Here is a 44,446-nt window from a genome sequence, read left to right as displayed (position 1 = left end):
TGCCTACCCTCCCAGCACCTTCCCCAGGGCCCTCAGCGCCGTCCCCAGCTCCTCCTCCGTGATCGTCAGGGGTGGGGCCAGCCGGATGGTCGAGCCGTGGGTGTCCTTCACCAGGACGCCCTCCGCCAGCAGGCGCTCACCGATCTCCCGGCCGGTCCCGACCGCCGGGTCCACGTCGACCCCGGCCCACAGCCCGCGCGCGCGGAACCCGACGACACCCCGGCCGACCAGCCCGTCCAGCCCGTCCCGCAGGACACCGCCGAGCGTGGCCGCCCGCGCCTGGAACTCACCGGTCTCCAGCAGTGCAACGACCGCCGTTCCCACCGCCGCCGCCAGCGGATTCCCGCCGAACGTCGACCCGTGCGAGCCCGGCCCCAGCACGCCCAGCACGTCCCGCCGCGCGACCACGGCCGACACCGGCACGATCCCCCCGCCCAGCGCCTTGCCGAGCAGCAGCATGTCGGGGACGACCCCCTCGTGCTCGACGGCCAGCGTCCGCCCCGTCCGGCCGAGCCCGGACTGGATCTCGTCGGCGATGAAGAGGCAGCCCCGGCGCCGGGTCAGCTCCCGCACCCCGGCCAGATAGCCGTCGTCGGGGATGACGACCCCCGCCTCGCCCTGGATGGGCTCGATCAGCACGGCCGCGGTCGTCTCGTCGACGGCCGCCTCCAGCGCCGCGAGGTCGTTGTACGGCACGATCCGGAACCCCGGCGTGAACGGCCCGAACCCGGCCCGCGCCGTCTCGTCCGTCGAGAAGCTGACGATCGTCGTCGTACGGCCGTGGAAGTTCTCCGCGGCGACCACGATCGTCGCCCGGTCGGCCGGGACGCCCTTCACCTCGTAGGCCCACTTGCGGGCCACCTTGATCCCGCTCTCGACGGCCTCGGCGCCCGTGTTCATCGGCAGCACCATGTCGAGCCCGGTCAGTGCGGCGAGCCGCTGCGCGAACTCGGCGAGCCGGTCGTGGTGGAAGGCGCGGGAGGTGAGCGTCAGCCGGTCGAGCTGCTGGTGCGCCGCCTCGACCAGCGCGGGGTGGCGGTGCCCGAAGTTCAGCGCCGAGTATCCGGCCAGCATGTCGAGATAGCGACGGCCCTCGACGTCCTCCACCCACGTCCCCTGCGCCCGCGCGACGACCACGGGCAGCGGGTGGTAGTTGTGCGCGAGGACGGGCTCCTCGGCCCGGATCAGGTCGGCGGACGTACGCGTACGGGCGGGAGCGGTCATGAACGGATCTCCTGAGTGCAGCACTTGATGCCACCTCCGGCCTTCTGGAACTCCGAGAGGTCGACGGGGACGGGGACATAGCCGCGCTCGGCGAGCCGGCCGGCGAGCGCCTCGGCGCGCGGCGCGATGAAGACGTTGCGGCCGTCGGAGACGGAGTTCAGCCCGAACGTCATCGCGTCGTCACGGGTGGCGAGCACCGCGTCCGGATAGAGCCGTGCGAGGACCTCACGGCTGCCGGGCGAGAACGCCTGCGGGTAGTACGCGATGTTTGCGTGTTCGGGCCGGCCGTCGAGCACGAACAGCGCCGTGTCGAGGTGGTAGAAGTGCGGGTCCACCAGCGTCAGGCTGACCACCGGGTGCCCGAAGAACTCCTGCACCTCCCGGTGCGCCTCGCGGGTCGTGCGGAAACCGGTGCCGGCCAGCATGTACCGGCCGGTCCACACCAGGTCGCCCTCGCCCTCGCAGACGGACCCGGGCCGGTGGACGTCGAAGCCCGCCGCCTTGAACCACGTGTCGTAGTGACCGGACTCGGCACGCCGCTCGGGCGCGTGGAAGAGGGAGCCGAAGACGCGGCCGTCGACGACGACCGCGGAGTTCGCGGCGAAGACCATGTCGGGGAGCCCGGGGGCGGGCTCGACGGTGTCGACGGTGTGGCCGTGCGCACGGTAGGCGCGGATCAGCGCCTGCCACTGCTCGTGCGCGACGTCGACGTCGACGGGGGAGTCGGGACACATCCACGGGTTGATCGCGTACTGCACGGCGAAATGTCTGGGTTCACAGACGAGGAAGCGCCGAAGGCTGGGCACACGGCTGACGGTCACAGAGGGGTTCCTCCGCTTTTCCTGCGCTGTCGACTTGGGGTTGACACCACGGTAGAAAGCGACCGGGACGCCCGACAAGGAAGAAGGGTTGCGTGTTGACGCAGGAACGCTGCGTCTTTGCCCGGCTCAACGCACGTCTGATGCGTCCGGGGGGTCGGCGTGCGGGGCCGCGTGGGTGGCGCCCGCCTCCGGACTCTCCGGCAGCAGGTGCGAGAGCACCATCACGCTGATCGTCTTGCGGATGAACGGCTCCACCCGGATGCGTTCCAGCACCTCCTCGAAGTGCTCCACGTCCCGCGCCCGCACATGCAACAGCGCGTCCGCACCGCCGGTCACCGTCATCGCCGCGGTGATCTCCGGATGGTTGCGCACCACCTCCGTGAGCCGCCGCGGCGGCGCCGCCCCCTCGCAGTACACCTCCACGTACGCCTCCGTACGCCAGCCCAGCGCCGACGGCTGCACCGTCGCCGTGAACCCGGTGATCACGCCGCTGTCCCGCAGCCGGTCCACCCGGCGCTTGACCGCCGTTGCCGACAGCCCGACCGCCGTGCCGATCTCGGCGAAGCTCGTCCTGGCGTTCGCCATCAGCGCGGTGAGGATCTTCCGGTCGAGTTCGTCGAAAGGAGCGGGGCCGCTGTTCATGCGGGCACTGTATCCAGCGGGTACGTCCGTACCCCGGTACATGTCCAGCCGTACGGATCGCCCCTACACTCCACCTTCATGCTGCGCGCCCTCGCCGTCGACGACGAACGCCCCTCACTGGAGGAGCTGCTGTACCTGCTCACCGCGGATCCCCGGATAGGGAGCGTGGAGGGCGCCGGTGACGCGACGGAGGCGCTGCGCCGGATCAACAGGGCCCTGGAGTCCGGCCCCGACGGCCCGGAGGCCATCGACGTCGTCTTCCTCGACATCCAGATGCCCGGCCTCGACGGCCTCGACCTGGCCCGGCTGCTCACCGGCTTCGCCCGCCCGCCCCTGGTGGTGTTCGTCACCGCACACGAGGACTTCGCCGTCCAGGCCTTCGACCTGAAGGCCGTCGACTACGTCCTCAAACCGGTCCGCAAGGAACGGCTCGCCGAGGCCGTCCGCCGCGCCGCCGAACAGCGCGGCACCGCGCCCCGCATCCCCGTCCACGAACCCGACCCGGACCAGATACCCGTCGAGCTGGGCGGGGTGACCCGGTTCGTCCCCGTCGACGACATCACCCACGTGGAGGCCCAGGGCGACTACGCCCGCCTGCACACCGACCGCGGCAGCCACCTCGTGCGCATCCCGCTGTCCACCCTGGAGGAGCGCTGGCGCGCCCGCGGCTTCGTCCGCATCCACCGCCGCCACCTCGTCGCCCTGCGCCACATAGGCGAACTCCGCCTGGACGCCGGCACCGTCAGCGTCGTCGTCGGCGGCGAGGAACTCCAGGTCAGCCGCCGCCACGCCCGCGAACTGCGGGACCTGCTGATGCGGAGGCCGTGACGGTGCCCCAGCAGGACCCCGCCGAGCGCCGCGTCGTCGTCACCGGCCCGCCCCGCCGCTCCCGGCGTACCTCCGGCTACTACCGCCCGCGCACCGAGATCGACGAGCAGACCACCCTCGGCCACACCTACGTCCGCTCCCTCATGCGCACCCAACTGCGAGCAGCTCTCACCGTGTTCGCCGTCCTCGTCCTGCTGGTCGGTCCGCTGCCCCTGCTGTTCGCGGCGATGCCCGACGCCCGCCGTCTGGAGTGGGCGGTCCTCGGCTTCGGCCTGTACGCCCCGCTGGTGCTCCTCGCCCGCTGGTACGTCCGCCGCGCCGAACGCAACGAACGCGACCTCGTGCGCCTGGTCGAGGACCGATGAACCCCACCTTCGCCGTCCCCGCCGTCGCCCTGGTCGTCGTGGCGACCGTCCTCGTCGGCGCCTTCGGCCTGCGCATCTCCCGCACGACCTCCGACTTCTACGTCGCCTCCCGCACCGTCGGCCCCCGCCTCAACGCGGCCGCGATCAGCGGCGAGTACCTCTCCGCGGCCTCCTTCCTCGGCATCGCGGGACTCGTCCTCGTGCAGGGCCCGGACATGCTCTGGTACCCGGTCGGCTACACCGCCGGCTACCTGGTCCTGCTGCTCTTCGTCGCCGCCCCGCTGCGCCGCTCCGGCGCCTACACCCTGCCCGACTTCGCCGAGGCCCGCCTCGCCTCCCAGGCGGTACGACGGCTCGCGGGCGCCTTCGTCGTGGGCGTCGGCTGGCTCTACCTGCTGCCCCAGCTCCAGGGCGCCGGACTGACCCTGACCGTGCTGACCGGGGCGCCCGACTCCCTCGGCGGACTCATCGTCGCCGTCGTCGTCGTCGCGACCGTCGCCGCCGGCGGCATGCGCAGCATCACCTTCGTGCAGGCCTTCCAGTACTGGCTCAAGCTCACGGCCCTCCTCGTCCCCGCCCTCTTCCTGATCCTCGCCTGGCAGGCCGACGGCGCGCCCCGGCACGTCTTCGAGGAGCCGCCCGCCTTCCGCGACCAGCGGGCCGTCCGCGTCGACACCACCCTCGACCTGCTGCTGGAGCGGCCCCTGACCGTGACGGTGACCGGCACGGTCGACGGCCACCGGCACGAGGAGGCCGCCCTCAGCCTCCCCGCCGGCACCCATCGCATCGAACAGGGCGCCCGCCTCACCTTCACCCCCGGCACCCCCGTCCCCACCGCCGAACGCGGCAGCAACGGCGGCATGTCCACCACCCTCGCCGCGGGCCGCGAGGAACGCCCGCTGTACGCCACGTACGGCCTGATCCTCGCCACCTTCCTCGGCACGATGGGCCTGCCGCACGTCGTCGTCCGCTTCTACACCAGCCCGCACGGTGTCGCCGCCCGCCGCACCACCGTCGCCGTCCTGGCCCTCATCGGCGCCTTCTACCTGCTGCCGCCCGTCTACGGCGCCCTCGGCCGCATCTACGCCCCGGAACTGGCCCTCACCGGCGACGCCGACGCCGCCGTCCTGCTGCTGCCCGACCGCATGATCGGCGGACTGGGCGGCGACCTCCTCGGCGCGTTGGTCGCGGGCGGCGCCTTCGCGGCGTTCCTGTCCACCGCGTCGGGCCTGACCATGGCCGTGGCGGGCGTCCTCACCCAGGACGTCCTGCCCACCCGCGGCGTACGGCACTTCCGGCTGGGCACCGGTCTCGCCATGGCCGTACCGCTCGCCGCGAGCCTGCTGGTGGGCGGGCTGCCCGTCGCCGACGCGGTGGGACTCGCCTTCGCCGTGTCCGCGTCCTCGTTCTGCCCGCTGCTCGTCCTCGGCATCTGGTGGCGCCGGCTGACCCCGCCGGGCGCGGCCGCCGGGATGCTGATGGGCGGCGGCTCGGCCTTCGTCGCCGTCGCCGCGACCATGGCGGGCCTGCCCGTCACCGGCGGCCTGCACGCCCTGCTGGCCTGGCCCGCGCTGTGGTCGGTCCCGCTGGGCTTCCTCACCATGATCCTGGTGTCCCTGGCGACCCCCGGCCGCGTCCCGGCCGGCACGGCGTCCATCCTGGCCCGCTTCCATCTGCCGGAGGAACTGCGGGCCGCGGAGGTCAAGGCATGAGCGGCTTCCTCGCGGGCCTGTGCATCGCGATCCTGCCCTGCCTCGCCGCCGGCTTCTGGCTGGGCCGGCGCACCGCCCGCCCGCAGAGCCTCGGCGACCTCGGCACCCCCGTCGAGCACGCCACCTTCCAGACCCTGCACACCGCCTCCCTCGCCGCCCCGCCCCTGCGCGCCGGTCTCACCGAGGAGACGGCCCGCAAGTCCGCCGGCCGGCTGCGCACCCTGCTCGGCACGGACGCCCTCTGCCTCACGGACCGCGAACAGCTCCTGGCCTGGGACGGCGTGGGCGCCCACCACCGCACGGAGATCATGGCCCGGCTGGCCGGCCCGCTCGACACCGGCCGCGGCGAGGCCTTCCCGCTCACCTGCGACTCCCCCGACTGCCCGGTCCGCTGGGCGGTGCTCACCCCGCTCACCGTCGACGACCGGGTGCACGGCGCCCTCGTCGTCTGTGCGCCCCGCGAGTCGGCCGTGCTGGTCAGGGCCGCCGGCGAGGTGGCCCGCTGGGTGAGCGTCCAGCTGGAGCTGGCCGACCTTGACGACTCCCGCACCCGCCTCATCGAGGCCGAGATCAAGGCCCTGCGCGCCCAGATCTCCCCGCACTTCATCTTCAACTCGCTGGCGGTGATCGCCTCGTTCGTCCGCACCGACCCGGAGCGGGCCCGCGAGCTGCTCCTGGAGTTCGCCGACTTCACCCGCTACTCGTTCCGCCGGCACGGCGACTTCACCACCCTCGCCGACGAGCTGCACGCCATCGACCACTATCTGGCACTGGTCAGGGCCCGCTTCGGCGACCGCCTCTCCGTCACCCTCCAGATAGCCCCGGAGGTCCTCCCGGTGGCCCTGCCCTTCCTCTGCCTCCAGCCGCTGGTCGAGAACGCCGTCAAGCACGGCCTGGAGGGCAAGGCCGACAAGTGCCATATCCAGATCACCGCGCAGGACGCGGGCGCCGAGGCCCTGGTCGTCATCGAGGACGACGGCGCGGGCATGGACCCCGCCCTGCTGCGCCGCATCCTGGCCGGCGAGGTCAGCCCGTCCGGCGGCATCGGCCTGTCCAACGTCGACGACCGGCTCCGCCAGGTGTACGGCGACGACCACGGCCTGGTGATCGAGACCGCGCCCGGAGCGGGCATGAAGATCAGCGCCCGGCTGCCGAAGTACCAGCCGGGCGTCCACTCGGCGGCCCGCACACCGGGCTGAGCCGCCCGGTCGTCACGTCGTGCGCATGGCGACCAACGCGAGCGTGATCAGACCGAGCACGACCCAGCCGAACCACAGCCAGCCGTTGCTGCCGAGCGCCACCGTGTAGGCGGTCACCGCGACGAGGCCGCCGATGGTGAGCACCCCCATGGTCTTCGTGGAACTGTCCGCCGAACCGTTCATGGACCGGGGCATCGCGACACCCTCCTCCGGCACACCCCCCACAGGGTGTGTCCCCCTCCATGGTGCCCTGGTTCCGGCCCTTGAGCCCCGGCGAACGCCCATTAGCCTCCGGTCGAAAGCGTCCGGCCGACGCACTGCGGTCAGCGGCGACCGCTCAGCGAGGCCAGGTAGGCGTTGTACGCCTCCAGTTCCTTGTCACCGTCCCGGTCGGCCGCCCGGTCCTGGCGCTTGGCCTGCCGCTGCTCGGAGCCGTACCACTGGAACAGCAGCGCGATCAGCACCAGCACCGACGGGATCTCGCTGAACGCCCAGGCGATACCGCCGGCCGCGTTCTGGTCGGCGAGGGCGTCGATGCCCAGGGAGGCGGGCGGGTTCTCGAACGTCTTCACCATCGGCGTGGACGCCATCATCAGCGCGATACCGAAGAACGCGTGGAACGGCATCCCGGCGAACAGCTCCAGCATCCGCATCAGGTAGCCCGGCCGGTTCGGGCCGGGGTCCACGCCCATGATCGGCCAGAAGAACACCACGCCGACGGCGAGGAAGTGCACCATCATCGCGGCGTGCCCGAGGCCCGAGCCCATCAGGAAGTCGAAGATCGGCGTGAAGTACAGCGCGTACAGGCTCGCGATGAACAGCGGAATGGTGAAGGCGGCATGCGTGACGATCCGCATGTACCAGCTGTGCAGCAGCATCAGCAGCAGCTCACGCGGCCCCTTGCGGCCCTTGCCGGCGGTGGGCAGGGCGCGCAGCGCCAGGGTGACCGGGGCGCCGAGCAGGAGCAGGATCGGCGACAGCATGCTGATCACCATGTGCTGCACCATGTGCACGCTGAACATGACCATGCCGTAGTCGTTCAGCCTCGTGCACATCACCAGCATGATCGTCAGCACGCCGACGACGAACGCCACCGTCCGCCCCGCGGACCACGCGTCCCCGCGCCGCCGCAGCCGGACGACACCCCAGGCGTACAGCCCGAGCGCGGCCAGACAGGCGACGAGGAAGAACGGGTCCGGTGACCACTGAAGACCCCGCCCCAGCGTGAACGGCGGCAGATCCATGGTCATGCCGTGCCCGCTGTGTTCCATCCGCCGGCTCCTGATTCGTGGGGGGTTGTACGTTTCCTGCGCCCCAAGACTAGAACCGCCCCCGGCGACTCATGTCACCGGGGGCAGGGACCAGGAGAACCCGCGAGGAGCCCGGAAGGCGAAGCCCGCCCGGCGATCGGAGGGCGGTCTAGAGCACGCACTCCGCTTCGGCGTACCGGTCCTCGGGAACCGTCTTCAGCGTTTCGACGGCCTCCGCGAGTTCCACCATCACGATGTCCGTCCCGCGCAGGGCCGTCATCTTCCCGAACTCGCCCCGGTGCACGGCCTCCACCGCGTGCCACCCGAACCGGGTGGCGAGCACCCGGTCGTACGCGGTGGGCGTGCCACCCCGCTGGACATGCCCGAGGATCACCGGCCGGGCCTCCTTGCCGAGCCGCTGCTCCAGCTCGATGGAGAGCTGCCGGGCGATCCCGGCGAACCGCTCGTGCCCGTAGATGTCCTTGCCGCCCTCGTCGAAGGCCATGGAGCCGGGCGCCGGCTTGGCACCCTCCGCGACGACGACGATGGCGAACCGCTTTCCGGCCTCGAACCGCGCGCCGACCCGCCGGGCCAGCTCCTCGATGTCGAAGGGACGCTCCGGTACGACGATGGCGTGGGCGCCGGCCGCCATCCCGGAGTGCAGCGCTATCCAGCCGGTGTGCCGCCCCATGACCTCCACGACGAGGACCCGCTGGTGGGACTCGGCGGTGGTCTTGAGCCGGTCGAGTGCCTCGGTGGCGACACCGACGGCGGTGTCGAAGCCGAAGGTGACGTCGGTGACGGCGATGTCGTTGTCGATGGTCTTCGGCACACCGACGATGGGCAGGCCGCTGTCCGACATCAGCCGGGCCGCCTTGAGCGTGCCCTCACCACCGATCGGGATGATGGCGTCGAGGCCGAGTTCCTCGACGTGTCCGCGGGCCCGCTCCACGCCGTCCCGCAGCTGCGAGGGCTGGACGCGGGAGGAGCCGAGGATCGTGCCGCCGCGGGCGAGGATGCCGCCCACCGCGTCGAGGTCGAGCTTGAGGTAGTCGCACTCCAGGAGGCCCTTCCAGCCGTCCCGGAAGCCGATGACCTCGTCGCCGTGGTCCACGACGGCACGGTGCACGACGGACCGGATGACGGCGTTCAGGCCGGGGCAGTCGCCGCCGGACGTGAGGACACCAATGCGCATAGCCCGAACAACCTTCTCCACGTGGGCCGGATCCGGACCGCATTGTCCGGCTCGATCCCCGCCACCCTAGCGGCAGGAGGGGGCGGGGCCGAAGCACACGTCCGCCTGCTGGACGCGCCTGCTCACCTGTGCGGACGTACCGTCATCCGCGCTGCTGACGGCACCCCGTGGATCGGGTGAACCCACAGGTCACGCGGGCCGCCGCGCAGCCCCTCAGGCGGGCTGCTGCGCGGACGCGATGCGCTCGCTGCGCAGCGCCTCGTACCAGCGGTCGTCGGTCGGCGGAAGCGCGTTCACGTCGAGCGCCAGCTTCAGCAGCAGGTCCGCGATGAGCGGGTTGCGTGCCAGCACCGGACCGTGCATGTAGGTGCCGAAGACGGTGTCGTTGTACGCGCCCTCGGTGCCGTCGCCGGTGCCGTTGCCCTTGCCGATCTGGACGCGGGCGAGCGGGCGGGCGGTCGGGCCGAGGTGGGTGATGCCCTGGTGGTTCTCGAAGCCGGTGAGCGAGGGCAGCCCGAGACGCGGGTCGATGTCCGCGAGGACGTCGCCGACGCACCGCTCGCCCTCACCGCGGGTCGTGGTCACGTCGAGCAGGCCGAGGCCGGGCTCGCGCTGACCGAGGTCGTTGACGAACTCGTGGCCCAGGATCTGGTAGCCGGCGCACACCGCGAACACGATCGCGCCGTTCTGCACCGCCTGGTACAGGTGCCCGTCCCGGCGCAGCCGCTCGGCGGCCAGCCGCTGCGGCCGGTCCTCACCGCCGCCGATCAGGTAGATGTCGCCGGAGGTCGGGATCGGCTGGTCGCTGCGCACGTCCAGCCGGGCCACGTCGAGCCCGCGCTGGCGGGCCCGCCGCTCCACGACCAGGACGTTGCCCTGGTCGCCGTAGGTGCTGAGCAGGTCCGGGTAGATCCAGACGACCCGCAGTTGGTTGTCACTCATCACGTGAAGCTCCTCGGGTCAGTTGCCGACGCGGCGGCGCAGGTCCTGGAATGCGGTGTAGTTCGCGATGACCTCGATACGCCCGGGTGGCGCCAGCTGCACGGCCTGGTCGACGTTCTCGCACACCTGGAAGTGCTGGTTGGCCACCTCCAGGCGCACGGCGAGGTCCAGCTTGCGGTCACCGACGACGAAGATCGGGTGGCCGGTCAGCCGGGTGTAGTCGACGTCCCACAGCCAGGAGGTGTCGGTGCCGTCGGCGCCGCGCGCGTTCACCGAGAGGATGACCGGCGTGGGCGGCGGGTCGATGAGGCTGAACGTCTCCAGCCAGCCCGCCGGGTTCTTCGCCAGCAGCAGCCGCAGGTCACGCTGCATGAACTGGACGACGTCGTAGCGTCCGGCGACGGCCTGCACCTGGTACATCCGCTCCAGCGCGACCTGCGGCGGCACGCCGAAGACGGCGGCGACGGCGGCCGAGGAGGCGGCGTTGGCCTTGTTGGCGCGGCCCGGCAGCTGGAGGTGGATCGGCCAGGCGGAGCCGTGCGGGTCGAGGACGTGGTCCCCGGAGAGCGCCCAGCTCGGCGTCGGCCGCCGGAACCCGCACTCGCCGCAGAACCAGTCGTCGCCGGGGCGCTGCATCACACCGCCGCAGGACGGGCAGGACCAGGCGTCGTCCTTCCACATCTGCCCGGCGGCGACCCAGATCACGTTGGGGGAGGAGGACGCGGCCCACACCACCAGCGGATCGTCGGCGTTGGCGATGACGACGGCCTTGGAACCGGCCAGTCCCTCGCGCCAGTTCTCGGCGAGCATGCGGGTCTCGGCGGCGCGGTCCAGCTGGTCGCGGGAGAGGTTGAGCAGCGCGATGCACTTGGGCGCGGTGTCGCGGGCGACACCGGCGAGGTACTTCTCGTCGACCTCGATCACGGCGTACTTGGCGTCCGAGCCGCCCGCGAGCGCCGAGGTGATGCCGGCGGGCATGTTCGCGCCGAGCGCGTTGGAGACGACCGGGCCCGCGGCCCCCAGGGCTTCCGCGATGAGGCGGGTGGTCGTGGTCTTGCCGTTGGTCGCCGAGACGAGGATGACGTCCAGGTTCTGGGCGAGCCGGGCGAGGAGGTCGGGGTCGAGTTTCAGCGCCACCCGGCCGCCGATCACCGAACCGCTGCCGCGTCCCGCGGCCCGCGATGCCGCAGCGACCGCCTTGCCCGCGGTCACGGCGATCTTGGCCCGCGGCGTGAGCGGGTCCGAGTTGCCTGCCATCAGTTCTCGATCCTCCTTGCGTACGCGCCGCGCCTGAAGCCTGACGGCAACGTGGTAGGTGGTCAGCCTATCGAGATCCATTCACAGTCCCGAATCCCGGCACCGTCTCACGCTGCGCACGGCATGCGCGTGTCAGAAAGGACCGTACCCTTGCCGCCATGCGACAAGGTTCCATCCCGGGCGCCCACGGGCGCGTCCGGCCCCTCACCCTGCTCGGCGATCCGGTCCTTGGGCAACCCTGCGCCAAGGTCACCGAGTTCGGTCCGGAACTGGCCCGTCTCGTCGAGGACCTCTTCGCCACGATGTACGCGGCCGAGGGCGTGGGCCTGGCCGCCAACCAAGTCGGGGAGTCCTTGCGGGTGTTCGTCTACGACTGCCCCGACGACGAGGACGTGCGCCACCTCGGACATCTCGTCAACCCGCGCCTGGTGGACGCCGACGGTGTGGTGATCCGCGGCCCGGAGGGCTGTCTGTCCCTGCCGGGCCTGGAAGCGGGGACGGAACGCTACGACCACGCGCTCGTCGAGGGTTTCACGGTGACGGGCGAGCCCGTCACCGTCCACGGGACGGGATTCTTTGCCAGATGCTTGCAGCACGAATGCGACCACCTGGAGGGGCGGGTGTACGCGGACCGCGTACAGGGCTGGCGCAAGCGGCGGCTGACGCGCCAGGTGAAGCGGGCCTCCTGGGGCGGGTGAGCGGACGTTGCCGGGGGCGCGGGGCCGGGTCAGAACCCGGGACCGCCCACCTTGTCGCCCGCCGCCGCGAGGCGGCCCCACAACAGGTCGGCGAGGCCGCGCACCAGTTCGGCCCGGGAGCAGGGCCGTTCACCCAGCCACCAGTCCCCGGCCGCGTGCATCATCCCGACGATCCCGTGTCCCCAGACGCGCGCGAGCTGCTGGGTCCCGGGTCCGAGGTCGAGCCGCTCCTCGATGACCTGGGCCAGTTCCTCGCCCATCCGCCGCAGTACGGGAGCCGAGTGCTTGCCGACGTCGAAGCCCTGCTCGCCGGGGGCGCCGTCCGAGGGGTGCATCAGGAAGCGGTAGACCTGCGGGCGGGCCTCGATGGCCGCGAGGTAGGTGTCCAGCGTGGCCTCGACCCGCTCCCGGCGTTCGGCGGGAGCGTCCAGCGCGGCCCGCAGCGAGGCGAGCAGTGCGTCGGTGTGCCGCTTGGCGAGAGCGGCGTACAGTCCGCCCTTGTCGCCGAAGTGGCGGTAGAGGATGGGCTTGGTGATGCCGGCCTCCGCCGCGATGGCGTTCATGGAGGCCTGGGGCCCGTCCCGGAGCACCACTCTGTCGGCGGCCTCCAGCAGTTCGCGCCGGCGGCGGTCGGCGGACCTCTGCTGCTCGGTCCGCTGTGTGGTGTCCATGTGCTCTCCCCACCCGTGGTGATTCGGTGACGCCTGCGCAAACTAACACCTGACGGCGGCCTGACATCGAACGGGCTGCCGAGCTGTCATCAGGAGTTGACTTTTCCTACCGACCGGTAACAGACTCGAGTTACCGCTAGTAACACACGTTCCGCCACTGGAGGGGACATGGCCGAGTTCACCATGGAGCTCAACGACGAACAGAAGGAGGTCCGGGACTGGCTGCATGGCTTCGCGGCCGACGTCATCCGCCCCGCGGCCGCCGAATGGGACGAGCGTGAGGAGACTCCCTGGCCGGTCATCCAGGAGGCCGCGAAGGTCGGCATCTACTCCCTCGACTTCTACGCCCAGCAGTACTTCGACCCTACGGGCCTCGGCATCCCGATGGCGATGGAAGAGCTGTTCTGGGGAGACGCGGGCATCGCCCTCTCCATCGTCGGCACCGGCCTCGCCGCCGTCGGCGTCCTCGCCAACGGCACCGAGGAACAGATCGGCACCTGGATCCCCCAGATGTACGGCGACCCGGCCGACGTCAAGGTCGCCGCCTTCTGCTCCTCCGAGCCCGACGCCGGCTCCGACGTCGCCTCCATGCGCACCCGTGCCGTGTACGACGAGGCCAAGGACGAGTGGGTGATCAACGGCACGAAGACCTGGGCGACCAACGGCGGTATCGCCAACGTCCACGTGGTCGTCGCGGTCGTCGACGCCGACCTGGGCTCCAAGGGGCACGCCTCCTTCATCGTCCCGCCGGGCACGCCCGGTCTCGCCCAGGGCCAGAAGTTCAAGAAGCACGGCATCCGCGCCTCGCACACCGCCGAGGTGATCCTCGACCAGGTGCGCGTCCCCGGCTCCTGCCTGCTCGGCGGCAAGCAGAAGCTCGACGAGCGGCTGGCGCGGGCACGCGAGCGGGCAAAGGCCGGCGGCGGCGAGCGCGTGAAGAACGCCGCCATGGCCACGTTCGAGGCCTCGCGGCCGGCGGTCGGTGCGATGGCCGTCGGCACGGCCCGCGCGGCCTACGAGGTCGCCCTCGACTACGCGAAGACGCGCGAGCAGTTCGGCCGCCCGATCATCGACAACCAGGGTGTCGCCTTCCAGCTCGCGGACATGCGCACCCAGATCGACGCGGCCCGGCTGCTGGTGTGGCGCGCGTCCTGGATGGCGGTCAACGGCCGCCCGTTCACCGCGGCCGAGGGCTCCATGTCGAAGCTGTACGCCAGCGAGACGGCGAAGACGGTGACGGCGCAGGCCGTCCAGATCCTCGGCGGCAACGGCTACACGCGGGAGTACCCGGTGGAGCGGATGCACAGGGACAGCGCCATCTACACGATCTTCGAGGGCACGAGCGAGATCCAGCGGCTGGTGATCGCGCGGACCCTGTCGGGGATGCCGATCCGGTAGCGGCGGGCAGCGCTGGGGTGGCTGGGCGTCGGGCTGTATCGGCCCTACGGCGCCCCGCCGCTGCTGTGTGCGATGCACGCCACGTCGATACGGTCGGCCAGCTTCGCGAGTTCGATGGTCAGCGCGGCGACCGTGTCCTCGTCCAGCCCCTCCGCCCCGGCCTCGACGAGATGCAGCCACCGGCCGCCCAGCGTGCGGAGCAGCTTGCTCACGTCGGCCGCGGTCACCTGCAAGGTCCCGCGGTCGTCGACGATCAGAGGCAGAGTCACTTCGCGGTTCACAACCGGGATCGTAGCCGCGCCGCGCTCACACACCGTGCCAAACCGTGGTGATGTTGCAGAACTCCCGGATTCCGTGCCCGGACAGCTCACGCCCGTACCCGGACCGTTTCACCCCGCCGAAGGGGAACGCCGGATGGGACGCGGTCATCCCGTTGACGTACACCCCGCCCGCCTCCAGATCCCGCACAAAACGGTCCACCTCGGCCGCCTCGCGGGTCCATACGTTGGAACTCAGGCCGAAGGGGGAGTCGTTGGCGATGAGCACGGCCTCGTCCAGGTCGGCCGCCCGGTACAGGGTCGCCACCGGCCCGAAGGCCTCCTCACGGTGGATGCGCATCTCGCGGCCGAGGCCGGCGAGGACGGTCGGGGGGTAGTACCAGCCGGGCCCGTCGGGACGTTCGCCCCCGCACAGCACCGTGGCGCCGCCGCGCCGGGCGTCGTCGACGAGTTCCTCCAGATCGGCGCGGCCCCGCTCGCTCGCGAGGGGACCGACCTGGGTCTCCTCCTCCAGCGGGTCGCCGACCTTGAGTGCCTTCATCCCCTCGGTGAAGCGTTCGGCGAAGCGGTCGTACACGTCCGAGTGGACGATGAACCGCTTGGCGGCGATGCACGACTGCCCGTTGTTCTGCACGCGCGCGGTCACCGCGACCTCGGCCGCCCGGTCGACGTCCGCGGAGGGCATGACGACGAACGGGTCGCTGCCGCCCAGTTCCAGCACCGTCTTCTTGACCATCTCGCCGGCGGTGGAGGCGACCGCGCGGCCCGCGGGCTCGCTGCCGGTCAGGGTGGCCGCCTTGATCCGCTCGTCGCGAAGGATCTCGTCGACCGCCCCGGATCCGATCAGCAGGGTCTGGAAGCAGCCCTCGGTGAAGCCGGCCCGGTGGAAGAGATCCTCCAGGTAGAGGGCGGTCTGCGGGACGTTCGAGGCGTGCTTGAGCAGGCCTACGTTGCCCGCCATCAGCGCGGGCGCGGCGAAGCGGACGACCTGCCACAGCGGGAAGTTCCACGGCATCACCGCGAGCACCGGGCCGAGCGGCCGGTAGCGGACCAGGGCGTGGGAGGCGCCGGAGTCCCTGACGTCGGACTCGGCGGGCCGCTCGTCGGCGAGGAGCTCCGGCGCGTGCTCGGCGTACCAGCGCATGGCCTTGGCGCACTTCGCGGCCTCGGCGCGTGCCTGCTGCACCGGCTTGCCCATCTCGGTGGTCATCACGCGGGCGATCTCCGCCCGGTCCTCGTCGAGGAGGTCGGCGGCCTGGTTCAGCAGCCGGGCGCGGTCGGCGAACGCGCTCGTGCGGTACGTGCGGAACGTGGCCTCGGCGAGCTGGAGCCGGCGTTCGATCTCCTCCTCGTCCATGGCCTCGTACGTCTTGAGCGTCTCGCCGTTCGCCGGGTTCACCGTCGCGATGGGCATGACCGACCTCCTGGAGTGCTGGCTGTGCTTCGACCTTCGCGCGTCGAAGTGGGACCCGCAACGCGTGCGCGTCCGCTCAGCCCGAGTGCTCCGCGAGCCGGTCGAGAAACGCGGCCTGCGCCCTCACGATCAGCTCGCGCGCCCGGTCCAGGCCGTGCCAGGCGACCCGGTCCAGCTCGGGGAACTCCTGGGTCCGCCCGGAGCGCGGCGGCCACTCCATGACGAAGGTGCCGGGCTGGACCTCCGCCGGATCGAGGTCCGCCTCGATCGCCCAGGCCGTCACGATCTTGCCGTTGGTCTGCCGGACCTCCCCGAGCGCGAACGCCTCGCCGTCCGGCGGCGCCACCCCCAGCTCCTCCCGGAACTCGCGGCGGGCGGCCTCCCAGGCCGGCTCGTCGGGCTCGTACTCGCCCTTGGGCACCGTCCAGGCGCCCGCGTCCTTCTTCGCGAAGTACGGGCCGCCCATATGCCCCAGCAACACCTGGGGACCGTCGGCGGTGCGCCGGAACAGCAGCAGTCCCGCGCTGCGCCGCGCCGTCACGGCCGTACGTCCGGGTGGGCGGCGAGCAGGGTCTCCACGGTGTCCGCCTCCTCGGGGCGCTTGTCCTCGCGGTAGCGGACCACGCGGGCGAAGCGCAGGGTGACGCCGGCCGGGTAGCGGGTGGAGCGCTGGAGGCCGTCGTAGGCGATCTCCACGACGAGTTCGGGGCGGACGGTCACCAGCCAGCCGTCGTCCTCGACGGCCAGCTCCTGGAGGCGGTCGGTCTGCCAGGTGAGCATGGCGTCGGTCATGCCCTTGAAGGTCTTGCCGAGCATCGCGAAGCCGCCGTCGGCGGTGCGGGCGCCGAGGTGGAGGTTGGAGAGCTTGCCGGTGCGCCGGCCATGACCCCGCTCGGCGCCCAGGACCACCAGGTCGAGTGTGTGCACGGGCTTGAACTTCAGCCAGGACGCGCCGCGCCGGCCGGCGCTGTAGGGCGCGTCGAGGGACTTCACGACCACGCCCTCATGGCCCCTGGCCAGCGTCTCCTCCAGGAAGTCCTCGGCCGCCTGGAGGTCCGCCTCGCCCGCCAGGACCGTCCGGCGCACCCGCATCGGCTCGGGCACCAGCCGGGCCAGCTCGGCGTGCCGCTCGAAGAAAGGCAGGTCGAGCAGGTCCCGGCCGTCGACCGACAGCGCGTCGAAGAAGACGGGGGACACCGGGACCGCCGCGGCGGCCGTGGCCACGTCCACGCGGGAGCCGACGCGGCCCGCGGTCTCCTGGAAGGAACGCGGCCGGCCGGCGTCGTCGAGGGCGATGACCTCGCCGTCCAGGATGAACCGCTCGCCGTTCAACTCCAGTGCCGCCGAGGTGAGTTCCGGCAGCCGGTCGGTGATGTCGTCGAGGGTGCGGGTGTGCACCCGTACGGTGTCGCCGTCCCGGTGGACCTGGACACGGATGCCGTCCAGCTTCTCCTCCACCGCGCAGGCGCCCAGCTTGCCGACGGCCTCGGCCACCGAGGACGCGGTGTGCGCGAGCATCGGCAGCACCGGGCGGCCGACGGTGAGCCGGAACCGTTCCAGCGCCGCCGGCCCGTCCGTGAGCAGCGCCTCGGCCACTGTCCGGAGGGACCCGGCCAGCATGACCGCCCGCCGTACGTCCGCCGGGGGAGCGGCCGTCGCCTCCGCGAGGCCCTCCACCGCCACCGCGTCCAGGGCGCCCTGCCGGACCTCGCCGGTGATCAGCGCGATCAGGAAACGCTGCTCGTCCTCGGTGGCCGCGCCCATCAACTCGCCGACCAGCCGGGCCCGTTCGGCCTGCGATCCGGGGCCCGACAGCGCGCCCAGCGCGGTGAGCCGGGCGTCCACCTCACGTACGGTCAGGGTCGGCGCGGCGGCCGGGGCGACCGGGCGGCTCAGCGCCTTCCAGCCGATGCCGAGCCGCCCCTGGGGGAGCCGCCCGGCGAGATACGGGATCACGATCGGCACGTCCTGCGCCTCCGCGTCCCGGAACAGTGCGGCGAGCAGGGCGATCTTGCGGGAGCGCGCCGAGGTGGCGGCGACCTCCCGGGACACATCGGCGAGCCGGGTCAGCAGCATGCAGCCATGGTGCAACGCCGGCGTGGCGACTACACCTGGACGGCGGCGTCCAGATCGTTCATCAGCAGCTCCCCGTTGATCGCGGCGCCCGCACGGTAGCCGCGGCTCGCCGCGTTGATCACCTGCTCCGCGAAGCCGGAGGCGTTGCCCGCCGCCCACAGGCCCGGCACGGTGGTCAGGCCCCGGCCGTCCACCACCGGGTAGACGCCGAACGGTGTCTCGGTCATCTCGGCGCCCAGCCGCGCCAGCAGGTCGGTCCGTGGAACCGCCCTGGGGGCGACGAACAGCGCCTCGCGGGCGTGCACGCTCCCGTCCCCCAGCCGGATCCCGGTGAGCCGGTCGTCCTCGACGACCAGCCCGGCCACCTCGCCGGGCACCACCCGGACACCGGCCGCCGCGAGCCGGCGCAGGTCCTCGGCGGACAGCTCCGCCTCGGTCACCGTGTGCAGGAACAGCGTCACGTCCTTCGACCACTGGGTCACGATCAGCGCTTGGTGCACGCTCATCGGGCTGGTGGCGAGCACCCCGAAGGCCTGGTCGCGGACCTCCCAGCCGTGGCAGTACGGGCAGTGCAGTACGTCCCGCCCGAACCGCTCGGCGAGACCCTCGACCGGGGGCAGCTCGTCCTTCAAGCCGGTGGCGACGACGAGCTGCCGGGCGCGCACGGTCCGACCGCCCGCCAGCGTCACCGTGAAACCGTCGTCCCGGGTGGCAGCCACCGCCCGGTCCCGGACCAGCTCCACGCCGTACCGGGCGATCTCCTCGCGCCCGGTGGCCAGGAACTCGGCCGGGGACATGCCGTCCCGCGACAGATAGCCCTGCATGTGGGCGGCGGGCGCGTTGCGCGGCTCGCCCGCGTCGACGACCAGGGTGCGGCGCCGGGCCCGGCCCAGCACCAGGCCCGCGGACAGGCCCGCGGCGCCGCCGCCGATGACGATCACTTCGTAGCTGTCCGCGAGTGCGGTGTTCTCGGTCATGTGTGACCACCTCCACGTCCGACCGTCGCGCGACCACTGCGACATTGACAAACGGGTTTGCCGAAACTGCAATGGACGCATGAGTGACGACGACAGGGCGGACGACGTGGACGGCGTCGACGACGACACGGACACAGTGCTCGCCGAGGTCGGGCCCCGGCTGCGCCGGATCCGCAAGGAACGCGGCGCCACGCTGGCGGGGCTGTCCGAGGTGACCGGTATCTCGGTGAGCACCCTGTCCCGGCTGGAGTCCGGGCTGCGCAAGCCCAGCCTGGAGCTGCTGCTGCCGATCGCGAGGGCCCACGAGGTGGCGCTGGACGAACTGGTGGGCGCGCCGTCGGTGCGCGACCCGCGGGTCCGGGCGCAGCCGGTCGTGCGCTACGGCCGCACCCACTGGCCGCTGACCCGCCAGCCGGGCGGCCTCCAGGCGTTCAAGGTGCTGGAACCGCAGCGCACGGGCGACCCGGACCCGCGCTCACACGAGGGATACGAGTGGCTGTACGTGCTGTCCGGGCGGCTGCGGCTGGTGCTGGGCGAGCACGACGTGGTGCTGTCCGCGGGGGAGGCCGCCGAATTCGACACGCGGGTGCCGCACTGGTTCGGGTCGACGGGGGAGGGGCCGGTGGAGTTCCTCAGCCTCTTCGGACCGCAGGGCGAGCGGATGCATGTGCGGGCGCGGCCCAAGGGGGCGTGACGCATCCGACGCCCCCTGTCCGGGCCTGTTGCCCGCCGACTGTTCCCTGAACGGCAAGCGACCGCTTAGTATGCGATCGACCCCGGTCAGACGACGCAGTCCCGTGGAGGCTCCGCATGCAGGCATGGCAGGTGCACGAGAACGGCGAGCCGAGCGAGGTGATGCGGCTCGCGGACGTCGAGCGGCCCACGCCCGGCGAGGGCCAGACCCTGCTCAAGGTGCGCGCCGCGAACATCAACTTCCCGGACGCGCTCATGGTCCGCGGCCACTACCAGGTGAGGCCGCCGCTGCCCTTCACACCGGGCGTGGAGATCTGCGGCGAGACCGAGGACGGCCGCCGCGTCATCGCCAACCCCGCGCTGCCGTACGGCGGTTTCGCCGAGTACGCCGTCGCCGACACCGCGGCCCTGCTGCCCGCGCCGGACTCGCTGGACGACGCCGAGGCCGCCGCGCTGCACATCGGCTACCAGACGGGCTGGTTCGGCCTGCACCGCCGGGCCCGGCTGGAGGCCGGTGAGACGCTCCTCGTGCACGCCGCGGCGGGCGGGGTCGGCAGTGCCGCCGTACAGCTCGGCAAGGCCGCCGGTGCCACCGTCATCGGCGTCGTCGGCGGGCCCGACAAGGCGGCCGTCGCCCGCGAACTGGGCTGCGACGTGGTGATCGACCGGCGGGCCGAGGACGTGGTCGGCGCCGTCAAGGAGGCCACCGGCGGCCGGGGCGCCGACGTGATCTACGACCCGGTCGGCGGCGAGGCCTACACCCAGTCCACCAAGGTCGTCGCCTTTGAGGGCCGCATCGTGGTCGTCGGCTTCGCGAGCGGGACCATCCCCAGCCCCTCCCTCAACCACGCCCTGGTGAAGAACTACTCGATCCTCGGCCTGCACTGGGGCCTCTACAACACCAGGAACCCGAAACTGGTCCAGCACTGCCACGAGCAGCTCACCGACCTCGCCGCCCGTGGCGCGATCCTGCCGCTGGTGAGCGAGCGCGTCCCGCTGGACGGGGCCGCCGCCGCCGTCCAGCGCGTCGCCGACGGTGTCACCACCGGCCGGGTCGCCGTCGTACCGCAGAACGGAGCCGCCGTATGACCGACGCAGCCGAACTCCGGCGCCGCACCGCCGAGTTGCTGGCCGCCCACCCGCCGGCCGGCACCGACCCGCTCGACTTCCTCAGGGCCCGCTTCGACGCCGGCCTGGCCTGGGTGCACTACCCCGAGGGACTCGGCGGGCTCGGCGCCCCCCGTTCCCTCCAGGCCGTCGTGGACGCCGAGCTGGAGGCCGCGGGCGCCCCCGACAACGATCCCCGGCGCATCGGCATCGGCCTGGGCATGGCCGCGCCGACGATCCTCCAGTACGGCACCGAGGAGCAGAAGCGGCGCTTCCTGCGGCCCCTGTGGACCGGCGAGGAGGTGTGGTGCCAGCTGTTCAGCGAGCCCGGCGCCGGCTCCGACCTGGCCGCCCTGGGCACCCGCGCCGTGCGGGACGGCGAGAACTGGGTCGTCACCGGGCAGAAGGTGTGGACGTCCAGCGCCCATGTCGCCCGCTGGGCCATCCTCATCGCGCGCACCGACCCGGACGTGCCCAAGCACCGGGGCATCACGTACTTCGTGTGCGACATGAGCGACCCCGGCGTCGAGGTCCGCCCGCTGCGGCAGATCACCGGCGAGGCCGAGTTCAACGAGGTCTTCCTCACCGGCGTCCGCATCCCCGACGCCCACCGCCTCGGCGAGGTCGGCGACGGCTGGCGGGTCGCGCAGACCACGCTCAACAACGAGCGCGTCGCCATCGGCGGCATGCGGCTGCCCCGCGAGGGCGGCATGATCGGCCCCGCCGCCAGGACCTGGCGCGAGCGTCCCGGACTGCGCACCCACGACCTGCACCAGCGGCTCCTGAAGCTGTGGGTCGAGGCCGAGGTCTCCCGGCTCACCGCCGAACGGCTGCGCCAGCAGCTCGTCGCCGGCCAGCCCGGACCCGAGGGCGCCGGCATGAAGCTCGCCTTCGCCCGCCTCAACCAGGAGATCAGCGGCCTGGAGGTGGAACTCCTGGGCGAGGAGGGCCTGTCGTACGACGACTGGACCATGCGCCGCCCCGAGTTCGTCGACTTCACCGGCCGTGAGGCGGGCTACCGCTACCTGCGTTCCAAGGGCAACAGCATCGAGGGCGGGACCACCGAGGTCCTGCTGAACATCGTCGCCGAGCGCGTGCTGGGTCTGCCCACCGAGCCGCGCACCGACAAGGACGTCGCCTGGAAGGACCTGGCCCGATGACCGATCTGCTCTACACCGAGGAGGAAGAGGCCCTCCGCGCCGCGGTCCGCGATCTGCTCGGCGACCACGGCGACGCGGCCGGCGTGATCGCCCGCACCGAGTCGGAGGCCCCGCACGACCTCCGGCTGTGGAAGGCCCTCACCGACAAGATGGGGCTCGCCGGTCTGCTGGTCCCCGAGGAACTCGGCGGCCAGGGCGCCACCCACCGCGAGGTGGCCGTCGTCCTGGAGGAACTGGGCCGTGCGGTCGCCCCCGTCCCCTACCTGACGAGCGCTGTCGTCGCCACCGAGGCACTGCTCGCCTGCGGCTCCGACGACCTGCTCGCCGGGCTGTCGCAGGGCACGACGGTCGCCGCGCTCGCCGTCGGCCTGCACACCGCGCCCGGCGCAGCCTTCCCGGCCGTACGGCTGGAAGACGGCCGCCTGCACGGTGAGCTGACCGGCATCGCCGACGCGGCCTGCGCCGGCCTGCTGCTCGTACCCGCGGACGACGGCGGGCTGTACGCGGTCGAGGCCGCCGGCGTGACCGTCACCCCGCAGGTGTCCTTCGACCTGACCCGGCCGCTCGCCACGGTCGCCCTCTCCGGGGTGTCCGGCCGCCGGCTCGGGGACGCCGCCCCCGCCGTGCCCCGGGCCCTGCGTACCGGCGCCGGACTGCTCGCCTCCGAACAACTCGGCGTCGCCGAATGGGCGTTGACCGAGACCGTGCGCTACCTCAAGGACCGCAAGCAGTTCAACCGGCCCGTCGGCGGCTTCCAGGCGCTCAAGCACCGGCTCGCCCAGCTGTGGCTGGAGGTCGTCAACCTGCGGGCCGCCGCCCGGGGCGCGGCGGACGCGCTCACGACCGGCGAGGACGCCGACGTGGCCGTCGCCGTGGCCCAGGCGTACGCCGCGTCCGTCGCCGTCCACGCCGCCGAGGAGGCGGTCCAGCTGCACGGCGGCCTCGGGATGACCTGGGAGCACCCGGCCCACCTGTACCTGAAGCGGGCGAAGGCCGACTCGATCGCCTACGGCACCGCGGGCGCCCACCGCGAAGCCCTGGCAGAACTCATCGACCTGCCCGCTCCCTGACGGTCCCTCCCTGACGGTCCCTCACCGGTGAAGCCCGCCCCACCTGGGGCGGGCTTTTCCCTGCGCTCGCGCGGAAGGAGTGAACACCCGGCGGCAGTCCGGCCAACTACTGGCATGTACAGGTTCAGAGCGGCCCGGCCGGACTCATACTCCCTGTGGTTCAGACCCGTCCCCCAGGGAGGCAGAGCATGGCCCTCATCACCCGCCGCGGAGCCCTCACCACGGTCGGCGCCGCCCTCACGGCAGTGCTCGCGCCGCCCGCCGCCAGCGCCTTCGCCGGTGAACAGAAGCTCCCCTCCGCCGACGAACACAAGCACCGCCCGCACCCGTTGTGGAACGCCCACGCCCACAACGACTACGAGCACCCCCGCCCCCTGCTCGACGCCCTCGACCACCGCTTCGGCAGCGTCGAGGCCGACATCTTCCTCGTCGACGGCCAACTCCTCGTCGCCCACGACCCGGTGGACCTCGACCCGGCCCGCACCCTCGAATCCCTCTACCTCGCCCCGCTCGCCGCCCGGGTCAGGGCCAACGGCGGAACGGTCCACCGGGGTTCGCGCACTCCGCTGCAACTGCTGATCGACATCAAGACCGAGGGCTCCTCGACGTACCTCGAACTCGACCGCCGACTGCGCCGCTACCAGCACCTGTTCACCACCTACGACCACGGCCGGGTGCGCCGCGGCCCGGTCACCGCCGTCATCTCCGGCGACCGTGCCGCCCGGCCGCCGATGGCGGCACAGGCCGTCCGCAGCGCCTTCTACGACGGCCGCCTCGCCGACCTCGGCTCCACCGACGCCTCCTTCGCCTCCCTGATCAGCGACAACTGGACGCTCAACTTCACCTGGCGGGGCGTCGGCGCCTTCCCCGACGCGGAACGGCGGAAGCTGCGCGCGATCGTCGTGGCCGCGCACGACCGCGGGCAGAAGGTCCGCTTCTGGGCCACGCCCGACCTCGCGGGCCCCGCCCGAAACGCGCTGTGGGGCGAACTCCTCGACGCCGGTGTCGACTACCTCAACACCGACGACCTGGCCGGCCTGGAGGCCTTCCTCGACGCCCGCGGGACGGCGTAACCGCGTCCGATCTCCCAGGCGCTTTCCCGGCCGATCCGGGAACCACTCGTTCGGAGGACAGGTCAGCCGCACGGACGAACCCTCCGCTACGCCACACTTGCGGCCGAATGCCGCGAAAGCGGACGTGGCGGAGGAGGTTGACGTGGCCGTTTCCATTTCCGTGGTGCTGTTGCTGCTGATCCTGGCGGTGATCTTCCTGCGCAGCGGCGGGCTGAAGGTCTCGCACGCGCTGGTCTGCCTGCTGCTCGGCTTCTTCCTGGCCGGCACGAGCATGGCCCCCACCATCCAGAGCGGCCTCACGGCGACCGCCGACATCGTCAGCAGCCTGCGGCCGTGAGGCCCCCGCGGGATCGCCGGACGAAGGGCCCCTGGGCGGGGGCACGTCTCACTGGGTGAACACCCCGATGCCGTTCGGCACGGCGCGCTCCGTGCCGTCGGAGGGGTGGTTGCGCACCGACACCCCGGCCGCGCCCGGCGCGCGCGCCACCAGGGTCGAGGAACCGCCGCCGTCCAGGCTGAAACCCTCGGTCGCACCGAGGCTCTTGAGGACGGCGGCGACCTCGGCGATCGTCAGCCCCCTGCGGTACGCGGGCGCGCCGTCGACCGCGAACAGCAGCACGCGCTGTCCGCCGTCAGCGATGCCCGCCGCGGTGCGCACCGCCGAGGTCCGCGTGTCCAGGCCAGGCAGCGGCTTCCCGCCGGTGAGCACCGGATAGCCGCCGAGGGCGAAGCGGTAGGCGCGCTGCGAGGCGGCCGTCAGGCCGTACCGCACCGACACCCGCTGCCCCTCGACCAGCGTCCTCAGGCGCTGCGCCCCCGCCTCCCGGCCGACGAGCACCGTCACGCCCGCCGCGATGGGGCCGCTGCCCGGTCCGGGCGACCCCGACACCACTTGGCCCCGCTTCACCGTCACCTCGTAGGTGGCTGTGGCGCAGGGCGCGGCCCGTTCGGTGTCGGTGCCGCAGGTGGCCCGCGCCCGCGAGACGCCGCCCCAGTCGGACGTGTACGCGCCGATGGAGTTCTCCGCCAGCGCGTACTGGTTGAGCCCGCCCAGTGGCAGCCTTCGGCCCAGGGTGGTGACCGTGCCGGTCAGGGCCAGGCTGTCCAGCCGGGCCCGCCCGTCGCCGCTCACCCCGAGCACGTCGTCGGTGTCCGTGCCCGGCGGCAGTTCCGGGCCGAACCGCTGCCCCCTCGGCACGGCGGCCTTGAGCACCTTGCCGTTCGCGATCGCCGGACCCACGCTCGCGCCGGTCGCCGCGACGCCCGGATGCTGGGCCTCCGTGATGTTGAAGAAGTCGCCGTTGATGCCGGCGACGGCCTTCTGCGTGGTGGCCTGCTGGGAGAGGGGAGCGCGGGATGCGACCTCCCCCGGATACAACAGGCCCAGACGCACGCGGGTGTCGGTCAGGTCGACGGCGAGCACGTGCACGCGCGTCACACCGGCCCCCGCCGTCAGGTCGTACTGCCGGTACACCACACCGGATGCGATCGCGGTACCCGTACCTGTACCTGTACCCGTCCCGGTCGCCGCGTCGGCCGGTGCCGCCCCCGTCAGGGCCGCACCGGCCAGCGTGCCGAGTGCCGTCAGCAAGGACAGTGTCTCCCTGCGCGTACGGGACCAATGATGACTAGGTGTCACATACCCCCCTGTCTCACCTGGGCGGCCACTTTCTCACGCGGGTGGGGAGTGCGGCGGCGAGGTGGGGGTGGGCCCCACGGAACGGGTGAGAAAAGGGGCGAATCCGGGTGTCATCCCGTCATCCCGGCTCCCACGGTGCCCGGTTCCGTGCTAGCCGGTCCGCACCGCGGGCTCCGGCGCGGCGAAGCAGCGCAGGGAGACCAGCTGGCCGGGACCCCATCGCTGGTCCACGAGGCCCAGGTGCTGCCAGCCGAGGCGGGCGTAGAAGGCCGCGGCCGGGTCGGCGGCCACCACGTCCAGCACCGGGTGCAGCCCGCGAGAGCGCGCCTGTGCGACCGCCCGCTCCATGAGGGCCGCTCCGCCGCCGAGCCCGCGCGCCTCGGGCGCCACGAACAGCCGGTTGACGCAGACCGCGGGCACCCCGCCGCCGCGCGCCGCCCACAACCGCGCTGCGGGATCGCCGTCCTCGCTCCGGCACAGCGCCGCATGTCCGACGATCCGTCCGTCCCGTTCGGCCACCCAGGCCGCCAGGAGGGCCGGCGGGGTGAGCCACGCGGCGGGCTCGGCGGGCCAGTTGACCGGGTAGCCGCTGTGCGCGTGCACCAGTGCCAGGGCGGCCACACAGTCGTCCAGGTCGGCCGGCACACGCGACCGGACGGAGAGCGCCGGCGTCGCGGCGGGGGCGGAGTTCACCGCCGTATGCAAGCACGCCGCCACGCGATCGCGGGCGCCGGGAGGCGGTGAGGAGCGGGCGACAGCTCACCCGCGGAGGCGAAGGTACGCCTCCAGCTCGGCGGCCCCGGTCAGCATCGCCCGGCCGCGGGCGGTCAGCCGGGCACGCCAGTCGGTCAGCGCGGCCTCCAGCGCCTGACGTCCGCCGGCCGAGCGCACCTGAGCGATCAGCGGGGCGATCTGCTCCAGGAGATAGCCGCCGCGCCGCAGTTGGTGGGCCAGCCGGGCGTCCCGTACGTCGGCCTCGTCGAAGACGCGGTATCCGGTCCGCGGGTCGCGGCGGGGCTGTACCAGTCCGGCGCGCTCCCACTTGCGCAGGGTGGTGGCGCGGACGCCGAGCTGGTGCGCCAGCGGCCCGATGAAGGTGCCCGACGGTGGAGGCGGAGCGTGGTCGTCGGGTTCCAGGTCACGGAGCGCGGTCTCCACGGCGCCGAGTGTCCGCCGGTCCTCCAGGAGCTGGGCGTGGCTCTCGTCGAGCACACGGAACGCCTCGTCGGCCGCGCCCTCGTTCACCGCCCGCATGACCGACGCCGCCGCGCGGTGACCGTGGCCGGACACCAGGGCGAGGAAGGCGCTCAGGGCCCGCGCGTGCAGCGGAGTGTAGGTGCGGTAGCCGTGCGGGGTGCGGGCGGCGGCCGGGAGGATGCCGGCCTGCTCGTAGTTCCTGACGGCCTGGGTGGACAGACCGTGCGCACGGGCCAGGTCGACCGGCCGGAGCCGCTCACCGCTTTGAAGGTTCTTCCCCATGAGTCCGCCGTTGTCACGGGAGACTGGCCACAAAGTCTCCACCGAGGGTTCAAGGATACCGTTGAAGGCATGGTTAACGATCTCAGGGACACCGTGCGCGCCGTCGAGGCCGCCGCCGTCAGGGAACTGCTGCCGGCCCTGCCCCGGCTCCTCGCCCTGGGCGAGCCCACGCACGGCGAGGACGCGCTCCTCGACCTCCGCAACGACCTCTTCCGCCAGCTCGTCGAACAGGAGGGCTACCGCACGATCGCCCTCGAGAGCGACTGCGTGTCGGCCCTGCTCGTCGACGACCACGTCACCTCCGGCACGGGCGCCCTCGACGACGTCATGGAGCACGGATTCAGCCACGGCTGGGGCGCCTCCGCGGCCAACCGCGAACTCGTGCGCTGGATGCGCGCCCACAACGACGGCAGGCCCGCGTCCGAGCAGGTCCGCTTCGCCGGCTTCGACGGCCCGCTGGAGATGGCCGCGGCCGCGAGCCCCCGGCAGTCCCTCACCGCCCTGCACGGCTACCTCGCGGCCCGCGTGGACCCGGACCTCCTGCCCTGCACCGCGAAGACACTGGACCGCCTCCTCGGCGCCGACGACCGGTGGACCGAGCCCGCCGCGATGAGGGACCCGGCCCGGTCGGTGGGGAGGTCGGCGGACGCCAGGGAACTGCGGCTGGTGGCCGACGACCTGGTGGCGCTGGCGGACGCCCAGTCACCGCACCTGATCACGACGGACTCACGGGACGCACGGGACCGGGCGCGCCTGTACGGGCGTACGGCCACCGGTCTGCTGCGCTACCACTTCGCGATGGCCGACCCCTCACCGAGCCGGCTCACCCGACTGACCGCCCAACGCGATTTGATGATGGCCGGAAACCTCCTCGCCCTCGTCGAACGGGGCCCGATGCTCGTCCACGCCCACAACTCCCATCTCCAGCGGGAGAAGAGCGCGATGCGGATGGGCGGGATGCCGCTGGAGTGGTGGGGCGCGGGCGCGATCGTGAGCGCCCGCCTGGGCGAGGAGTACGCGTTCCTCGCCACGGCCCTCGGCACGATCCGGCACCAGGGGGTGGACACCCCGGCGCCGGACACCGTCGAAGGGATCCTGTACGCGCTCCCGGACGACCGCTGCCTCGTCGACGCTTCCGGGCTGGCCGCCGCCCTCGGCGACGCGCGGCCCGCGCCCCGCGTCTCCCCCTGGTTCGGCTACGCCCCACTGGACCCCGGCCACCTGGCGGGCAGCGACGGGATCGTGTTCGTCAAGCACGTCCCGAAGGCCGGGGACCGTGCCGACGAGGCCCGCCGCGGTGTCGTGCGCTGAGCCGCCCGGTCAGCGCACGGGGTGCTTGCTCATGACGGACACCCGGTTGAAGGCGTTGATGGTGACCGCCGCCCAGATCACCGCCGAGATCTGGTCCTCTGTGAGGGCCTCCCGGGCGTCGGCGTACGCGGCCTCCTGCGCGGCGGCGTCGGCAGGGAAGGTGGTCGCCTCCGCCAGGGCCAGCGCGGCGCGTTCCAAGGGGCTGAACAGTTCGGTGTCCCGCCAGGCGGCGAGCACGCCGAGCCGCCGGGGGGAGTCGCCGGCGCGCAGGGCGGCCTTGGTGTGCAGGTCGAGGCAGAAGGCGCAGCCGTTGAGCTGTGAGACACGCAGATTGACGAGCTCGACGACGGTGCGCTCCAGGCCCGCCTCGGCGGCTGTCGCGCGCACGGCCTCGGAGGTCTGCAGGAGTGCGTGGTAGGCCTTGGGGCTCTGCTTGTCGATGAAGATCCGTCGAGTCATAGTTGAATATAAAACATTCTTGAGTGGGGGCGGGGCGGAGCGGACGAGAGGCGGCGCACAGTGATCAAGCCCGAGCCTCTCACCCCGGCGTGCGGGCCGTGCCACCAGGGGCCTGGTCGTCGGGGCGGCGGCAGGCCTCGCCCCGGGGGGCGTTGTCAGTGGTGGGAGGCAGGATGGCGGGTATGACGACACCTGCCGCACAGATCGTGGATGCCGCCGCCTACGCGCAGGCGGTCGAGGACGCCGTGCAGGCGTCCGCCGCCTACTACACCGGGGGCACCTCGGTGCTGGACGACGACGCCTACGACCGCCTGGTGCGGGGGATCGCGGCCTGGGAGGCCGCCCATCCCGAGCAGGTGCTGCCCGACTCGCCGACCGGCAAGGTGGCGGGCGGCGCCGTGGAGGGCGACGTCCCGCACACGGTCGCGATGCTCAGCCTGGACAACGTCTTCTCGCCGGAGGAGTTCACCGCCTGGGCCGCATCGCTGGCCCGGCGCGTCGGCCACGAGGCGGAGCGGTACAGCGTCGAGCCGAAGCTGGACGGCCTCGCGATCGCGGCCCGCTACACCCGGGGCCGCCTGACCCGGCTGATCACGCGGGGCGACGGGACGGCCGGCGAGGACGTCACGCACGCCGCCGGCACCGTCGACGGCCTGCCCGAGCGGCTGACCGAGCCGGTCAGCGTGGAGGTGCGCGGCGAAGTCCTCATGACGACCGCCCAGTTCGAGCACGCCAACGAGGTCCGCACCGCGCACGGCGGCCAGCCCTTCGCCAACCCGCGCAACGCCGCCGCGGGCACCCTGCGCGCCAAGGACCGCGCCTACACCGTGCCGATGACCTTCTTCGGCTACGGCCTGCTCCCCCTCGCCGACACCGAGGCGGACCTCGCCGCCGCCCTCGGCGAGGCCGCCCACAGCGACCTGATGGCCCGCGCCGCGGTGCTCGGCGTGAACACGACCGCCACGACGGCCGTGCCCGGCGTCACCGCGGACACCGTGGAGGCCGTCCTGGCCCGGGTGCGGGAGATCGGCGCACTCCGCCCCGAGCTGCCGTTCGGGATCGACGGGATCGTCGTCAAGGCCGACCTGGCCGCCGACCAGCGGGCCGCCGGATCGGGCACCAGGGCCCCGCGCTGGGCGATCGCCTACAAACTGCCGGCCGTCGAGAAGATCACCCGCCTCCTGGAGGTGGAGTGGAACGTGGGCCGCACCGGCATCATCGCGCCCCGCGCCGTCCTCGCCCCGGTGGAGATCGACGGTTCCACGATCACCTACGCCACCCTGCACAACCCGGCCGACATCACCCGCCGCGACCTGCGCCTCGGCGACCACGTGATGGTCCACCGGGCCGGTGACGTCATCCCCCGCGTCGAGGCCCCCGTCGCCCACCTGCGCACCGGCGAGGAAGTGCCGATCGTCTTCCCCGCCGTCTGCCCGCGCTGCGGGTCGGCCATCGACACCGGCGAGCAGCGCTGGCGCTGTGAGAACGGCCGCAACTGCCACCTCGTGGCCTCGCTCTCCTACGCCGCCGGACGCGACCAGCTCGACATCGAGGGCCTCGGCCAGACCCGTGTCGTGCAGCTCGTCGAAGCGGGCCTGGTCGCCGATCTCGCCGACCTGTTCACCCTCACCCGCGAGCAGCTCCTCGGCCTGGACCGGATGGGCGAGACCAGCACCGACAACCTCCTCGCCGCGCTCGCCACGGCCAAGGGCAGACCGCTGGCGCGGGTGCTGTGCGCGCTCGGTGTGCGGGGCACCGGGCGTTCCATGTCCCGCCGTATCGCCCGCCACTTCGCCACCATGGACCATCTGCGGGCCGCCGACGCGGAAGCGATCCAGCGGGTGGACGGCATCGGCACCGAGAAGGCCCCGTCGATCGTGGCGGAGCTGGCCGAACTCGCCCCGCTGATCGACAAGCTGGTCGCGGCGGGCGTCAACATGACCGAGCCCGGCGCCACTGCGCCCGCCGCCCCGGTGGCCGACGAGGGCGACGGCACCACCGAATCCGCCGCACCGGCCGGAGGGCCGCTGGCCGGTATGACGGTGGTGGTCACCGGCGCGATGACGGGCCCGCTGGAGAAGCTGAGCCGCAACGAGATGAACGAACTCGTCGAGCGTGCGGGCGGCCGTTCCTCCTCCAGCGTCTCCAAGAAGACCAGCCTGGTCGTCGCCGGGGAGGGCGCCGGTTCCAAGCGAGCCAAGGCGGAGACCCTCGGCGTGCGCCTGGCCACCCCCGACGAGTTCGCCGTCCTGGTCGCCGACCTCATCGCCTGACGGTGACCGCCCCGGGCGGAGCCGGCCTCACCCCGGCTCCGCCCGGCGGGCTCAGTAGTTCTTCCACTCGTCGAGCACGTACTCCAGCACCGTCGGCTCCATCAGCGTGCTCGGCCGTACGTCCTCGCGGCGGCGGTCGACGGGGAACACCGTGGCCGCCTCCAGGACCGAGTCGTCCAGGTAGCGCAGGCGTGGGGCGTCCGGCGACAGCCGGAGCGGCGGGGGAGCGGTGGTGCCGCGGGTGGCCAGCACGAAGCCCCAGTTGCCGAAGCTCGGCACATCGACCTGGAACTCGGCGGTCGTGTAACCGGCCGCCTCGACGGTCGCCGCGATCGACCAGAACGTCTTCGGCGCGAAGAACGGCGACCCGCTCTGCACCATGACCTGGCTCTGCGGCGTCAGGACCTGGCCGAGCAGGGTGTAGAACTCCACCGAGTACAGCTTGGCCAGCGCGGCCGTGTCCGGGTCGGGGAAGTCGATGATCACCGCGTCGTAGCGCTGCCGGGCGGTCCGCAGCCAGTTGAAGGCGTCGGCGTTGACCACCTGCACCCTGGGGTCGGCGAACGCCCCGTCGTTCAGCCTGCGCAGCGGCTCGAAGTCACGGGCGAGGCCGGTCATCGCCGGGTCCAGCTCGACGAGAGTCACCTGCCGTACGTCGTCGTAGCGCAGGACCTCGCGCAGGGCGAGCCCGTCACCGCCGCCCAGGATCAGCACCTCGCCGTGCCGTCCGGACAGCGCGGGGTGGACGAGCGACTCGTGGTAGCGGTACTCGTCGACGGAGCTGAACTGGAGGTCGCCGTTGAGGAAGAGGCGCGTGTCGTCACCGCCCGTGAAGGCGGTGGAGCGGGTGACGACGATGTCCTGGTACGGCGTCGTCTCGGCGTGCACGATCGGGTCCTGGTACATCTGCTGGCGCGCGGTGACCTCCAGCTCGTCCGCGAGTACGTACGCCGTACCGAGCACGGCCAGGACGACCGCCGCGCCGGACAGGAGGCCGACCTGGACGAAACGCCGGGTCTGTCTGCGGAAGATGAAGAGGACCACGAGGACGCCGGCCACCGCGTTGACCGCGCCGACCACCAGCGCGCCGCGCAGCTGTCCGAACGTCGGCAGGAGCAGCAGCGGGAAGCACAGCCCGCCGACCAGCGCCCCGATGTAGTCGACGGCGAACATGTCGGCGACGGCGCTGCCCGCCTCCTGGCGCCGGATGCGTTGCAGCAGCGTCATCAGCAGCGGGATCTCGGCCCCGATCAGGAGGCCGACCATCAGCGTGATCACGATCATCGCCGGGGTGTAGAGCTGGAGCCAGGCGAACGCGGCGTACAGCACCAGCACGGACAGCCCGCCGACCAGCGCGAGGACGCCCTCGACGACGGCGAACGCGCCGACCGCGCGGCGGCGCAGCGGTTTGGCGGCGAGCGAGCCGAGACCCATCGCGAAGACCATCACGGAGATGACCACGGAGGTCTGCAGGACGGAGTTGCCGATGAGGTAGCTGCCCAGCGCGGTGAGCGCCAGCTCGTAGACGAGGCCGCAGGCGGCGCAGAGGAAGACGGCGAGCAGCAGGAGGAAGCGCGCCCCCCGGGTGTGCCGGACGGCCGGGGGACGGGTGGCTGCCGCGTTGTCGCCGCCCCGAAGTGCGGTGGTGCTCACGGGTGCGGCGCCTATGACAGTGCCGCGCCGACCATGAGAGCGGTGCCGAGGTACATCCCGGCCTGCACCCAGGCGGCGGGGTGCGGACGGCCGTCGCTGCTGTCGTCGAGGGCGACCGCGCCCATCTGGCCCGGTGCGAGATGCCCGATCACGATGCCGACCAGCGTCATCACCAGCACTCCGGCGAGGCCGTAGAGGAGCGTGCTCAACAGGCCCTGGCCGAGGCCTTCTTCGGACTCGCTGGCGCGGATGGCCTCCATGATGACGATGCCGACGGCGATCGACTGGCTGCCCAGCAGGACGGCCGCCCCGCGGTTGCGGTCCGACCAGACCACGTGGAACAGCTTGCCGGGCGTGACGAGGTCGAGGGCGATGAAGCCGACGGCCATCACGGCGAGGCCCACCACTCCGTAGAGCAGGGCCTGGCCCGTCGACTCGAAGATCTCGGTCACTGTGTTGCCTTTCTTGACGGCGTCGTCAGGGTCTGGTGGTGAGTCACACGTGGGGCGGGTCCGCCGGGTGTCACTTGCCTTCGCCGGGGCCGCCGCCGCGGAAGCTGTCGCTGTCCGGGCTGGGCCAGTACGTGAGGTGCCGGCTGTGCCGGTGGTAGCCGCCCCGGTAGTCCTCGATCTCGATCCGGCTGCCGCTCTGGTACGGCGACACGGTGACCATGTCGTCGCCGTAGCGCAGGAACTCCATGCTCTCGCCGGACGCGCGGTCCAGGGCCGGGCGGTGACCGTGAACGGCGTCGGCGACCTGGATCGGGGACCTGCCCGGGACCACCCAGTCCGCACCGCTCTCGGTGTACTGCTCACGTATCCAGCCGCGCGGTACGCCGTCGTTGCCGTTTCCGTCGGAGGAGCAGGCGGCGAGCAGGGCCGCTGCCAGTACGGCCGTCACCGCCGCGCGGACGAGTCGGGCGCTCTTCATCGGGCCTCCAGCCGGGTGTACGTCGATACGATCTGGCCGTGCTGCGGATACGTGTGCCAGGTGCGCCAGAAGAGCCCGCCGCCGTGCGGGCCGTCGGCCGACTCGACGACGACGGCCGTCAGCGCGTCCGGTGAACCGGGGAAGATCCCGCACAGGCTGTCGGGGTTCGCGGCGACCTCACGGCGGATCCCCGCCACCACCTCGCTGAAGCTCGCGGGGTCCAGCCGTCGGGTGTCGGCGGTGAAGTCGTAGCTCCAGCCGGGCAGTTGGCGGGTAAATGTCTTGGGCAGACCCTTCACGGAGCCCAGCAGGCAGGCCACGGTCTCCCGTACGGGGCCGGTGAAGACCTGGTGCGAGGCGCCGAGCAGGCGCAGGCGTACGTCGAGGCCGCCCACGGTCGTGGCGTGCTCGGCGAGGGCCGGCCGCTCGTCCAGGTCCAGAGAGAAGCAGAGCTGGTCCGCGTCCGTGTCCAGATAGGGGGCGTCCAGGGCTATGGCGTGCAGGTGGATCCCCCCGGTCAGATCTTGCTATAAGCGGCGCCGAGTATGGCACATCTGGCGCAGGGGGTTCGACCAATAGGGGCAGCAATGATCGGCTCCGGACCCCGGCGCTGCCCGCCGAGGGGTCTGCGAACCCTACCCCACGGGGCCGGTCGAGAGGCCGAACGGCCGCATGGCTGAGGGTAGTTCGGGCAGGGGGTCGCTCGTCCCGGCTCCGACGGGTGGGGTTCTCACCGAAGGGCCGGCCGGGCGCGGACCCAGCCGAGCAGAAGAACGGAGCACACCGCCGCGAATGCGCACCAGGTGGACACGAACTCCAGTCGCCACAGCGACCAGCAGACCAGCGCCCCCACGGCGACGAAGACACCCAGTGTCAGCAGCCGCCGGTCGCCGGACAGCAACAGGGAGCCCACCGTGGCCAGGAGGTAGCCCGCGATGAGCAGTACGGGGTGGGACAGGTCGGTCACATAGCCGATCGTGTGCCCCCGGATCTCGGCGGTGACGGGGCCGACGGCCAGTCCGTGAGCGAGCCCCGCGGCGGTCACGACGCCGACCGCGAGAAGGGCGCCCAGCCGGCGCCTGGCGTGCGGCGGGGCGGCGCACCACACCCCCACCGGCACCCACACCGCCAGCAGCGGGAGTGCGATGACGGCCCAGACGACGGTGGCGGGCCCGCTGCCACCGCCCGTGTCCCAGACCATCGCCTCGACGATCTGATGGGCGCCGAGCAGGAGCGGCAGCGCGGCGAGCGGCAGGTCCCGCACGCCACGCGCCAGGGTCACACAGGCCAGTCCGACGGCGGTGACCCCGGCGCCCGCCACCAGATCGGCCGTCGCACTCCAACACATCGCGCCACCATCGAGTCGACCGTCGTGAGCCTCAGCCCCGCTGTGCGGGCCACGCTACGTCGGGTCCGGCCGAGGTCGCGGACGGCGGCGCCGGGCCGCTCGGGTCAGCCCTGGGACTCCATGATGTTCACCATCCACGGGATGCCGAAGCGGTCGGTGCACATGCCGAACACATCGCCCCACATCTGCTTCTCCAGCGGGACGGGCACCGAGCCGCCCGCGGACAGCTTCTCCCAGTAGCCGCGCAGCGCGGCGGCGTCGTCGCCGCTGAGGCTGACGGCGATGTTGTCGCCCTGCGTGACCTTCATGCCGGGCGGGGTGTCCGAGGCCATCAGGGTGAAGCCGCCGGGGGTCTCCAGCATCGCGTGCATGATCTGGTCGGCATGCGGCGCGTCCTGCTGTCCGAACTCCCCGAAGGTGTGGAGGACCAGAGTGCCGCCGAAGACCTCCTTGTAGAACTCCATCGCCTGCCGGGCGTCGCCGCCGAAGCTGATGTACGGGTTGAGGCGCGAGGCCATGACCACCTCCAGGAACGGGCAAAACGGTCAGATCTGGGCAGCGTAGCGCGGGGTGCGGGCGGCGGCCCGTCGGCCCGGAAGGGCCCGGTGCCGCCCTGTACCGGCCGTTGCGCAGCGGCCGGCCGCTGCGCAACACGCCACCGGACGGCCGATATCGCAGGGCCGTCGGCCCGTCGAGCATATTGTCCGGAATATGAAGAAATATCCTTTCGTGTATCTCGCGTGCACCGCCGCGGTCGTGGGGGCGAGCCTGGGCGCCGCTCCCGCGTCCGCCGGTCACATGACCCATGTGGTCCACGCGGGACAGTCGATCCAGAAGGCGGTGGACGCCGCCGAGTCCGGTGACACGGTGCTGATCACCCCCGGCACCTACCGGGAGAGCGTCACGGTGACCACCCCCGGACTGACCCTGCGCGGCGTGGGCCGGGGCGTGGTCATCGAACCGGCCGCCGCCAAGGCCGCCGGCACCTGCGCCGCGGGCGGCAACGGCATCTGCGTGGTCGGGACCAAGGAGCGCAAGGTCGAGGACGTCACCATCGCCTCCCTCACCGTCACCGGCTTCACCCGCAGCGGCGTGTACGCCACCGCCACCGACGGGCTGACCGTGCGCAATGTCACCGCGGTGAAGAACGGGGTGTGGGGCATCGCCCAGGAAGGCTCGGTCCGCGGTGTGTTCCGCGGCAACACCGCCCGCGACAACGGCGACGCCGGCCTCTTCCTCGCCAACACCATCACCGCCGAACAGGGCGCCACCGACACCGGCGGCACGCTCGTCGAGCGCAACCGGCTGGAGGGCAACCGGATCGGCGTCACCGTCCGCCGGCTGCGCAACCTCACCGTCACCGGCAACCACCTCACCGGCAACTGCGCCGGCGTGTTCGTCGTCGGCGACGAGAACAAGCCCAGGGCCGGCGAGGTGACCGTCGCCGAGAACCGCATCGTGCGCAACAACAAGTCCTGCCCCAAGACGGCGCGGCTGGACGCCCTCCAGGGCTCCGGCATCGTCCTGACCGGCACCGAGGACACCCTGATCACCCAGAACGTCATCCGGGACAACGCGGGCACGTCCCCGCTGTCCGGCGGCATCGTGCTGTTCAAGAGCTTCGTCGGCACGGCCAGCGAGCGGAACCGGATCAGTGACAACGAACTCAGCGGCAACTCCCCGGCCGACCTCGTCGACCAGGAGACCGGCAAGGCCAACACCTTCGAGGCCAACACCTGCCAGGTGTCCAGGCCCGCGGGCCTGTGCTGACCGGCCGTAACCACCCGTGAACTCGACGAAACAGGAAAGGCGGCACATGACGACCGCAGAAACTGCCCCCGCGCCGTCCATGCGGCTGCGGGAGCTGGTGTTCGGGGCGGCCTGTGCCGCCGCCCTCCGCGCGACGGCCCGCCTCGGCGTCGCCGACGCCCTCGGTGACAGCCCCATGCCCGTGGAGGACCTCGCCGCTGCGGTGAAGACCGAACCGGGGCCCCTGCGAAGGCTGTTGCGGGCCATGTCCTGCTACGGCGTCTTCGCCGAACAGGGCGACGGAACCTTCGCGCACACCGAGATGTCCCGCCTGCTGCGCGAGGACGACCCGCACAGCCTGCGCTACATCACCCTGTGGTGCACCGAGCCGTGGACCTGGGACGCCTGGCCCAAGCTCGACGAGGCCGTGCGCACCGGCGACAACGTCGTACAGGACCTGTACGGCAAGGAGTTCTTCACCTACCTCAACGAGGACGCGCCCGAATCCGCGCTCGTCTTCAACCGTGCCATGACCACGTCCAGCGCGCAGTCGGCACGGGACGTCGCCCAGCTCCTCGACCTGTCGGGGAGCGCCTCGGTCGCCGACATCGGCGGCGGCCAGGGCCATGTGGTGGCGTGCCTGCTGGAGAAGTACCCCACCCTCCACGGGACGCTGCTCGACCTGCCCCGCGTGGTGGAGAACGCCGACCCGCGGCTGCGTCCGGGCGGCGCGCTCGCGGACCGGATGCGCATCGTGCCCGGCGACTGCCGCGAGTCCATCCCCGTCCAGGCCGATGTGTACATCATCAAGAACATCCTGGAATGGGACGACGAGAGCACCGCCAGGACCCTGGGCAACGTCATGGCGGCCGGCGGGCCCGGCGCACGGGTCGTCGTCATCGAGAACCTCGTCGACGACTCGCCCTCGATGCGCTTCAGCACCGCGATGGACCTGCTGCTGCTTCTCAACGTGGGCGGCGCGAAGCACACCACCGAGAGCATGGTGGCCCGGCTGACCGGGGCCGGCCTGGTCATCGACGACATCCGGCCGGTCAACCCCTACCTGCACGCGTTCGACTGCACCGTGCCCGCGTGACACCCCCGGACCACCGGACTCTCAGTCCGTGGAGTCCCGCTCCCAGCGGTAGAAGCAGTGCGCCATCGCGTCCTTCGGCGAACGCCAGGTCGCGGGGTCGTACGCGCTGACGTACGAGGTCAGCCGCTCGCTGATGGCCCGGAACTCGGGGTGCCCGGCCACCTTGGCGATGGCGGGGCCCGGGTCCCGCTCGGACTCGATGAGATGCAGGTACACGTCGTCGAACTGGAACAGACTGCGCCGGGAGACGCCCACGAGGTGCGGCAGCTCCCCACGGTCCGACTCCTCGAACAGCTTCGCGATGTCCGGGGCCGACCCCGGGGCCATCCGGGCGACGATCAGGGCTTGGTGCGTCATGCTGTCCTCCGTCCGGCTCAGTCGGCCAGGCTCGGCACGGGCCGGTGCTCCGCGGCCGCCTGCTCGATGCGGTCCCGGATCAGGGCCATCTGGACCTTGGAGTTCCGGTTGATGTTGTCGGTCATCCAGGCGTCGTCCACCGGGGCCTCGGCCTTCATCGCGAAGTCCTGGGTCCACACCATCCGGGTGCCCTGCGGCACCTCCTCGTAGCGCCACCGGATGTTCATGAACGCGAACGGTCCGGTCTCGACCCGGCGGGCCTTCACGGTGAGCGTCTCGCGGTCCGCCTCACGCTCGGAGACCCAGCTCCACACCTTGCCGTTCTCGTCCGGGTGCATGGTGAGCCGGAAGGTGGTCTTCTCGCCCTCCTGCCGCAGGATCTCGGCCGAGGCGTACTCGGTGAACAACTGCGGCCAGTTCGCCACGTCGTTGGTCATGTCCCAGACCAGGTCCAGCGGAGCGGCGATGACGATCTCGTTCTCGGTGTGTGCGGACATGTCACGCCCCTGCCAGAAGTGCACTGTTGACTTGGTCGAGGAACTGCCGGGGCGTCTTGCTGCGCTCCGCGTCCGGGGGCATCGGGGTGCCGTAGCGGTTCTCCAGCTCGCCCACGATGCCGAGCAGCCCGAGCGAGTCGATGCCGAGCGCGTCGAACCCGATGTCGTACTGCCGCTGGAGGTCGTCCGGGGCGACGGTGATGCCCGCGGACTTCTTCATCAGTTCGGCCAGTTCCTCGACGGTGATGCGTTCACTCATGCGATACCTCTCCTTATGCTCTGTTCCCTTTGTCCTGCTGGGTGTTGCGCCTCGTCACGAGGCGCCGGTGGCGCCGTGCCGCAGCACCAGCGCCGAGTTCGACCCCATGAGGCCCCGGCTGAGCACCAGTGCCGTGCGCAGTTCGGCGGGGCGGGCCCGGCCGGTCACGAGGTCGAGGTCGTGGCAGACGTCGACGACGTGCGGGGTGGGCGGGATCAGGCCGTGCTCCATGGCGAGCACCGCCGCCGCGCTGTCCAGCACCGGCGCCGCGCCGTAGCCCCGCCCGATCCCGGTCTTCGGCGCGGTGACCGGCACCCGCCTGCCGTGCGCGCCGAGGGCGTCGGCGATGGCCAGCGCCTCGGCACGGTCCGCCTCCGGCACACCGAGCGCGTCGGCGAAGACCACGTCGATCTCCTCGGGCGCACAGCCGGCGTCCGCCAGGGCCGCGCGGATCGCTTCCACGAGGCCCTCCCGGGACAGCTCCCAGCGGGAGGCCCCGGTGAACGTCGCCGCGTGCCCGGCGAGCGTGGCCCGCACCCGCGCGCCGCGCTCCCGGGCCGCGGACTCCGCCTCGACGACGAACATGGCGCCGCCCTCGGCCGGGACGAACCCGCAGGCCCCTGCAGTGAAGGGGCGGTAGGCCCGCTCCGGGTCGTCGCAGGTGCTCAGCTCCTCGTACCCGAGCTGGCACACCACCGAGTAGGGGGCGAGCGGCGCCTCGGTCGCGCCGGCCACGATCACGTCGGTACCGCGCCGTACCGCCCGCGCCGCGTGCGCCAGGGCGTCCAGTCCGCCGGCCTCGTCGGAGGCGACGACCGAGCAGGGCCCCTTGAAGCCGCGCCGGATGGAGACCTGGCCGGTGCTGGCGGCGTAGAACCAGGCGATCGACTGGTAAGGGCCGACGAACCGGCTGCCCTTGCCCCACAGCCGCTGGAGTTCCCGCTGGCCGAACTCGCCGCCGCCGGATCCGGCGGCGGTGACCACGCCCACGGAGTACGGCGCCTCACCCGTGTCGGCCTGCCCGAGACGGGCGTCCTCCAGCGCGAGGTCGGTCGCGGCCAGCGCGAAGTGCGTGAACCGGTCGGTCTGGACGAGGTAACGCTCCTCGACCGCCGCCGACGGCTCGAACTCCCGTACTTCGCCCGCGACCCGCAGCGGCAGATGCTCACAGCCCTCGCGGGTGACCGGGCCGAGGGCGCTCAGGCCCTCCTGGGTGGACTTCCAGAAGGACTCGGTGCTGGCTCCGTTGGGCGCGACCACACCGATACCGGTGACGGCGGCGCGCCTCGGATGGGGTTCGGTCATCTTTCCCTCTCCCTCGGCCGGTTCAGGACCACCGCCGACTGGAATCCGCCGAACCCGCTGCCCACGGAGAGCACGCTGTTCAGCTTCCGTTCGCGCGCGTCACGCGGCACGTAGTCCAGGTCGCACTCGGGGTCCGGGGTCTCGTAGTTCGCGGTGGGCGGCACCACCTGGTGGGCCAGGGCCAGCACACAGGCGACGACCTCTATCGCCCCGATCGCGCCCAGCGAGTGGCCCACCATCGACTTGATGGAACTCATGGGGGTGTCATAGGCGTGCTGCCCCAGGGTCCGTTTCACGGCGGCGGTCTCGTGCCGGTCGTTCTGCTTGGTTCCCGAGCCGTGCGCGTTGACGTAGTCGACCGCCGTGGGGTCGACCCGGGCATGGTCGAGGGCGTCCTCGATGGCCCGCGCCATCTCCAGGCCCTCGCTGGTCAGACCGGTCATGTGGTAGGCGTTGCCGAAGGTCGCGTAGCCGCCCAGCTCGCAGTAGACGTGCGCACCGCGGGCCCTGGCGTGCTCCAGTTCCTCCAGGACGAGCACCGCACCGCCCTCGCCCATGACGAAGCCGTCACGGTTGGCGTCGAAGGGACGCGAGGCGTGCGCCGGATCGTCGTTGTTGCAGGAGGTGGCCTTGATGGCGTCGAAGCAGGCCATGGTGATCGGGGAGATCGGCGAGTCGGAGGCGCCGGCGATGCAGACGTCGGCCCGGCCCTCCTCGATGGTGTGGAAGGCGTACCCGACGGCGTCGAGCCCGGAGGTGCAGCCCGTCGACACCGTCTGCACCGGCCCGCGCGCCTCGAACCGCTCCGCCACCGTGGAGGCCAGCGTGCTGGGGGAGAAGGCGCGGTGCAGATGCGGCTGGGCCTTCCCGTGATCCACGTCCCAGCGCCGGCCGCCGTGGCTGACCAGGACGTAGTCCTGTTCCAGGCGGGTGGTTCCGCCGACGGCGGTGCCCAGCGACACCCCGACCCGCCAGGGGTTCTCCCGGCCGAGATCGAGACCGGAGTCCCGCACCGCCTCCTCCCCGGCGACCAGGGCGAACTGGATGTACCGGTCGCACCGGGCGACCTGCTCCGTGTCCAGCCCGTGCGCCGCCGGGTCGAAGTCGCACTCGGCCGCGATCCGCGACCGCAGACCCGTCGGGTCGAAGAAGGTGATGCCCCGCGTCGCGGTGCGCCCGTGGGACAGCTGGTCCCAGAACGCCGGCACGCCTATGCCACCCGGGGCGACGACGCCTATGCCGGTGACCGCGACCCGGCGGCGGCTCATGAGCGGGCCTGCCGTTCGGCCGTGCGGACCCCACCGTGGGCAGACTCCGCCGCGACGGCCACGGGCTCGCTCTCCTCGGTGTCGACGTGCCCGAGCGGCGGGCTCGGCGCCAGCGGGCCGAGGTGGAAGACGAGGCGCGCCTCCACGTTGCCCACATTGCGGAACCGGTGCCGCATGTGCATCGGGATCATCAGCCCCTGTTCGGGCCGGAGCGGATGCGGTTCGCCGTCGAGGTCGACCTCCAGCTGCCCGCACACGACGTACACGAACTCCTCGGAGTACGGGTGGTAGTGCTCACCGATGCGGTCGCCCGGCTGGACGATGGCCACGCCCATGAAGCCGCTGGTGGCGCCGGACGTGGTGGGCGTGAGCATGGCGCGCAGGTCACCGCCGCGCCGGGTGTTGGGCTCGACCTCGCTGAGGTCCACGATTCTGGGACGGGATGTGATCACGACGTTGCTCCGTTTCGTGTGCTGTGTCGGCGTGGGCGAGCGCCCCGCCTGCCGGACGGCTCAGGCGTCGGGCGAGCGGCGGTCGGTGACGAGTTCCATGCGGGCGAGCGTGAGGAGCCGGGCGGCCGCCCCGTCCCGCAGCGCGGCGGCGTCCACGCCGAGCGCTTCGGCGTCCAGCAGGGACGTCAGCTCGGCGGCGCGGGCCCGGTCCGCCAGACCGAGCACCTGAGCGGGGTCGGTGTCGCCGCCGCGTACGTCGACCAGGCGCACCACGACGTCGTCGCGCTGGAAGATCGTGCTGCGCAGCACCGGGCTGCGCGGGTCGTCCGCCGCCTTCTCGTCCTGCTGGGAGAGGAGTTCGGCCAGCCGCAGACCGCCGCCGTCGCGCGCCGGGTAGTACAGCGCGTGCCGTACGGCGTCCGGCTTCGCCTCGCCCGCCGTCACGTGGTGGACGGCCGGCAGCGCCGCGCGGGTGAAGAAGACGCGGGCCGACTCGGGGTCGTCGAGGTCCCGGTCCTGCTCCAGATAGGGGTTGATGGCCTCCTCGACGGCCCGCACCTCGGGCTGCCGGGCGACGTGCCGCAGCGCGGCGAGCAGGTCGCCCCGCACCTCGATGGCCCGCACCACGCGGTTGCCGTGCATGAAGAGGGAGGTGCGGATCAGCCGGGTCGTGTCGTCGACCCGGGGTTCGGGCGAGGCGTAGTCGGCGAGGATCTTCGCGACGGCCTCCTCGCTGCCCGGCTTGACCGTGAAGGTGAGCGCGTGACGGATCACGCCGTCGCCGATCCGGGGCGACGACTGCAGCCGGCGCTCGCCGGGCTCGGCGTGCGCGGCCGGGCCACCGGTCTCGCGGACGACGTGGAACCGCAGCGACCGGGTGTCGCGCACGCAGCTGTGCAGCGGCTCCACCATCCGGACGTGCTCCTCGCTGTTGACCCAGGTGAGGAACGGCGGGGCACTCTCCCACTCACTGGTGATGAGCCACTGGGAGGGGTTCTCGATCGACTGGCACAACTGGTCGCTGACGTGTCCGGGGACCGAGGCGACCTGGTTGCAGAGCTGCTCGTACGCCTCCAGGAACTGCTGCTGGGCTCCGTCGTAGACGTCCACCAGGAGGACGACCCGGAGGTGGGAGCCGTCGAAGACGGACTGGGAGACGCGCTGCGACACCTGACGTGTCAGCGCTTCCGAAACGGGGGCGGACGTGGTGGTCATCGTGGGAGATCTCCTTCGGGGAGCGAGGCGGAACCTCGGCTGCGGTGAAGCGACGTGAGCGTGCCTCGATCCTGTGGCGGTCCAGACCGGTGCGCGACCGGGAGGGACTACGCGGGTGACCTGCTCCCCTCGTCCGTGTGAGGTCGCGTCACCTGAGGTGCGCGAAGACCACGAGGTTCTCCGTGTAGTCCTTGACCGTGCGGTCGTAGTCCCCCGCGCAGGTGATGAGCCGCACCTGGGCGTCGGCGGTGTCGGCGTACACCCGCCGACTGGGGAAGCGGTCCTTGTCGAAGGTCTCCACGCTGTCGACGACGAACACGGGCGCGCGTCCGTCGGCCCGCCGCACGCGGAAGACGTCGCCCTTCTCCAGCCGGCTCAGTTCGGCGAAGACGGCGGCGGAGGTGGCGGTGTCGACGTGCCCGGCGATGACCGAGGTGCCCGTCTCGCCGGGGGAGGCGCCCTTGGCGTACCACCCGACGAGGTTGGTGTTGTGCGGCGGCGGGGCCTGGAGCTGCCCGTTGGCGCCGACGGCGAGGTCGGTGAAGGGGGCGTCGACGGAGATCTTCGGGATGAGCAGGCGCACGGGGCTGGACCGAGGCAGGTGCTTGGACACCGGCCGGGCGCCGGGCGAGGCGGGGGCGGCGGCCCGCGGGGCGGACCGCGCGGCGGGTGGCGGGCTGGGCGCGCCGGCCTGCGAGGTGTCGTCGCCGAGCAGGCGCACCGCCAGCAGCAGCAGCGCCCCGGCGCACAGCATGGTCAGCCCCCGGCGGGGCTGCCGGTCCGGCGTCCGGCCGTCGGTGGAGGAGTCGGAGGAGTGGACAGCCATCTGAGGTGACCTCACTAGCTGGTGCACGGCAGCGGAAGGGGGGCGGAAAGCGAGCCGGGCCGCCACATGGAGCTCAGGTGGCGGCCACGGCTGCTATGTCGCCCGGCATGGGTCAGGCCAGGCCGTGGGCCGACTTCTTACGGCGCGCGGCGTACAGGCCGGTCGCGGCGACGGCGAGGACGGCGAGGCCGCCCGCGGTCGCGGCGGGCGCGTCCAGCGCGCCGCCGCCGGTGTGCACGCCGCCGCGCGGCTTCTCCTCGCCGCTCCAGGACTCCTTCTG

Annotated in this window: 48 protein-coding genes; 16 read left to right on the top strand and 32 right to left on the bottom strand. The window is 72.3% G+C overall.

What is annotated here, in order from left to right; translation table 11 throughout:
• Positions 1–3: 3 nt before the first annotated feature.
• From rocD to P1P75_RS04385, 3 genes are all read right to left on the bottom strand, one after another.
• On the bottom strand, positions 4–1,224 hold the full coding sequence (rocD, locus tag P1P75_RS04395; protein ID WP_319252013.1) for an ornithine--oxo-acid transaminase: 1,221 nt from the start codon (positions 1,222–1,224) through the stop codon (positions 4–6).
• Entirely contained in the window at positions 1,221–2,045 is an 825-nt protein-coding gene (gene ddaH, locus P1P75_RS04390) for a dimethylargininase (protein ID WP_319252011.1), read from the bottom strand. The genes rocD and ddaH overlap by 4 nt, the downstream gene beginning before the upstream one ends.
• A gap of 126 nt (positions 2,046–2,171) precedes the next feature.
• A complete protein-coding gene (locus tag P1P75_RS04385; protein ID WP_319252010.1) occupies positions 2,172–2,687 on the bottom strand; it encodes an Lrp/AsnC family transcriptional regulator in 516 nt (171 codons plus the stop codon).
• Positions 2,688–2,765: 78 nt separating this feature from the next.
• On the opposite strand from P1P75_RS04385, the gene P1P75_RS04380 reads away from it, so the two are divergent.
• Genes P1P75_RS04380 through P1P75_RS04365 form a run of 4 tightly spaced genes read left to right on the top strand, consistent with a single transcriptional unit; the run spans position 2,766 to position 6,791 of the window.
• Positions 2,766–3,515, top strand: a complete 750-nt coding sequence (locus P1P75_RS04380; RefSeq protein ID WP_319252008.1) for a LytTR family DNA-binding domain-containing protein — start codon at positions 2,766–2,768, stop codon at positions 3,513–3,515.
• The gene (locus P1P75_RS04375) at positions 3,512–3,880 is read left to right on the top strand and encodes a hypothetical protein (RefSeq protein WP_319252006.1); all 369 of its coding nucleotides are present in this window, start codon (positions 3,512–3,514) and stop codon (positions 3,878–3,880) included. Before P1P75_RS04380 ends, P1P75_RS04375 begins: the two co-directional genes overlap by 4 nt.
• The gene (locus tag P1P75_RS04370; protein ID WP_319252004.1) at positions 3,877–5,592 is read left to right on the top strand and encodes a cation acetate symporter; all 1,716 of its coding nucleotides are present in this window, start codon (positions 3,877–3,879) and stop codon (positions 5,590–5,592) included. Before P1P75_RS04375 ends, P1P75_RS04370 begins: the two co-directional genes overlap by 4 nt.
• Entirely contained in the window at positions 5,589–6,791 is a 1,203-nt protein-coding gene (locus P1P75_RS04365; protein WP_319252001.1) for a histidine kinase, read from the top strand. The genes P1P75_RS04370 and P1P75_RS04365 overlap by 4 nt, the downstream gene beginning before the upstream one ends.
• 12 nt (positions 6,792–6,803) lie before the next feature.
• Here the strand turns inward: P1P75_RS04365 and P1P75_RS04360 are convergent, their stop codons facing one another.
• The 5 genes from P1P75_RS04360 to P1P75_RS04340 all read right to left on the bottom strand — a co-directional run bounded on the left by P1P75_RS04360 (position 6,804) and on the right by P1P75_RS04340 (position 11,435).
• Positions 6,804–6,986 (bottom strand): hypothetical protein, encoded by a 183-nt coding sequence (locus P1P75_RS04360; protein ID WP_319251999.1) that lies wholly within the window; start codon positions 6,984–6,986, stop codon positions 6,804–6,806.
• Between the two features lie 128 nt (positions 6,987–7,114).
• The gene (locus P1P75_RS04355; protein WP_319251997.1) at positions 7,115–8,062 is read right to left on the bottom strand and encodes a cytochrome c oxidase assembly protein; all 948 of its coding nucleotides are present in this window, start codon (positions 8,060–8,062) and stop codon (positions 7,115–7,117) included.
• 148 nt (positions 8,063–8,210) lie between these two features.
• Positions 8,211–9,236 carry a 6-phosphofructokinase gene (locus P1P75_RS04350; RefSeq protein ID WP_319251995.1) on the bottom strand — a complete coding sequence of 342 codons (1,026 nt, stop codon included), beginning with the start codon at positions 9,234–9,236 and terminating at the stop codon, positions 8,211–8,213.
• 213 nt (positions 9,237–9,449) lie between these two features.
• On the bottom strand, positions 9,450–10,178 hold the full coding sequence (locus tag P1P75_RS04345; protein ID WP_086768474.1) for a type 1 glutamine amidotransferase: 729 nt from the start codon (positions 10,176–10,178) through the stop codon (positions 9,450–9,452).
• A gap of 18 nt (positions 10,179–10,196) precedes the next feature.
• Complete coding sequence (locus tag P1P75_RS04340) at positions 10,197–11,435, bottom strand: MurT ligase domain-containing protein (RefSeq protein ID WP_319251993.1); 1,239 nt, start codon at positions 11,433–11,435, stop codon at positions 10,197–10,199.
• A 158-nt stretch (positions 11,436–11,593) separates the two neighbouring features.
• Here P1P75_RS04340 and def point away from each other — a divergent pair, with 158 nt between their 5' ends.
• Positions 11,594–12,133, top strand: coding sequence for a peptide deformylase (gene def, locus P1P75_RS04335; protein WP_319251991.1), 540 nt, complete (start codon positions 11,594–11,596; stop codon positions 12,131–12,133).
• Between the two features lie 29 nt (positions 12,134–12,162).
• Here the strand turns inward: def and P1P75_RS04330 are convergent, their stop codons facing one another.
• Positions 12,163–12,804, bottom strand: coding sequence for a TetR family transcriptional regulator (locus P1P75_RS04330; protein WP_094103205.1), 642 nt, complete (start codon positions 12,802–12,804; stop codon positions 12,163–12,165).
• 168 nt (positions 12,805–12,972) lie between these two features.
• On the opposite strand from P1P75_RS04330, the gene P1P75_RS04325 reads away from it, so the two are divergent.
• On the top strand, positions 12,973–14,202 hold the full coding sequence (locus tag P1P75_RS04325; RefSeq protein WP_319251988.1) for an acyl-CoA dehydrogenase family protein: 1,230 nt from the start codon (positions 12,973–12,975) through the stop codon (positions 14,200–14,202).
• A gap of 44 nt (positions 14,203–14,246) precedes the next feature.
• Here P1P75_RS04325 and P1P75_RS04320 read toward each other — a convergent pair whose 3' ends face one another.
• From P1P75_RS04320 to P1P75_RS04300, 5 genes are all read right to left on the bottom strand, one after another.
• On the bottom strand, positions 14,247–14,483 hold the full coding sequence (locus tag P1P75_RS04320; RefSeq protein WP_319251986.1) for a DUF6213 family protein: 237 nt from the start codon (positions 14,481–14,483) through the stop codon (positions 14,247–14,249).
• A gap of 25 nt (positions 14,484–14,508) precedes the next feature.
• Complete coding sequence (locus tag P1P75_RS04315; RefSeq protein ID WP_319251984.1) at positions 14,509–15,894, bottom strand: NADP-dependent succinic semialdehyde dehydrogenase; 1,386 nt, start codon at positions 15,892–15,894, stop codon at positions 14,509–14,511.
• A 76-nt stretch (positions 15,895–15,970) separates the two neighbouring features.
• A complete protein-coding gene (locus P1P75_RS04310) occupies positions 15,971–16,435 on the bottom strand; it encodes an NUDIX domain-containing protein (RefSeq protein WP_319251982.1) in 465 nt (154 codons plus the stop codon).
• Positions 16,432–17,970, bottom strand: coding sequence for an ATP-dependent DNA ligase (locus P1P75_RS04305; RefSeq protein ID WP_319251980.1), 1,539 nt, complete (start codon positions 17,968–17,970; stop codon positions 16,432–16,434). Before P1P75_RS04305 ends, P1P75_RS04310 begins: the two co-directional genes overlap by 4 nt.
• 29 nt (positions 17,971–17,999) lie before the next feature.
• The gene (locus tag P1P75_RS04300; RefSeq protein WP_319251978.1) at positions 18,000–18,947 is read right to left on the bottom strand and encodes an NAD(P)/FAD-dependent oxidoreductase; all 948 of its coding nucleotides are present in this window, start codon (positions 18,945–18,947) and stop codon (positions 18,000–18,002) included.
• Positions 18,948–19,026: 79 nt separating this feature from the next.
• Here P1P75_RS04300 and P1P75_RS04295 point away from each other — a divergent pair, with 79 nt between their 5' ends.
• The 6 genes from P1P75_RS04295 (at position 19,027) to P1P75_RS04270 (ending at position 24,387) form a co-directional block, all read left to right on the top strand.
• A complete protein-coding gene (locus tag P1P75_RS04295; RefSeq protein ID WP_319251976.1) occupies positions 19,027–19,641 on the top strand; it encodes an XRE family transcriptional regulator in 615 nt (204 codons plus the stop codon).
• Positions 19,642–19,757: 116 nt separating this feature from the next.
• Positions 19,758–20,729 (top strand): NADPH:quinone oxidoreductase family protein, encoded by a 972-nt coding sequence (locus P1P75_RS04290; protein WP_319251974.1) that lies wholly within the window; start codon positions 19,758–19,760, stop codon positions 20,727–20,729.
• Positions 20,726–21,907 carry an acyl-CoA dehydrogenase family protein gene (locus P1P75_RS04285; protein WP_319251972.1) on the top strand — a complete coding sequence of 394 codons (1,182 nt, stop codon included), beginning with the start codon at positions 20,726–20,728 and terminating at the stop codon, positions 21,905–21,907. Before P1P75_RS04290 ends, P1P75_RS04285 begins: the two co-directional genes overlap by 4 nt.
• Entirely contained in the window at positions 21,904–22,977 is a 1,074-nt protein-coding gene (locus P1P75_RS04280; RefSeq protein WP_319251970.1) for an acyl-CoA dehydrogenase family protein, read from the top strand. Before P1P75_RS04285 ends, P1P75_RS04280 begins: the two co-directional genes overlap by 4 nt.
• A gap of 188 nt (positions 22,978–23,165) precedes the next feature.
• Complete coding sequence (locus tag P1P75_RS04275; protein ID WP_319251968.1) at positions 23,166–24,050, top strand: phosphatidylinositol-specific phospholipase C/glycerophosphodiester phosphodiesterase family protein; 885 nt, start codon at positions 23,166–23,168, stop codon at positions 24,048–24,050.
• 142 nt (positions 24,051–24,192) lie between these two features.
• Positions 24,193–24,387 (top strand): hypothetical protein, encoded by a 195-nt coding sequence (locus P1P75_RS04270; RefSeq protein WP_086768499.1) that lies wholly within the window; start codon positions 24,193–24,195, stop codon positions 24,385–24,387.
• A 48-nt stretch (positions 24,388–24,435) separates the two neighbouring features.
• Here the strand turns inward: P1P75_RS04270 and P1P75_RS04265 are convergent, their stop codons facing one another.
• The 3 genes from P1P75_RS04265 to P1P75_RS04255 all read right to left on the bottom strand — a co-directional run bounded on the left by P1P75_RS04265 (position 24,436) and on the right by P1P75_RS04255 (position 27,168).
• The gene (locus tag P1P75_RS04265; RefSeq protein WP_319252023.1) at positions 24,436–25,647 is read right to left on the bottom strand and encodes a phosphodiester glycosidase family protein; all 1,212 of its coding nucleotides are present in this window, start codon (positions 25,645–25,647) and stop codon (positions 24,436–24,438) included.
• Between the two features lie 192 nt (positions 25,648–25,839).
• Positions 25,840–26,382, bottom strand: coding sequence for a GNAT family N-acetyltransferase (locus tag P1P75_RS04260; protein ID WP_319251966.1), 543 nt, complete (start codon positions 26,380–26,382; stop codon positions 25,840–25,842).
• A gap of 66 nt (positions 26,383–26,448) precedes the next feature.
• A complete protein-coding gene (locus P1P75_RS04255) occupies positions 26,449–27,168 on the bottom strand; it encodes a TioE family transcriptional regulator (RefSeq protein WP_319251963.1) in 720 nt (239 codons plus the stop codon).
• Positions 27,169–27,237: 69 nt separating this feature from the next.
• Between P1P75_RS04255 and P1P75_RS04250 the strand changes: the two genes are divergently transcribed.
• Positions 27,238–28,479 carry an erythromycin esterase family protein gene (locus P1P75_RS04250; RefSeq protein WP_319251961.1) on the top strand — a complete coding sequence of 414 codons (1,242 nt, stop codon included), beginning with the start codon at positions 27,238–27,240 and terminating at the stop codon, positions 28,477–28,479.
• Between the two features lie 9 nt (positions 28,480–28,488).
• On the opposite strand, the gene P1P75_RS04245 is transcribed toward P1P75_RS04250, so the two are convergent.
• Entirely contained in the window at positions 28,489–28,938 is a 450-nt protein-coding gene (locus tag P1P75_RS04245) for a carboxymuconolactone decarboxylase family protein (protein ID WP_266453738.1), read from the bottom strand.
• Positions 28,939–29,111: 173 nt separating this feature from the next.
• On the opposite strand from P1P75_RS04245, the gene ligA reads away from it, so the two are divergent.
• On the top strand, positions 29,112–31,211 hold the full coding sequence (gene ligA, locus P1P75_RS04240) for an NAD-dependent DNA ligase LigA (protein ID WP_319251959.1): 2,100 nt from the start codon (positions 29,112–29,114) through the stop codon (positions 31,209–31,211).
• A 51-nt stretch (positions 31,212–31,262) separates the two neighbouring features.
• Here ligA and P1P75_RS04235 read toward each other — a convergent pair whose 3' ends face one another.
• From P1P75_RS04235 to P1P75_RS04210, 6 genes are all read right to left on the bottom strand, one after another.
• Complete coding sequence (locus P1P75_RS04235; RefSeq protein ID WP_319251957.1) at positions 31,263–32,864, bottom strand: polyamine aminopropyltransferase; 1,602 nt, start codon at positions 32,862–32,864, stop codon at positions 31,263–31,265.
• An 11-nt stretch (positions 32,865–32,875) separates the two neighbouring features.
• Positions 32,876–33,316 (bottom strand): DUF350 domain-containing protein, encoded by a 441-nt coding sequence (locus P1P75_RS04230; protein ID WP_319251955.1) that lies wholly within the window; start codon positions 33,314–33,316, stop codon positions 32,876–32,878.
• A 70-nt stretch (positions 33,317–33,386) separates the two neighbouring features.
• Positions 33,387–33,794 carry a DUF4247 domain-containing protein gene (locus P1P75_RS04225; protein WP_319251953.1) on the bottom strand — a complete coding sequence of 136 codons (408 nt, stop codon included), beginning with the start codon at positions 33,792–33,794 and terminating at the stop codon, positions 33,387–33,389.
• Positions 33,791–34,282: a DUF2617 family protein gene (locus tag P1P75_RS04220; RefSeq protein ID WP_319252021.1), complete on the bottom strand. Its 492-nt coding sequence runs from the start codon at positions 34,280–34,282 to the stop codon at positions 33,791–33,793. The genes P1P75_RS04225 and P1P75_RS04220 overlap by 4 nt, the downstream gene beginning before the upstream one ends.
• 242 nt (positions 34,283–34,524) lie before the next feature.
• Complete coding sequence (locus tag P1P75_RS04215) at positions 34,525–35,142, bottom strand: DUF6629 family protein (RefSeq protein WP_319251951.1); 618 nt, start codon at positions 35,140–35,142, stop codon at positions 34,525–34,527.
• 104 nt (positions 35,143–35,246) lie between these two features.
• Positions 35,247–35,660 (bottom strand): VOC family protein, encoded by a 414-nt coding sequence (locus P1P75_RS04210; RefSeq protein ID WP_319251949.1) that lies wholly within the window; start codon positions 35,658–35,660, stop codon positions 35,247–35,249.
• Between the two features lie 193 nt (positions 35,661–35,853).
• Between P1P75_RS04210 and P1P75_RS04205 the strand changes: the two genes are divergently transcribed.
• The gene (locus P1P75_RS04205) at positions 35,854–36,912 is read left to right on the top strand and encodes a right-handed parallel beta-helix repeat-containing protein (protein ID WP_319251947.1); all 1,059 of its coding nucleotides are present in this window, start codon (positions 35,854–35,856) and stop codon (positions 36,910–36,912) included.
• Positions 36,913–36,958: 46 nt separating this feature from the next.
• Complete coding sequence (locus P1P75_RS04200) at positions 36,959–37,987, top strand: methyltransferase (RefSeq protein WP_319251945.1); 1,029 nt, start codon at positions 36,959–36,961, stop codon at positions 37,985–37,987.
• Between the two features lie 21 nt (positions 37,988–38,008).
• Here P1P75_RS04200 and P1P75_RS04195 read toward each other — a convergent pair whose 3' ends face one another.
• The 8 genes from P1P75_RS04195 to P1P75_RS04160 form a co-directional block, all read right to left on the bottom strand.
• Positions 38,009–38,344 carry a TcmI family type II polyketide cyclase gene (locus tag P1P75_RS04195; RefSeq protein WP_319251943.1) on the bottom strand — a complete coding sequence of 112 codons (336 nt, stop codon included), beginning with the start codon at positions 38,342–38,344 and terminating at the stop codon, positions 38,009–38,011.
• 17 nt (positions 38,345–38,361) lie between these two features.
• Positions 38,362–38,841 carry an SRPBCC family protein gene (locus P1P75_RS04190; RefSeq protein WP_319251941.1) on the bottom strand — a complete coding sequence of 160 codons (480 nt, stop codon included), beginning with the start codon at positions 38,839–38,841 and terminating at the stop codon, positions 38,362–38,364.
• Between the two features lies 1 nt (position 38,842).
• Positions 38,843–39,100: an acyl carrier protein gene (locus P1P75_RS04185; RefSeq protein ID WP_319251939.1), complete on the bottom strand. Its 258-nt coding sequence runs from the start codon at positions 39,098–39,100 to the stop codon at positions 38,843–38,845.
• A 54-nt stretch (positions 39,101–39,154) separates the two neighbouring features.
• Positions 39,155–40,405 carry a ketosynthase chain-length factor gene (locus P1P75_RS04180; protein WP_319251937.1) on the bottom strand — a complete coding sequence of 417 codons (1,251 nt, stop codon included), beginning with the start codon at positions 40,403–40,405 and terminating at the stop codon, positions 39,155–39,157.
• The gene (locus P1P75_RS04175) at positions 40,402–41,673 is read right to left on the bottom strand and encodes a beta-ketoacyl-[acyl-carrier-protein] synthase family protein (RefSeq protein WP_319251935.1); all 1,272 of its coding nucleotides are present in this window, start codon (positions 41,671–41,673) and stop codon (positions 40,402–40,404) included. The genes P1P75_RS04180 and P1P75_RS04175 overlap by 4 nt, the downstream gene beginning before the upstream one ends.
• Entirely contained in the window at positions 41,670–42,125 is a 456-nt protein-coding gene (locus tag P1P75_RS04170) for a cupin domain-containing protein (protein WP_319251933.1), read from the bottom strand. The genes P1P75_RS04175 and P1P75_RS04170 overlap by 4 nt, the downstream gene beginning before the upstream one ends.
• Before the next feature lie 60 nt (positions 42,126–42,185).
• Positions 42,186–43,340: a SchA/CurD-like domain-containing protein gene (locus P1P75_RS04165; RefSeq protein WP_319251931.1), complete on the bottom strand. Its 1,155-nt coding sequence runs from the start codon at positions 43,338–43,340 to the stop codon at positions 42,186–42,188.
• A 148-nt stretch (positions 43,341–43,488) separates the two neighbouring features.
• On the bottom strand, positions 43,489–44,094 hold the full coding sequence (locus P1P75_RS04160; protein ID WP_319252019.1) for a class F sortase: 606 nt from the start codon (positions 44,092–44,094) through the stop codon (positions 43,489–43,491).
• Positions 44,095–44,446: the final 352 nt, after the last annotated feature.

The organism is Streptomyces sp. ID05-39B (genome assembly GCF_033794725.1).
GTDB lineage: Bacteria > Actinomycetota > Actinomycetes > Streptomycetales > Streptomycetaceae > Streptomyces > Streptomyces bobili.
This window is presented reverse-complemented; position numbering and strand designations above follow the sequence as displayed.

Excerpts from the sequence above, each read along its gene's own strand:
- rocD (WP_319252013.1), bottom strand. The coding sequence starts at position 1,224 with ATGACCGCTCCCGCCCGTACGCGTACGTCCGCCGACCTGATCCGGGCC.
- P1P75_RS04385 (WP_319252010.1), bottom strand. The coding sequence starts at position 2,687 with ATGAACAGCGGCCCCGCTCCTTTCGACGAACTCGACCGGAAGATCCTC.
- P1P75_RS04380 (WP_319252008.1), top strand. The coding sequence starts at position 2,766 with ATGCTGCGCGCCCTCGCCGTCGACGACGAACGCCCCTCACTGGAGGAG.
- P1P75_RS04370 (WP_319252004.1), top strand. The coding sequence starts at position 3,877 with ATGAACCCCACCTTCGCCGTCCCCGCCGTCGCCCTGGTCGTCGTGGCG.
- P1P75_RS04365 (WP_319252001.1), top strand. The coding sequence starts at position 5,589 with ATGAGCGGCTTCCTCGCGGGCCTGTGCATCGCGATCCTGCCCTGCCTC.
- P1P75_RS04360 (WP_319251999.1), bottom strand. The coding sequence starts at position 6,986 with ATGCCCCGGTCCATGAACGGTTCGGCGGACAGTTCCACGAAGACCATG.
- P1P75_RS04355 (WP_319251997.1), bottom strand. The coding sequence starts at position 8,062 with ATGGAACACAGCGGGCACGGCATGACCATGGATCTGCCGCCGTTCACG.
- P1P75_RS04350 (WP_319251995.1), bottom strand. The coding sequence starts at position 9,236 with ATGCGCATTGGTGTCCTCACGTCCGGCGGCGACTGCCCCGGCCTGAAC.
- P1P75_RS04345 (WP_086768474.1), bottom strand. The coding sequence starts at position 10,178 with ATGAGTGACAACCAACTGCGGGTCGTCTGGATCTACCCGGACCTGCTC.
- P1P75_RS04340 (WP_319251993.1), bottom strand. The coding sequence starts at position 11,435 with ATGGCAGGCAACTCGGACCCGCTCACGCCGCGGGCCAAGATCGCCGTG.
- def (WP_319251991.1), top strand. The coding sequence starts at position 11,594 with ATGCGACAAGGTTCCATCCCGGGCGCCCACGGGCGCGTCCGGCCCCTC.
- P1P75_RS04330 (WP_094103205.1), bottom strand. The coding sequence starts at position 12,804 with ATGGACACCACACAGCGGACCGAGCAGCAGAGGTCCGCCGACCGCCGC.
- P1P75_RS04325 (WP_319251988.1), top strand. The coding sequence starts at position 12,973 with ATGGCCGAGTTCACCATGGAGCTCAACGACGAACAGAAGGAGGTCCGG.
- P1P75_RS04315 (WP_319251984.1), bottom strand. The coding sequence starts at position 15,894 with ATGCCCATCGCGACGGTGAACCCGGCGAACGGCGAGACGCTCAAGACG.
- P1P75_RS04305 (WP_319251980.1), bottom strand. The coding sequence starts at position 17,970 with ATGCTGCTGACCCGGCTCGCCGATGTGTCCCGGGAGGTCGCCGCCACC.
- P1P75_RS04300 (WP_319251978.1), bottom strand. The coding sequence starts at position 18,947 with ATGACCGAGAACACCGCACTCGCGGACAGCTACGAAGTGATCGTCATC.
- P1P75_RS04295 (WP_319251976.1), top strand. The coding sequence starts at position 19,027 with ATGAGTGACGACGACAGGGCGGACGACGTGGACGGCGTCGACGACGAC.
- P1P75_RS04290 (WP_319251974.1), top strand. The coding sequence starts at position 19,758 with ATGCAGGCATGGCAGGTGCACGAGAACGGCGAGCCGAGCGAGGTGATG.
- P1P75_RS04285 (WP_319251972.1), top strand. The coding sequence starts at position 20,726 with ATGACCGACGCAGCCGAACTCCGGCGCCGCACCGCCGAGTTGCTGGCC.
- P1P75_RS04280 (WP_319251970.1), top strand. The coding sequence starts at position 21,904 with ATGACCGATCTGCTCTACACCGAGGAGGAAGAGGCCCTCCGCGCCGCG.
- P1P75_RS04275 (WP_319251968.1), top strand. The coding sequence starts at position 23,166 with ATGGCCCTCATCACCCGCCGCGGAGCCCTCACCACGGTCGGCGCCGCC.
- P1P75_RS04255 (WP_319251963.1), bottom strand. The coding sequence starts at position 27,168 with ATGGGGAAGAACCTTCAAAGCGGTGAGCGGCTCCGGCCGGTCGACCTG.
- P1P75_RS04250 (WP_319251961.1), top strand. The coding sequence starts at position 27,238 with ATGGTTAACGATCTCAGGGACACCGTGCGCGCCGTCGAGGCCGCCGCC.
- P1P75_RS04245 (WP_266453738.1), bottom strand. The coding sequence starts at position 28,938 with ATGACTCGACGGATCTTCATCGACAAGCAGAGCCCCAAGGCCTACCAC.
- ligA (WP_319251959.1), top strand. The coding sequence starts at position 29,112 with ATGGCGGGTATGACGACACCTGCCGCACAGATCGTGGATGCCGCCGCC.
- P1P75_RS04225 (WP_319251953.1), bottom strand. The coding sequence starts at position 33,794 with ATGAAGAGCGCCCGACTCGTCCGCGCGGCGGTGACGGCCGTACTGGCA.
- P1P75_RS04215 (WP_319251951.1), bottom strand. The coding sequence starts at position 35,142 with ATGTGTTGGAGTGCGACGGCCGATCTGGTGGCGGGCGCCGGGGTCACC.
- P1P75_RS04210 (WP_319251949.1), bottom strand. The coding sequence starts at position 35,660 with ATGGCCTCGCGCCTCAACCCGTACATCAGCTTCGGCGGCGACGCCCGG.
- P1P75_RS04205 (WP_319251947.1), top strand. The coding sequence starts at position 35,854 with ATGAAGAAATATCCTTTCGTGTATCTCGCGTGCACCGCCGCGGTCGTG.
- P1P75_RS04200 (WP_319251945.1), top strand. The coding sequence starts at position 36,959 with ATGACGACCGCAGAAACTGCCCCCGCGCCGTCCATGCGGCTGCGGGAG.
- P1P75_RS04195 (WP_319251943.1), bottom strand. The coding sequence starts at position 38,344 with ATGACGCACCAAGCCCTGATCGTCGCCCGGATGGCCCCGGGGTCGGCC.
- P1P75_RS04190 (WP_319251941.1), bottom strand. The coding sequence starts at position 38,841 with ATGTCCGCACACACCGAGAACGAGATCGTCATCGCCGCTCCGCTGGAC.
- P1P75_RS04185 (WP_319251939.1), bottom strand. The coding sequence starts at position 39,100 with ATGAGTGAACGCATCACCGTCGAGGAACTGGCCGAACTGATGAAGAAG.
- P1P75_RS04180 (WP_319251937.1), bottom strand. The coding sequence starts at position 40,405 with ATGACCGAACCCCATCCGAGGCGCGCCGCCGTCACCGGTATCGGTGTG.
- P1P75_RS04175 (WP_319251935.1), bottom strand. The coding sequence starts at position 41,673 with ATGAGCCGCCGCCGGGTCGCGGTCACCGGCATAGGCGTCGTCGCCCCG.
- P1P75_RS04165 (WP_319251931.1), bottom strand. The coding sequence starts at position 43,340 with ATGACCACCACGTCCGCCCCCGTTTCGGAAGCGCTGACACGTCAGGTG.
- P1P75_RS04160 (WP_319252019.1), bottom strand. The coding sequence starts at position 44,094 with ATGCTGTGCGCCGGGGCGCTGCTGCTGCTGGCGGTGCGCCTGCTCGGC.